General features: G+C 55.6%; 40 protein-coding genes, 4 tRNA genes and 11 pseudogenes (2 of these 55 cut by a window edge). 8 read left to right on the forward strand and 47 right to left on the reverse strand.

Translation table 11 applies throughout. The annotated features are described in order from the left end of the window. From trmD to ffh, 4 genes and pseudogenes are all read right to left on the reverse strand, one after another. Nucleotides 1-458: the 5' portion of a tRNA (guanosine(37)-N1)-methyltransferase TrmD gene (trmD, locus tag JNO11_RS14955; RefSeq protein ID WP_010248477.1), read on the reverse strand. It extends 307 nt beyond the left edge of the window; 458 of the gene's 765 nt are visible here — the first part of the coding sequence; it begins with the start codon at nt 456-458; the stop codon falls past the left edge of the window. Nucleotides 459-493: 35 nt separating this feature from the next. Further along, nucleotides 494-1,042, reverse strand: coding sequence for a ribosome maturation factor RimM (gene rimM, locus JNO11_RS14960; RefSeq protein WP_325177464.1), 549 nt, complete (start codon nt 1,040-1,042; stop codon nt 494-496). Between the two features lie 18 nt (nt 1,043-1,060). After that, nucleotides 1,061-1,310: pseudogene (gene rpsP / locus JNO11_RS14965) on the reverse strand (30S ribosomal protein S16). A gap of 143 nt (nt 1,311-1,453) precedes the next feature. Then, nucleotides 1,454-2,815 (reverse strand): signal recognition particle protein, encoded by a 1,362-nt coding sequence (gene ffh / locus JNO11_RS14970; RefSeq protein ID WP_010248486.1) that lies wholly within the window; start codon nt 2,813-2,815, stop codon nt 1,454-1,456. A 165-nt stretch (nt 2,816-2,980) separates the two neighbouring features. Between ffh and JNO11_RS14975 the strand changes: the two are divergent. After that, nucleotides 2,981-3,782: pseudogene (locus tag JNO11_RS14975) on the forward strand (inner membrane protein YpjD). A gap of 15 nt (nt 3,783-3,797) precedes the next feature. Beyond that, nucleotides 3,798-5,084: an HlyC/CorC family transporter gene (locus JNO11_RS14980; RefSeq protein ID WP_022623780.1), complete on the forward strand. Its 1,287-nt coding sequence runs from the start codon at nt 3,798-3,800 to the stop codon at nt 5,082-5,084. 63 nt (nt 5,085-5,147) lie between these two features. On the opposite strand, the gene luxS is transcribed toward JNO11_RS14980, so the two are convergent. From luxS to tam, 14 genes and pseudogenes are all read right to left on the reverse strand, one after another. After that, complete coding sequence (gene luxS / locus JNO11_RS14985; protein WP_010248493.1) at nt 5,148-5,663, reverse strand: S-ribosylhomocysteine lyase; 516 nt, start codon at nt 5,661-5,663, stop codon at nt 5,148-5,150. A gap of 150 nt (nt 5,664-5,813) precedes the next feature. Beyond that, a pseudogene (gshA, locus tag JNO11_RS14990) lies at nt 5,814-7,380 on the reverse strand (glutamate--cysteine ligase). A gap of 75 nt (nt 7,381-7,455) precedes the next feature. After that, nucleotides 7,456-7,885: pseudogene (locus JNO11_RS14995) on the reverse strand (YqaA family protein). After that, a complete protein-coding gene (yqaB, locus tag JNO11_RS15000) occupies nt 7,882-8,448 on the reverse strand; it encodes a fructose-1-phosphate/6-phosphogluconate phosphatase (protein ID WP_022623783.1) in 567 nt (188 codons plus the stop codon). The pseudogene JNO11_RS14995 and the gene yqaB overlap by 4 nt, the downstream one beginning before the upstream one ends. A gap of 462 nt (nt 8,449-8,910) precedes the next feature. Continuing rightward, nucleotides 8,911-8,987 (reverse strand) — tRNA-Arg (locus tag JNO11_RS15005). Nucleotides 8,988-9,209: 222 nt separating this feature from the next. After that, a tRNA-Arg gene (locus JNO11_RS15010) sits at nt 9,210-9,286 on the reverse strand. A 75-nt stretch (nt 9,287-9,361) separates the two neighbouring features. Further along, nucleotides 9,362-9,438 (reverse strand) — tRNA-Arg (locus JNO11_RS15015). An 8-nt stretch (nt 9,439-9,446) separates the two neighbouring features. Next, nucleotides 9,447-9,539: transfer RNA gene (locus JNO11_RS15020), tRNA-Ser, on the reverse strand. A gap of 283 nt (nt 9,540-9,822) precedes the next feature. Further along, nucleotides 9,823-10,008, reverse strand: coding sequence for a carbon storage regulator CsrA (gene csrA, locus JNO11_RS15025; protein WP_008927091.1), 186 nt, complete (start codon nt 10,006-10,008; stop codon nt 9,823-9,825). Nucleotides 10,009-10,259: 251 nt separating this feature from the next. Continuing rightward, on the reverse strand, nt 10,260-12,887 hold the full coding sequence (alaS, locus tag JNO11_RS15030) for an alanine--tRNA ligase (protein WP_010672120.1): 2,628 nt from the start codon (nt 12,885-12,887) through the stop codon (nt 10,260-10,262). A 133-nt stretch (nt 12,888-13,020) separates the two neighbouring features. Further along, nucleotides 13,021-13,539: a regulatory protein RecX gene (locus JNO11_RS15035; RefSeq protein ID WP_031594179.1), complete on the reverse strand. Its 519-nt coding sequence runs from the start codon at nt 13,537-13,539 to the stop codon at nt 13,021-13,023. A 122-nt stretch (nt 13,540-13,661) separates the two neighbouring features. Beyond that, entirely contained in the window at nt 13,662-14,729 is a 1,068-nt protein-coding gene (gene recA, locus JNO11_RS15040) for a recombinase RecA (protein ID WP_010248510.1), read from the reverse strand. Nucleotides 14,730-14,824: 95 nt separating this feature from the next. After that, nucleotides 14,825-15,320: pseudogene (gene pncC, locus JNO11_RS15045) on the reverse strand (nicotinamide-nucleotide amidase). Nucleotides 15,321-15,425: 105 nt separating this feature from the next. Beyond that, nucleotides 15,426-16,202 carry a trans-aconitate 2-methyltransferase gene (gene tam / locus JNO11_RS15050; RefSeq protein WP_010248514.1) on the reverse strand — a complete coding sequence of 259 codons (777 nt, stop codon included), beginning with the start codon at nt 16,200-16,202 and terminating at the stop codon, nt 15,426-15,428. A 167-nt stretch (nt 16,203-16,369) separates the two neighbouring features. On the opposite strand from tam, the pseudogene JNO11_RS15055 reads away from it, so the two are divergent. Continuing rightward, a pseudogene (locus JNO11_RS15055) lies at nt 16,370-17,258 on the forward strand (dihydrodipicolinate synthase family protein). A gap of 34 nt (nt 17,259-17,292) precedes the next feature. Here JNO11_RS15055 and JNO11_RS15060 read toward each other — a convergent pair. The 7 genes from JNO11_RS15060 to JNO11_RS15090 all read right to left on the reverse strand — a co-directional run bounded on the left by JNO11_RS15060 (nt 17,293) and on the right by JNO11_RS15090 (nt 27,135). Next, on the reverse strand, nt 17,293-17,628 hold the full coding sequence (locus JNO11_RS15060; protein WP_010248517.1) for a zinc ribbon domain-containing protein YjdM: 336 nt from the start codon (nt 17,626-17,628) through the stop codon (nt 17,293-17,295). Nucleotides 17,629-17,708: 80 nt separating this feature from the next. After that, on the reverse strand, nt 17,709-18,791 hold the full coding sequence (mltB, locus tag JNO11_RS15065) for a lytic murein transglycosylase B (RefSeq protein WP_010248519.1): 1,083 nt from the start codon (nt 18,789-18,791) through the stop codon (nt 17,709-17,711). A 149-nt stretch (nt 18,792-18,940) separates the two neighbouring features. Then, the gene (gene narI / locus JNO11_RS15070; RefSeq protein ID WP_022623789.1) at nt 18,941-19,618 is read right to left on the reverse strand and encodes a respiratory nitrate reductase subunit gamma; all 678 of its coding nucleotides are present in this window, start codon (nt 19,616-19,618) and stop codon (nt 18,941-18,943) included. Beyond that, nucleotides 19,615-20,343: a nitrate reductase molybdenum cofactor assembly chaperone gene (narJ, locus tag JNO11_RS15075; RefSeq protein ID WP_010672124.1), complete on the reverse strand. Its 729-nt coding sequence runs from the start codon at nt 20,341-20,343 to the stop codon at nt 19,615-19,617. Before narJ ends, narI begins: the two co-directional genes overlap by 4 nt. Further along, entirely contained in the window at nt 20,340-21,884 is a 1,545-nt protein-coding gene (gene narH, locus JNO11_RS15080; protein WP_010248525.1) for a nitrate reductase subunit beta, read from the reverse strand. Before narH ends, narJ begins: the two co-directional genes overlap by 4 nt. Then, complete coding sequence (locus tag JNO11_RS15085; protein ID WP_158131419.1) at nt 21,881-25,642, reverse strand: nitrate reductase subunit alpha; 3,762 nt, start codon at nt 25,640-25,642, stop codon at nt 21,881-21,883. The genes narH and JNO11_RS15085 overlap by 4 nt, the downstream gene beginning before the upstream one ends. A 101-nt stretch (nt 25,643-25,743) precedes the next feature. Beyond that, nucleotides 25,744-27,135, reverse strand: coding sequence for a NarK family nitrate/nitrite MFS transporter (locus JNO11_RS15090; RefSeq protein ID WP_033786725.1), 1,392 nt, complete (start codon nt 27,133-27,135; stop codon nt 25,744-25,746). Between the two features lie 317 nt (nt 27,136-27,452). On the opposite strand from JNO11_RS15090, the gene narL reads away from it, so the two are divergent. After that, nucleotides 27,453-28,100, forward strand: a complete 648-nt coding sequence (narL, locus tag JNO11_RS15095; RefSeq protein ID WP_010248531.1) for a two-component system response regulator NarL — start codon at nt 27,453-27,455, stop codon at nt 28,098-28,100. A 306-nt stretch (nt 28,101-28,406) separates the two neighbouring features. Beyond that, entirely contained in the window at nt 28,407-30,968 is a 2,562-nt protein-coding gene (mutS, locus tag JNO11_RS15100; RefSeq protein WP_010248533.1) for a DNA mismatch repair protein MutS, read from the forward strand. A 140-nt stretch (nt 30,969-31,108) separates the two neighbouring features. Here mutS and rpoS read toward each other — a convergent pair whose 3' ends face one another. The 13 genes and pseudogenes from rpoS to cysG all read right to left on the reverse strand — a co-directional run bounded on the left by rpoS (nt 31,109) and on the right by cysG (nt 42,485). Then, nucleotides 31,109-32,101, reverse strand: coding sequence for an RNA polymerase sigma factor RpoS (rpoS, locus tag JNO11_RS15105; protein ID WP_003849090.1), 993 nt, complete (start codon nt 32,099-32,101; stop codon nt 31,109-31,111). A 57-nt stretch (nt 32,102-32,158) separates the two neighbouring features. Next, complete coding sequence (nlpD, locus tag JNO11_RS15110) at nt 32,159-33,259, reverse strand: murein hydrolase activator NlpD (protein WP_223566048.1); 1,101 nt, start codon at nt 33,257-33,259, stop codon at nt 32,159-32,161. A gap of 163 nt (nt 33,260-33,422) precedes the next feature. After that, the gene (locus tag JNO11_RS15115; protein ID WP_010248537.1) at nt 33,423-34,049 is read right to left on the reverse strand and encodes a protein-L-isoaspartate(D-aspartate) O-methyltransferase; all 627 of its coding nucleotides are present in this window, start codon (nt 34,047-34,049) and stop codon (nt 33,423-33,425) included. Next, a pseudogene (surE, locus tag JNO11_RS15120) lies at nt 34,043-34,805 on the reverse strand (5'/3'-nucleotidase SurE). Before surE ends, JNO11_RS15115 begins: the two are co-directional and overlap by 7 nt. 191 nt (nt 34,806-34,996) lie before the next feature. Next, nucleotides 34,997-36,037, reverse strand: coding sequence for a tRNA pseudouridine(13) synthase TruD (truD, locus tag JNO11_RS15125; protein ID WP_325177465.1), 1,041 nt, complete (start codon nt 36,035-36,037; stop codon nt 34,997-34,999). Continuing rightward, entirely contained in the window at nt 36,034-36,516 is a 483-nt protein-coding gene (ispF, locus tag JNO11_RS15130) for a 2-C-methyl-D-erythritol 2,4-cyclodiphosphate synthase (RefSeq protein WP_010248541.1), read from the reverse strand. Before ispF ends, truD begins: the two co-directional genes overlap by 4 nt. After that, a complete protein-coding gene (gene ispD / locus JNO11_RS15135; protein WP_010248543.1) occupies nt 36,516-37,232 on the reverse strand; it encodes a 2-C-methyl-D-erythritol 4-phosphate cytidylyltransferase in 717 nt (238 codons plus the stop codon). The genes ispF and ispD overlap by 1 nt, the downstream gene beginning before the upstream one ends. Before the next feature lie 3 nt (nt 37,233-37,235). Continuing rightward, nucleotides 37,236-37,553 (reverse strand): cell division protein FtsB, encoded by a 318-nt coding sequence (gene ftsB / locus JNO11_RS15140; protein ID WP_010248545.1) that lies wholly within the window; start codon nt 37,551-37,553, stop codon nt 37,236-37,238. Nucleotides 37,554-37,731: 178 nt separating this feature from the next. Continuing rightward, nucleotides 37,732-38,052: a DUF3561 family protein gene (locus JNO11_RS15145; protein WP_010248547.1), complete on the reverse strand. Its 321-nt coding sequence runs from the start codon at nt 38,050-38,052 to the stop codon at nt 37,732-37,734. 54 nt (nt 38,053-38,106) lie between these two features. Beyond that, nucleotides 38,107-38,712, reverse strand: a complete 606-nt coding sequence (gene cysC / locus JNO11_RS15150) for an adenylyl-sulfate kinase (protein ID WP_061703047.1) — start codon at nt 38,710-38,712, stop codon at nt 38,107-38,109. Beyond that, nucleotides 38,712-40,139 (reverse strand): sulfate adenylyltransferase subunit CysN, encoded by a 1,428-nt coding sequence (cysN, locus tag JNO11_RS15155; RefSeq protein ID WP_061703048.1) that lies wholly within the window; start codon nt 40,137-40,139, stop codon nt 38,712-38,714. The genes cysC and cysN overlap by 1 nt, the downstream gene beginning before the upstream one ends. 11 nt (nt 40,140-40,150) lie before the next feature. Then, on the reverse strand, nt 40,151-41,059 hold the full coding sequence (gene cysD / locus JNO11_RS15160) for a sulfate adenylyltransferase subunit CysD (RefSeq protein ID WP_010248554.1): 909 nt from the start codon (nt 41,057-41,059) through the stop codon (nt 40,151-40,153). Nucleotides 41,060-41,068: 9 nt separating this feature from the next. Continuing rightward, nucleotides 41,069-42,485, reverse strand: a pseudogene (gene cysG, locus JNO11_RS15165) (siroheme synthase CysG). A 363-nt stretch (nt 42,486-42,848) separates the two neighbouring features. On the opposite strand from cysG, the gene JNO11_RS15170 reads away from it, so the two are divergent. Together JNO11_RS15170 and JNO11_RS15175 are read left to right on the forward strand one after the other, a co-directional pair. Further along, nucleotides 42,849-43,862 carry an aminopeptidase gene (locus JNO11_RS15170; RefSeq protein WP_325177466.1) on the forward strand — a complete coding sequence of 338 codons (1,014 nt, stop codon included), beginning with the start codon at nt 42,849-42,851 and terminating at the stop codon, nt 43,860-43,862. A gap of 9 nt (nt 43,863-43,871) precedes the next feature. Continuing rightward, on the forward strand, nt 43,872-44,156 hold the full coding sequence (locus JNO11_RS15175; RefSeq protein WP_158131416.1) for a YciI family protein: 285 nt from the start codon (nt 43,872-43,874) through the stop codon (nt 44,154-44,156). 60 nt (nt 44,157-44,216) lie between these two features. On the opposite strand, the gene JNO11_RS15180 is transcribed toward JNO11_RS15175, so the two are convergent. The 3 genes from JNO11_RS15180 to cysJ are packed head-to-tail and all read right to left on the reverse strand — an operon-like array spanning nt 44,217 to nt 48,480. Further along, a complete protein-coding gene (locus JNO11_RS15180; RefSeq protein ID WP_010248562.1) occupies nt 44,217-44,951 on the reverse strand; it encodes a phosphoadenylyl-sulfate reductase in 735 nt (244 codons plus the stop codon). Next, nucleotides 44,948-46,669 carry an assimilatory sulfite reductase (NADPH) hemoprotein subunit gene (gene cysI, locus JNO11_RS15185; protein WP_022623798.1) on the reverse strand — a complete coding sequence of 574 codons (1,722 nt, stop codon included), beginning with the start codon at nt 46,667-46,669 and terminating at the stop codon, nt 44,948-44,950. The genes JNO11_RS15180 and cysI overlap by 4 nt, the downstream gene beginning before the upstream one ends. After that, nucleotides 46,669-48,480 carry an NADPH-dependent assimilatory sulfite reductase flavoprotein subunit gene (gene cysJ / locus JNO11_RS15190; RefSeq protein ID WP_010672135.1) on the reverse strand — a complete coding sequence of 604 codons (1,812 nt, stop codon included), beginning with the start codon at nt 48,478-48,480 and terminating at the stop codon, nt 46,669-46,671. Before cysJ ends, cysI begins: the two co-directional genes overlap by 1 nt. Before the next feature lie 299 nt (nt 48,481-48,779). Here cysJ and queD point away from each other — a divergent pair, with 299 nt between their 5' ends. Continuing rightward, nucleotides 48,780-49,139 (forward strand): 6-carboxytetrahydropterin synthase QueD, encoded by a 360-nt coding sequence (queD, locus tag JNO11_RS15195; protein ID WP_010248568.1) that lies wholly within the window; start codon nt 48,780-48,782, stop codon nt 49,137-49,139. A 109-nt stretch (nt 49,140-49,248) separates the two neighbouring features. Here the strand turns inward: queD and queE are convergent. The 6 genes and pseudogenes from queE to rlmD all read right to left on the reverse strand — a co-directional run. Beyond that, nucleotides 49,249-49,922, reverse strand: a pseudogene (gene queE / locus JNO11_RS15200) (7-carboxy-7-deazaguanine synthase QueE). A gap of 401 nt (nt 49,923-50,323) precedes the next feature. Next, nucleotides 50,324-51,619 carry a phosphopyruvate hydratase gene (eno, locus tag JNO11_RS15205; protein ID WP_325177467.1) on the reverse strand — a complete coding sequence of 432 codons (1,296 nt, stop codon included), beginning with the start codon at nt 51,617-51,619 and terminating at the stop codon, nt 50,324-50,326. 76 nt (nt 51,620-51,695) lie between these two features. Next, nucleotides 51,696-53,334 (reverse strand): annotated as a pseudogene (gene pyrG, locus JNO11_RS15210) (CTP synthase (glutamine hydrolyzing)). 229 nt (nt 53,335-53,563) lie between these two features. Then, complete coding sequence (gene mazG / locus JNO11_RS15215; RefSeq protein ID WP_010248574.1) at nt 53,564-54,352, reverse strand: nucleoside triphosphate pyrophosphohydrolase; 789 nt, start codon at nt 54,350-54,352, stop codon at nt 53,564-53,566. A 158-nt stretch (nt 54,353-54,510) separates the two neighbouring features. After that, a pseudogene (gene relA / locus JNO11_RS15220) lies at nt 54,511-56,743 on the reverse strand (GTP diphosphokinase). A gap of 29 nt (nt 56,744-56,772) precedes the next feature. Next, a protein-coding gene (gene rlmD / locus JNO11_RS15225; RefSeq protein WP_325177468.1) for a 23S rRNA (uracil(1939)-C(5))-methyltransferase RlmD crosses the window boundary here: on the reverse strand, nt 56,773-57,671 show its 3' portion. 418 nt of this gene lie beyond the right edge of the window; 899 of the gene's 1,317 nt are visible here — the last part of the coding sequence; its start codon lies off the right edge, out of view — the gene reads right to left on this strand; it ends in the stop codon at nt 56,773-56,775.

The raw sequence follows: 57,671 nt of genomic DNA on the forward strand, positions 1-57,671 counted from the left end.
GCGACTGCGTCAATCATCGTCATCGCTGGCAGTTCCCCGCCGCTGAGAACGTAATCACCGATTGACCATTCTTCATCAATTTCGGTCTGGATTACGCGCTCATCAATCCCTTCATAACGGCCACAGACCAGAATTAACTTGTCCCGTGCCGCCAGTTCGCAAACGCCCTGTTGGTCCAGTTTGCGACCCTGAGGTGAAAGATATATCACCCTGGCCCCATCACCTGCCGCTGCTTTCGCTGCGGAGATGGCATCCCGTAAGGGTTGTACCATCATCAGCATTCCCGGTCCGCCGCCGTAAGGACGATCATCCACGGTACGGTGCCGGTCGTGCGTGAAGTCACGAGGACTCCAGCTCTGAATGCTGAGCAGACCGTTTTTTACAGCCCGGCCAGTTACCCCGTAATCGGTAATAGCGCGAAACATTTCTGGAAACAGGCTAATAACACCAATCCACATTGTATTCGCCGTTACGTTACCGTTCGATTCGGAGATCAAAAACCAGGATCCCAATCTACCTCAATGATGCCAGTAGAGAGATCGACTTTCCTGATAACCTGTTCATCAAGAAACGGAATTAACCGCTCCTGAGCACCGAATGCATCCTTCAGGTTTGCCTTAACGACGAGAACGTCGTTCGAGCCGGTTTCCATCATATCGATGACTTTACCCATCTCGTAGCCTTCAAGGTTAACTACCTGGCAGCCCATAAGGTCTTTCCAGTAGTAGTCGCCCTCTTCCAGCGATGGCAACTGCGTCGAGTCAACCTGAATTTCGCAATTGGTTAACTGAGCCGCCGCATCCCGATCTTCAATGCCTTTGACTTTGATGATCAGGTCCTGATTGTGGTGCTTCCAACCGTCCAGTTCGACCTGCTGCCATTTACCGGCGCGCTGGATGAACCAGGGTTGGTAGTTGAAGATGCTTTCAGCGTCTTCAGTGGAGGAAAACACTTTGAGCCAGCCGCGAATACCGTAGGCGGCTCCCATCTCACCCAATACAATCGGGTTAACAGGAGGCTGTGCGGCAATTTGTCTGCTCATGCTCACCACCGTGACAGATTAAGCTGCTTTCTTAGCTTCTTTGACCAGCGCGTTAACGCGATCAGAAAGCGTTGCGCCCTGGCCAACCCAGTGCTCGATACGATCCAGATCAAGACGCAGACCTTCAGCCTGACCAGATGCGATCGGGTTGAAGAAACCAACGCGCTCGATAAAACGACCGTTGCGTGCATTGCGGCTGTCAGTGACGACGACCTGATAGAACGGACGCTTTTTTAGCGCCGTGACGTGCCAAACGAATTGTTACCATAACATCCTCTTCAGTTAATAAAACACCCGGCCCCCATCGAGGAACGGGGTCCGGGTGCTGTATAAAAAGCCCGAAAATTTTACTCATTTTGGCGAAAAAAGCAACCTAAACCGTGCCATTTCGGGCTTTTTTTGTGGAACGCTTTAGCGGCCAGGAAAACCTGGCGGCATCATACCCTTCATGCCGCGCATCATTTTCGCCATACCGCCCTTCTTCATTTTCTTCATCATACGCTGCATGTCGTCAAACTGCTTCAATAAGCGGTTAACGTCCTGCACCTGCATACCGGAGCCGGTCGCAATGCGGCGCTTGCGTGAGCCTTTGATGATCTCTGGTTTTTCACGCTCTTTGCGTGTCATCGAGTTGATGATCGCTTCCATGCGCACCAGCACTTTGTCATCCATCTGTGACTTCACATTGTCAGGCAGCTGACCCATACCGGGCAGTTTGCCCATCAGGCTGGCCATGCCGCCCATGTTGCGCATCTGCTTCAGCTGCTCAAGGAAATCGTTGAGATCAAAACCGTCGCCGGTTTTCAGCTTCTTAGCCAGTTTCTCAGCCTGATCGCGGTCAACCTTGCTTTCGATATCTTCGATCAGTGACAGCACGTCACCCATGCCGAGGATACGCGAAGCAATACGCTCCGGATAGAACGGCTCAAGTGCATCGGTTTTTTCACCGACACCCATAAATTTAATCGGCTTACCGGTGATATGACGAATCGACAGCGCCGCACCGCCTCGTGCATCACCATCGACTTTGGTCAGGATAACACCGGTCAGCGGTAGTGCTTCATTAAAAGCTTTAGCCGTGTTTGCCGCATCCTGACCGGTCATGGCATCGACCACAAACAGCGTTTCTACCGGATTGATCGCGGCATGAACCTGTTTGATTTCGTCCATCATCGCTTCGTCAACGTGCAGACGACCGGCGGTATCCACCAGCAGTACATCGTAGAACTTCAGGCGAGCTTCACGCAGCGCATTGTTAACGATATCGACCGGCTTCTGGCTGAGATCGGATGGGCAGAAATCCACGCCCACCTGCTGTGCCAGCGTTTCCAGCTGTTTGATTGCCGCCGGACGATAGACGTCGGCAGAAACCACTAAGACTTTCTTTTTGTGCTTCTCACGCAGGAACTTACCCAGCTTAGCGACGCTGGTCGTTTTACCGGCACCCTGCAGACCCGCCATCAGCACCACGGCTGGCGGCTGAGCAGCCAGGTCGAGTGCATTGTTCTCTGCACCCATCGCCGTAACCAGCTCGTTACGAACGATTTTGATAAACTCCTGACCTGGAGTCAGACTTTTATTCACATCATGGCCGACCGCGCTCTCTTTCACACGGTTGATGAAGTCACGCACCACCGGCAGCGCAACGTCAGCCTCAAGCAGTGCCATGCGCACTTCACGCAGGGTCTCTTTGATGTTCTCTTCAGTCAGCCTTCCGCGGCCGCTGATGTTTCGCAGGGTTTGCGACAAACGATCGGTTAAATTATCAAACATGGTCTCTCACTAAAAAAAGATCGCGAGGCGCCTGATCGGCAGAATGCGGCGGATTATAACACGAAGCCTCAGCGATCTCTGCAATTGCCCCTCAGATCGTTTGGAGCCTGCTTCGGCTGGCGCTATACTGCCTTTTTCCTTATCTGACTGAACCTGAAAGGATCTATGTTCGTTTTCGCGATAGTGGCGCTATTCGCCTACTCCTTAAGTCTTGCCCTGATCATTCCCAGCCTGTTGAAACGTAACGGCGGCTGGCGGCGAATGGCGATGCTCTCTGCCTGTGTGGCGCTGGTGACACACGCGGTGGCCTTGCAGCAACGCATATTTGCTGTTGATAGCGGACAGAATTTAAGCCTGCTCAACATAGGCTCGCTGGTCAGCCTGTTGATTTGCGCCATCATGACCATTGTGGCGTCACGCAACCGTGGCTGGCTGCTGCTGCCGATTGTTTACAGCTTCGCGCTGATCAATCTGGCCTTCGCCACTTTTGTGCCCAATGCGTTCATCACCCATCTGGAAACCACGCCAGGCATGATGATTCATATCGGCCTGTCGCTGTTCGCCTACGCGACGCTGATTATTGCCGCGCTCTATGCACTGCAGCTGGCGTGGATCGATTACCAGTTAAAAAACAAGCGCCTGGCGTTCACACAGGATATGCCGCCGCTGCTGACCATTGAACGTAAAATGTTTCACATCACCCAGGTGGGCGTCGTGCTGTTGACGCTGGTGCTTTGCACCGGTCTGTTTTATATGCAGGATCTCTTCAGCGCAGAAAACGTCGATAAAGCCGTGCTCTCCATCATCGCGTGGTTTGTTTATATCGTTTTGCTCTGGGGGGCACTATCATGAAGGCTGGCGTGGTCGCCGCGTCGTCTGGTTTAACTGCAGCGGTGCGGTGCTGTTAACCATGGCTTACTTCGGCAGTCGCATCCTGCAGCATCTGCTTGTCCCCACCTCTCGTTAAAAAGGAAGTTCTGCGTTGGAGAATGTTTCAACCACCACGCTGATTATTATTCTCTGCGTCATGGTACTGGTTTCCGCCTGGTTTGCCGGCTCGGAAACCGGAATGATGACGCTTAACCGCTATAAGCTGCGCCATCAGGCCAAAAACGGCAGTCGCCCCGCACGCCGGGTGGAGAAGTTACTGCGTCGCCCCGACCGGTTGCTCAGCCTGGTATTAATCGGCAATAACCTGGTGAATATTCTGGCTTCCGCACTTGCCACCATTGTTGGCATGCGTATTCACGGTGACGAAGGGGTTGCGATCGCAACCGGTATCCTGACCTTTGTGGTGCTGGTATTTGCTGAAGTGCTGCCGAAAACAGTGGCTGCCCTCTATCCCGAACGCGTCGCCTTTCCCAGCAGCCTGCTGCTGGTCCCGCTGCAATACATCATGCTGCCGCTGGTCTGGCTACTCAACACCATTACCCGTCTGCTGATGAGGATGGCGGGTATCCGCGCTGACGGTGCCATTAACTCCGCGCTGAGCAAAGAGGAGTTGCGTACCATCGTCTATGAGTCGCGTAGCCTGATGTCACGCCGTAATCAGGACATGCTGCTCTCCGTGCTCGACCTGGAGAAAGTCAGCGTTGATGACATCATGGTTCCGCGTAACGAGATCGTCGGCATTAATATCAACGATGACTGGAAGTCGGTGGTGCGCCAGTTGAGCCACTCGCCACACGGCCGCATTGTGCTGTTCCGGGACTCGCTGGATGACTGCGTCGGCATGCTGCGGGTGCGCGAAGCCTGGCGCATGATGACGGAGAAAAAAGAGTTCACCAAAGAGACGCTGCTGCGCGCCGCCGATGAGATCTACTACATCCCGGAAGGGACACCGCTGAACACCCAACTGGTGAAGTTCCAGCGCAACAAAGAGAAAGCGGGCGTGGTGGTGGATGAGTATGGCGACATCAAAGGGCTGGTGACGATTGAGGACATTCTGGAGGAGATCGTGGGTGACTTCACCACCTCCATGTCACCATCACTGGCAGAAGAAGTGATGCCGCAGAATGATGGGTCCGTGCTGATTGAAGGCAGCGCCAGTGTGCGTGAAATTAACAAGGCGTTTAACTGGCAACTGCCAGAGCAGGAAGCGCGCACCATCAACGGCATGCTGCTGGAAGCGCTGGAAGAGATCCCTGCCATCGCCACCCGTGTTCAGATCGGCCACTACAACGTCGATATTCTGGACGTGCAGGACAACATGATTAAACAGGTGCGCATCACGCCGAAGACGCCACTGAAAAAATCGGTAGGGTCCTGAAGCGATAAAAAAAACGCCGCAATCGACATGATGCGGCGTTTTTTTTTAGCAGCAAAGCCCTGACTAGATGTGCAGTTCTTTCAGCTTGTCAGCAGGCAGTTTCAGATCTTCGTTGCGGTTAACGCCGATCTCATGCGCCAGCACATTGCGGGCGATCTGCTGCGCTTCATCCAGTGAGTGCAGCTTGTAGCTGCCGCACTGGTATTCATTCAGCTCAGGGATCTGGTTCTGATCTTTCACTTTCAGAACATCTTCCATCGCCCCTTTCCACGCTTTGGCAACGCGCTGCTCGTCTGGTGTACCAATCAGGCTCATGTAGAAGCCGGTGCGGCAACCCATTGGCGAGATATCGACGATTTCCACACCATCACCATTCAGGTGATCACGCATGAATCCGGCAAAGAGATGCTCCAGCGTATGAATGCCACGCTCAGTGAGAATATCAATGTTCGGGCGGCAAAAACGCAGGTCAAAAACGGTAATCGTATCGCCATGCGGAGTCTTCATGGTTTTCGCCACGCGAACTGCCGGTGCGCCCATGATGGTGTGATCAACGGTAAAACTGTCCAGTAGTGGCATACGTCACCTCCTGTTCTGAGAATTTTTTTTAAAACGATGAAACTTTTCTGTTCGCCCAACGTCTGAATATATGAAAGACGCGCATTTGTTATCATCATCCCTGACAACAGAGATGTTAATTTGGCCACATTGATGTGGCCTTTTTCTTTTCTACCCTTCCCGGCTCGCCAGATACGCTTCAAAATCCAGCTTATCATTCGCTTCCAGCTGCTGCTGTGCAGCAACAGACGCCTGCGCCTGACGCGTGAAATCTTCTTCTGTCAGCACTTCCAGCGGCTCTTCGCAGAGCAGATGGCGATACTGTTCAGCCAGCGCCACGCCGGTTCCGGTTACACCATTGTCCTTCATTGCCTGAAGGATGCGCGCCGAGTAGGTTAGCTCAGGATCGTCGAACGATGCTACCAGTTGATCGCAAACCTGCTGATATTCCGTGCTGTCCTGATTATGACTGTCTAACACTTCAGCAACCCGACGCAGATCGGCAAACAGGGTTTTGCCCACTTCAACCAGCGAATGTTCCTCTTCTCCGCAGCCTACGGCAATTTTCTGGTCCGGTTTACGCCCTTCCAGCACAACCCGGTTCCAGTTTATACGGGTGCATTGCAACTCATCTGCACTCATTTCCGGCGCATCGGCCAGGGTACACCAGATCAGGAACAGGTCGAGGAAGCGAACCTGATTCTCATCTACGCCGATTGCAGAGAACGGATTGATATCCAGCGAACGCACTTCAATATACTCAATACCACCACGCAGCAGCGCATCAGAAGGCGCTTCACCCGAGCGTGTCACACGCTTAGGCCGGATTGGCGCATAGAGCTCGTTTTCAATCTGCAGCACGTTGGTGTTGAGTTGCAGCCAGTTACCGTCGGCATCTTTAGTGCCCATCGCTGCATACTCTTCTGACGGTGTCTTGATCGCTTTCTTCAGCGCAGTGACATAGCCTTCCAGCGAGTTAAACGTGATGCCCAGAGAGCTCTGCGATTTATTGGTATAGCCTAAATCGCTCAGACGCAGTGAGGTAGCGTACGGCAGCCACATCGTGTCTTTGTCGTTGGTTTCGAACGGCAGCGCGCTCTCACGGCCCTGCAGGAAGCTGGAGCTGATAGCAGGCGATGCGCCAAACAGATAGGGGATCACCCAGCCGAAGCGATAATAGTTGCGGATCAGCCGCAGATAGCCCGCCGAGATCGTCTCTTTTCCGCTTTCCTTATCTTTCACGTCAGCCCACTCCTGCCAGAATGAGAGTGGCAGTGAGAAGTTATAGTGAATGCCGGAGATGGTCTGCATCAACGCGCCGTAGCGGTTTTTCAGCCCTTCGCGGTAGAGCGTCTTCATCCGACCGATATTGGACGTGCCATATTGCGCCAGCTCAATATTGTCCGCATCGTCAATCACGCACGGCATACTAAACGGCCACATGCGTTCATCACCCAGTTCACGGGCAACGTGACGATGAATATCGCGCAGGAATGCCAGCATATGATCAATGCTGTGATCCACTGGCGTAATAAATTCCAGCAACGTTTCGGCAAAGTCAGTGGTGATCCAGTCATGTTTCAGCGCCGACCCCAGAGATTCCGGGTGGCCGCTTTTTTGCCAGCTCGCCATTTGCCTGTACACGCAGCGTTTCACGCTCGATGCCACGGCCAATACCTTTAAGGGCATTGGGATGCGCTTCCAGCCAGGAGAGCGCTTTAGATACGTCCGGGATCACATTACCCCCCCCCGCTGTGATAATAATTTATTTTTGTTCAGCATAATGTTAACCGTAGCCTCGAATCTGTGCGAATCAATGCCACCATTGCATACCCTGTAATGTGGCAGTCGCGATAACGATATAACGCAGTGTTTTGCCGACAGCGAGAAACAGCATCGCAGGTAGCCAGGCGAAACGTAACCAGCCTGCCAGAACGCAGAGCAGATCACCTATCACTGGCAGCCAGCTGAATAACAGTGCTGCAGGTCCCAGTCGGTGCAACCACGTCATTGCTGTGTCATGCCATCGCCCCTGACGTTTTAACGGCAGCAAGCGACCAATAAGAATGTTGGTTAAGCCGCCCAAGGTGTTTCCCAGTGATGCGGCCAAAAGCAACCCGTAAACTGATGTCTTTTTTTGCTATCAATAGTGCTATCAGCAGTGCTTCAGAACTTCCCGGCAGGAGCGTTGCACTTAAAAAGCTGCTGCCGAACATCGAGGCATAGGTAAGAACGTCACTCACAGTAAGCGGACATCCACCACAGCCATACCTGCCGCCTTCGCTGCCTGAATACCAAAGTCCGCATCCTCAAACACCACACAACGTGCCGGCGTCACACCCATTAGCTCAGCGCAGCGTAAGAAGGTTTCAGGCTCAGGTTTATGACGCTGTACGTCGTCAGCACCGACGACGGCCGAAAAGAGCTCACGTACGCCCAGCTGCGTCAGTAACGCCTCTGCCATGCTGTGTTCGCTTCCGGTACCGACCGCCATCGGACGACGCCCGTGATACGCTTTCACCACCTCCATTAAAGGCAGTGGCTTCACGTTTTCCAGCAGCATCGCTTTCACGGCAGCGGTTTTTTCTGCGGCAAGAAGATGAGGGTCGAGTGACGACTGATTGGATTCAATGATGAACTGCGACAGCCGCCAGGTTGGTGCGCCATTGAAGTCGATAATACGTGCTTCATCCAGCGTTAATCCATAACGCTGGAGCACCTGACGCCACGCTTTTCGATGTGTCGGCTCAGTATCAAGAATCGTGCCGTCCATATCGAAAATCAGGGCGTCATATTGATCGTACATTGTCACTCCGGACATTCATCAAATGAGACATTACTTTAGCCTAATGTGGACAGGTTGTCGCCAGGGGGGATGAACAGCAAATGCTTTGAAAGCATTAACAATTTTTGTTTTCAGATAAAGGTGATCGTGCACGACCAGCGATAAGCGTACGAAATTCCAGCGTTTTTTTAACATTCTTCTGGCAGACAAGCGGTGGCGGACGGGCATGGGCAGCAAAACAGAAGGCGTTGATGCGGGAAACAGGCGTTTCGGATCGCTTAAGTCAGGATGATGAATCAATGGGGCAGATTAAACAGGAAAAGAGTGCGTGTGAAGCCAGAGGGAAACTGCAGAGGTTTTTCAGGATACTCACTCAGCGTTTGCTGTACGGACGGTTACGGAAGTAACGCTATCGTGTTTAGTGAGGTCTTAGCGATCATCGCGCCATGATACTTTGAGGGATTTTGAGGCTAAAGAAGAAGATGGTGCATCCAGGAGGATTCGAACCTCCGACCGCTCGGTTCGTAGCCGAGTACTCTATCCAGCTGAGCTATGGATGCATTGGGGTCTATCTTTTGGGGTCTATCTTTTGAGGTACAACTTTTTATGGACTTACAGAAACCAACCTGAGGATGTTACAAAGAATGGTGCATCCAGGAGGATTACTCAGCTTGCGCTTCGCCCTATGGGTCGTTGCTGATGCAACGTTATCCTCCTTAGTGCGGCCTGAACGATAATCACGTCATGACACACTGAGGCACTGTCCATATTCGGGAAGAATATGGTGCATCCAGGAGGATTCGAACCTCCGACCGCTCGGTTCGTAGCCGAGTACTCTATCCAGCTGAGCTATGGATGCATAAATCAAATTCTTGTACAACGCAGGGTGCTAACTACTCACCATGAAAGGAATTGCTAATTCGCTTTGTTTCGATGGTGCATCCAGGAGGATTCGAACCTCCGACCGCTCGGTTCGTAGCCGAGTACTCTATCCAGCTGAGCTATGGATGCATCGAAAATGGCGGTGAGGGAGGGATTCGAACCCTCGATACAGCTTTTGACCGTATACTCCCTTAGCAGGGGAGCGCCTTCAGCCTCTCGGCCACCTCACCTTACGCTTTCTTTCGAACTGTGCGTCTGAACGTTGTTTCTGCTCATCGGCACTGCGTGGCGCACATATTACTTTCCCGGACTTTTAAGTCAAACAATTTTTCCGAAACTTTGTTTGATTGAGCAAATCACACACAATTGGGACAAAATGGCGACAAAAAGAGTGAATTATCAACAATGAAAGATGATGGCGTTAATAAAACAGAGGAGGAACAGGTAGAAAGAAAAGGCAGGATTTTTACAGAAAGCGGTAGCGCCTCGCACAGGTGCGAGACGCTGAATCCGTTAAACGCTGGTTTGTTGCGTTTTTTCAGCCTGGATGCGTTGATAGATCTCTTCGCGATGCACAGACACTTCTTTCGGCGCGTTAACACCGATACGAACCTGGTTACCCTTAACACCCAGCACCGTTACAGTTACCTCATCACCGATCATGAGGGTTTCACCAACTCGACGAGTTAGAATAAGCATTCTTTGCTCCTTGAAAGATTAAAAGAGTCGGGCTTGTACAGGCTCCCGGCATTATCCATCATTTAACGCTGCACAATGTGTATGAGAAATACACCAATGCACATCGATGCGCCAATACATTCTGCTGATAGTTAGTTTAGCCGAAATACACTACATCAACCTGACTTTGTCATTTGCTGCTTTAGCATCGTATTAAAAAGCGCCGGAACAACCGTTCTGACGCTTTTTTACGATGCCTTGTTTTAATTCACTTACAGACGGCTGCTGACCCAGTCCTCAACCCCTGCTAATGCGCCTTTCAGAGCACCCGCATCGTTACCACCAGCTTGTGCCATATCAGGACGGCCACCGCCCTTCCCGCCAACCTGCTGAGCCAGACCGGCAATCAACTCACCCGCTTTAACACGGTCAGTCAGATCTTTGGTCACACCCGCAATCAGCGACACCTTACCTTCAGTAACCGTTGCCAGCACAATAATCGCCGACCCCAGCTGATTCTTAAGATCATCAACCATGGTACGCAACATTTTAGGTTCAACATTGTTGAGCTCACTGACCAGCAGTTTCACTCCCTTAATGTCGATAGCATTGCTGCTCAGTGAAGCGCTCTCCTGCGCGGCTTGCTGATCGCGCAGTTGCTGCAACTCTTTCTCCAGAGCTCGTACATGATCGACCAGACCACGCACTTTCTCATTCAGGTTGCTGCTGTTCGCTTTTACCAGCTGCGCAAGATCCTGCAGCTGGCTGCTCTGCGCATTGACCTGCGCCAGCGCGCCTTCACCCGTAATCGCTTCGATACGACGAATACCGGCTGCGGTACCTGACTCCGCCTGAATACGGAACAGCCCGATGTCACCCGTGCGCGCAGCATGGGTACCACCACACAGCTCAACAGAGAAATCACCCATGGTCAGAACGCGCACGCGCTGATCATATTTCTCGCCAAACAGTGCCATTGCCCCTTTAGACTTCGCCGCATCCAGATCCATCACTTCGGTTTCAACCGGCAGGTTGCGACGAATTTGCGCATTGACGATATCTTCGACCTGACGAATCTCCTGAGGTTTCATCGCTTCGAAATGCGAGAAATCGAAACGCAGGTACTTGTCGTTAACCAGCGAGCCTTTCTGCGCCACATGCTCACCTAAAACCTGACGCAAGGCGGCATGCAGTAAGTGAGTAGCAGAGTGGTTAAGACGGATGCGCGCACGGCGTGCTGCATCAACCTGCGCCTCAAGGCGATCACCAATACGCAACTGCCCTGCGGTCAGCTTACCGACATGACCGATTGCCTGACCATATTTTTGTGTATCCTGGACGCTAAATTCAGCATTCTTCCCTTTCAGCAGACCGGTATCGCCTACCTGGCCACCCGATTCGCCATAGAATGGCGTTTCATCCAGCACGACCACGGCATCCTGACCCGCGGTCACTTCATCAACCGCCTCGCCTGCAACATAGAGCGCTTTCACCGTGGCAGCTAAATCGAGCTGGTCGTAGCCTTTGAAGGATGAGGCGGCATCAATACGAATAACGTTGCTGTAGTCAGCACCGAAGCCACTCGCTTCACGTGCGCGCTGACGCTGCTGCTCCATCGCCCGCTCAAAGCCGGCTTCGTCGATCTTCAGATTGCGTTCGCGACAGACGTCAGCCGTTAAATCAGCCGGGAAACCAAAGGTATCGTAGAGACGGAAGACGATTTCGCCATCCAGCGTGTCGCCCTGCAGTTTTTCCAGCTCTTCGTCCAGCAGCGCCAGTCCGCGCTCCAGGGTTCTGGCAAACTGATCTTCTTCGCTTTTCAGCACCTGCTCAACCTGAGCCTGCTGGCGCTGTAACTCTTCGCCTGCGGCACCCATGACCTCAACCAGTGGCGCAACCAGCTTATAGAAGAAGGCCTCTTTAGCGCCCAGCATGTTGCCATGACGCACGGCGCGACGAATGATACGACGCAGCACGTAGCCACGGTTCTCATTAGACGGGATGACGCCATCGGCAATCAGGAATGCACAGGAGCGAATGTGGTCGGCAATGACACGCAGCGATTTGTTACTGAGGTCAGTGGCACCGGTAACCTGTGCCACGGCCTGAATCAGTTTCTGGAACAGGTCGATTTCATAGTTGGAGTTGACGTGTTGCAGAACGGCAGAAATACGCTCAAGGCCCATTCCGGTATCAACCGACGGTTTTGGCAGCGGCAGCATGGTGCCATCAGCCTGACGGTTGAACTGCATAAAGACGATGTTCCAGATCTCAATGTAACGGTCACCATCTTCTTCCGGGCTGCCCGGCGGGCCACCCCAGATGTGATCGCCATGATCGTAGAAAATCTCGCTGCACGGACCACAAGGACCGGTATCGCCCATCTGCCAGAAGTTATCTGACGCATACGCGCTGCCCTTATTGTCGCCAATGCGAATAATGCGTTCACGTGGCACACCGATTTCGTTCGCCCAGATATCAAAGGCTTCATCGTCGGTTTCATAGATCGTCACCCACAGACGCTCTTTTGGCAGGCTGAACCACTGCTCGCTCGTCAGCAGTTCCCAGGCAAAACCAATCGCCTCTCTCTTGAAATAGTCACCAAAGCTGAAGTTACCCAGCATTTCAAAGAAGGTGTGGTGACGTGCGGTGTAACCGACGTTTTCAAGATCGTTGTGTTTGCCGCCTGCGCGTACGCAGCGCTGTGACGTGGTCGCACGTGTGTAGTCACGTTTGTCCTGACCGAGGAACACATCTTTAAACTGGTTCATCCCGGCGTTAGTAAACAACAACGTTGGATCGTTATTCGGTACGAGGGAGCTGCTGGTTACAACCTCATGTCCCTTGCTATGAAAAAAGTCGAGAAACGCTTGACGGATCTCAGCAGTGCTCTTGCTCATATATATCCTGGAATCACGCTAACGAACGTTCCCTCTGATCGGCGCGACCACATTCTGGTGGTGCCTGATTAGCGGAACAAAAAGTGGGAATAAGATAAATTTTCTTCAGTGGGAAGTAAAATTACATCGGCTTTTAGTCATCAAAATTTCTGAAAATGGACTGGATATCTTCGCTCATAAAACCCTTTGACTGCAGATAGCGTAGTACTTTCGCTTTCTCTTTCCACTCTGTGGGCAGCGGGTGTCCGAATTTTCGTTCAGCCAGCTGAGCCGCACACGCCGCCCAGTCTACCTCTGTCTCTTCCATTGCAAGATCAATGGCTTCACGGTCGATGCCTTTCTGGGCCAGTTCAAGGCGTACGCGCTGCGATCCAAAGCCCTTACGGCTCCGGCTCTGAATAAATCGTTCGGTGAAACGCTCGTCGTTTAACCAGCCGCTTTCCTGACACCAGTTAAGAACCTGTTCCAGCAACGCTTCAGTAACAATTTCGGGCTCTTTTTTCTGCGCCCACGCAGCACGCTGCGCTGATTGTTGCAGTTTACGCGCTAACTCTGCACGGCTGTGGTCGCGCTGACCCAGAATACGCATCGCACGGTCAAGCAGACGAGAGTAAGAGACGACATTAGGTTGGGGCTGAGAGGGTTCAGTCATACTGCGCACCTTGTACAAACAGAGGGAGATTATGGCGACAGAACAGGACAGAGGGAAGGCAAGAAAGGTAATAGAGGGGGATAAAACTACGGGAGAGGCTTTCGCCCCTCCCGCATCAGAGATTAGAAGTCTTCGTTCGCTTCAGCCGCGTCTTCTTTCTCAGCAGCCTTGTCGGCTGCTGCGAGTTTTTCATCCGCGCCGTTGAGCAACATCTCACGTAACTTCAGATCAATCTCGTTTGCCACAGCAGCATTCTCTTTCAGGAAGTTGCCGGCATTCGATTTACCCTGACCAATCTTGTCGCCATTGTAGCTGTACCATGCACCCGCTTTTTCAATCAGCTTGTGCTTCACGCCCAGGTCGACCAGCTCACCAAAGGTATTGATACCTTCGCCGTACATGATCTGGAACTCAGCCTGTTTGAATGGCGCGGCGATTTTGTTTTTCACCACTTTAACGCGGGTCTCACTGCCGACCACGTTATCGCCCTCTTTGATTGCACCGATACGGCGGATATCAAGACGGACAGAGGCGTAGAACTTCAGCGCGTTACCACCAGTGGTGGTTTCCGGGTTACCAAACATCACACCAATTTTCATACGGATCTGGTTGATGAAAATCAGCAGGGTATTGGACTGCTTCAGGTTACCGGCCAGTTTACGCATCGCCTGGCTCATCATACGTGCCGCGAGGCCCATGTGTGAGTCACCGATTTCACCTTCGATTTCCGCTTTAGGCGTCAGCGCCGCGACGGAGTCGACGATGATCACGTCAACGGCACCAGAGCGCGCCAGCGCATCACAAATTTCCAGCGCCTGCTCACCAGTGTCTGGCTGAGAGCAGAGCAGGTTATCAATGTCTACGCCGAGTTTCTTGGCGTAAACCGGATCAAGCGCATGCTCGGCATCGATAAAGGCACAGGTTTTACCTTTACGCTGTGCAGATGCGATAACCTGCAAAGTCAGCGTGGTTTTACCTGAAGACTCAGGTCCATAGATCTCAACGATACGGCCCATTGGCAGACCGCCTGCGCCTAATGCGATATCTAGCGACAGCGAGCCAGTAGAGATAGTTTCCACATCCATTGAGCGGTCTTCACCCAAGCGCATGATGGAGCCTTTACCAAATTGCTTCTCAATCTGGCCAAGCGCGGCAGCTAAAGCCTTCTGTTTGTTTTCATCAATCGCCATTTCAACTCCTAATCAAGCCGGGTAAACACGCACTCAGGGTGCCTGTACTCTTTCTGTTGCCGACAATTATACTGTATAGTCATACAGTATCAAGTTTAATTTGTCAGAAATTCGCCATACAGTTTCTGCAGGGCCCATGCCACCGACTGGCGGCGTACGGCATCACGATCGCCGCTAAAATGCTGCTGAAAAGTCAATACGTTATCCTGCGGCCCGGCAAAGCCAAACCATACCGTACCCACCGGTTTTTCTTCACTGCCGCCATCCGGACCGGCAATACCGCTGACGGAGATCACGTAGTCAGCATGGGCCGCCCTGCGGGCACCCAGCGCCATCTCCCGCACCACCACATCACTTACCGCACCATACTGCAACAGGGAAGCAGCCTGAACACTGACCATCTGCTGTTTGGCCTGGTTACTGTAGGTCACAAAACCCCGCTCGAACCAGGCGGAGCTGCCGCTGATATCGGTAAAGACTTTGGCAATCCATCCCCCCCGTGCAGGATTCCGCACAGGTTACGGTGGCATTGCGCTGCTTCAGCTTCTCACCTATCTGCGCACTAAGCGCCTGCAATTGCTGATCATCCATTGCGATTCTCCCTTTGGCTGTGGGTTGAAGGTGGTGCAGAAAAACTGCTTTTTCAAGGTCACTCACCATTATTACGCTGTTTTTGCGGCCAGCTTTCCACTGCGCTTACCGATTTTTCACCGCAACCATAAAAAGACGCGGGAAGGCGAGCAACACCTGACCATCGGCCTGAGCCGGATAAGCCGCGAGCAGACGCTGATGATAATCGGTCAGAAACGCCGTCTGTTCGGTCTCATCCAGCGTTGCCAGAAAAGGCCGTAAACCGGTCGCCTGCAGCCAGCTGATAATCGCCTGCGCATCGGCCATCACGTGATAATAGGTGGTACGCCAGATATCCACCTCACAGCCGGCCTGCGTCAGCAGATCGTAATACTCGCCCGTGGAAAGCAGCTGTGTACGTACAGCGGCATCGGCATTGATGCGTGAACGCCAGCGATCCGTTGCCGCCACCTCGCGCATCAGCCGGTGCGACGGCTCATTGAGGTTATCAGGCATCTGGATCGCTAACACGCCACCGGGCGCCAGCTGGCTGACCAGATGGGGAAACAGCGTTGCGTGATTATCCAGCCATTGCAGAGAGGCGTTGGCGTAGACCACCTGCTGGGGCACATCGGCCTGCCAGTTGCGGATGTCCGCCTGAATAAAACGACAGTGCGGCAGGCGTTCAGCGGCCTGAGTTAACATCGTGGCGGAACTGTCCAGCCCGGTAATCTGCGCCAGTGGCCAGGCATCGGCGAGCAGCTCGGTGCTGTTACCGGGCCCGCATCCCAGATCGGTCACCTGCTCAACCTGTTCCAGGCTGAGGCGCGCCAGAAGTTCGCGGGCTGGACGGGTTCGTTCTGCTTCAAACTTACGGTACAGCACAGGATCCCACTCTTTCATCATGACCTCTCGCTCAGTTATCAGATGCATCCGCTTACTGAGACGGATGAAAGAGGAAAAAGTGCGACCCGTTGCTCATTTTTGAATCATGCGCTGGCAGAGACCGGCCGGAGTCATTAAGTTAAAACACTGTTTCATTTTTTTAACATCCGATTCAGGAGTCATTTATGAGTGAAAAATCGCCCTTTGCCGGTGTCTGGTGCCCTTCAGTCACCCCGTTTAATGCGCAGGGTGCGGTCGATATTGATGCGCTCGGGCGACATTTCTCCCGCCTCAATGACTCCGGTATCGATACCTTACTGGTGATGGGCAGCATTGGCGAGTTCGCCTCACTGACGCAGCAGGAACGCTTACAACTGATTCAGGAAGCCAGACCCTTGTCATCGCTGAAGATGGTCGCGAACGTCTCGGCAACCTGCATCCCTGACATGCTGGAGCTGGCTGAAGCCGCCTGGAAAAATGACTTTGACGCGGTGATGGTGCTGCCGCCCTACTATTATGGCCAGACGCAAAACCAGCTGATGCACTACTTCGAAGCACTGGACGCGCAAGCTGGGTGGTAAATGGTTTGCCTACAACTTTCCGGCCCGCACCGGCTGCGATCTGACGCCCGCGCTGATTGCCGCCCTGGCGGCAAAGTTGCCCAACTTCGCCGGCATTAAAGATACGGTGGATTGCCTGTCGCATAACCGGATGATGATTGAAGAGACCCGTAAGGTGCGTAGCGATTTCGCCGTACTGTCGGGGTATGACGAGTACCTGCTCCCGAACCTGCTGGCGGGCGGTGCCGGTGTAATTTCAGGACTGAATAATATTGTGCCGGAGTACTTTGCGCAGATGATGACGGCATGGCGAAGTGGCAATCTGCCGGAGCTGACGCGCCTGCAGCAGCAGATCGGCTGTCTGATGGCGATTTACAGTATCGGAGATGATTTCGTGACGACGATTAAAACGGCCGTGGCACGGCGCTATGACTCGATGAGCAGCGGCTCACGAAACTACGGTGGCACGCTGAATGCGGAGCAGTGTGCCGCAATTGATAAGCTGTTCAGCTAAGCAGGAAAGCGGGCGCATCCCTGCGCCCCCGATCTCAGTTCTTTTTCACAAACTCAGATTTTAATTTCATCGGGCCAAAACCGTCGATTTTACAATCGATGTTGTGGTCCCCTTCAACCAGACGAATGCTTTTCACTTTAGTGCCGATCTTCAGCGATGAAGAACTGCCCTTCACCTTGAGATCTTTGATCACCGTGACGCTGTCGCCATCTGCCAGCAGATTGCCGTTGGCATCACGCACTTCCAGTGTTGCGTTGCTGCTGTCACCTTCTCCCTCGGTCCAGATGTGACCGCAGGAGGGGCAGTTAAGGTTATCGCCATCTTGCCAGGTGTAATCGGCGTGACAAGCCGGGCAGGCAGGTAAAGACATAGTGACTCCAGAAATATCAGTGGCTGTGTGGCCTGAAAAAGGGCGTCATCATATAACCTTACAGTTAACAAGGACAGCCTTTATAACAGGCCGCCCTGGCGTGCCTTGCTCACCGCCTCACCCAGCTGCCACACCGCCATCGCATAATGGGTACTGTGGTTGTAGCGGGTAATGACATAGAAATTGGGTAAGCCGTACCAGTACTGGTAGCTGGTGCCCAAATCCAGGCGTAGCAGACTGACCTGATCGTTACCGTTCAGCGAGCCCTGTGGTGACAATCCTGACGCCGCCAGCATGCTCACGCTGTAACGGGTTTTGAAGCCATCTTCCAGCATCGGTGCCTGACCGCTGGCCGGTACCGCCACATTTTCGCCGCTGCGCCAGCCATGCTTCTGAAAATAGTGCGCCACGCTGCCGATAGCATCCACCGGATCCCACAGGTTTGCATGACCGTCTCCGTTGAAATCAACCGCATAATCATTGTAAGAGGAGGGCATAAACTGACCATAGCCCATCGCCCCGGCAAAGGAGCCTTTCAGCGCCAGCGGGTCATCCTGCTCTTTGCGCGACATCAACAGAAAGGTTTCCAGCTCGCTGCTGAAGTACTCTGCGCGGCGCGGATAGTTAAAGGATAAGGTCGCAAGCGCATCCAGAATCCGCGTTTTCCCCATCACGCGACCCCAGCGGGTTTCCACGCCAATGATGCCCACAATAATTTCTGGCGGCACGCCATAAACCTGCTGCGCGCGTTGCAGGGCATCCTGATACTGATTCCAGAACGCCACCCCATTTTGCACGTTATCGGGCGTAATGAACTTGTTGCGATAGCGGATCCAGGCGCCATTAGGTCCTGGCGCTGGCGTATAGCTTGGTGCCTGACGATCCATCAGTCGCAGCACATAATCCAGTCGTTTGGCCTGACCGATGATGTTGTGCAGTTGCTGACGGTCAAAGTCATGCTTCTCCACCATCTTATCGATAAATTGCTCTGCTGCCGGGTTACCGGCAAAGTCGCCAAACATCGCCTGTCCGCTGTGCGACGGCTGCAGTAAAAAACCGCCCTGTGGCGCAGCCAGCATCTTCTGCTGGGACGGGACTTCAGGTTTGCTGCTGCAGGAGGCCAGAAGCGGGATGAACGCAAGGAAGGCTAACTTGAGGCGCATCGGTTATCCATAAACGAGGGGTAATTTCAGATGCGGTAATAGTAGACGTTCAGCGCAATGACATACAGGGCAAAATCTTAAAAAAACGTCAAGGCAGCCGTGGGCTAAAATGGCTGCGGGGCTCTCTCTGCCCCGCAGCCATCATGCGCTTAGCGGCGGTTTCTCACCAGCTGATAGCGACGGGTCAGATACTCAACCGGCGCGCTCCAGATATGCACCAGCCGGCAGAACGGGAACAGCAGGAACAGCGTCATTCCCAGCACCATGTGCACGCGGTAGATAAACGCCACGCCGTCGAGATGCTGCGAAGCGCCACCGTGGAAGGTCACCACCGCCTGCGCCCAGCCCACCAGCTTCATCATTTCACTGCCGTCCATATGCTGGGCGGAGAAGGGAATGGTCAGCAGGCCCAGCGTCGCCTGAGCCACCAGCAGGGTCATGATCAGAATATCACCGACGCTACTGGTCGCCCGCACCCGTGGATTGGTCAGACGGCGCTTCAGCAGCAGTCCACCGCCCACCAGTGTCATCGCCCCGAACAGGCCACCGGCAATCATCGCCAGTTTCTGCTTTACGTCGATCGGCAGGAAGGATTCATACATCCAGTGCGGCGTCAGCATCCCGACGATATGACCGAAGAAAATACCGATGATGCCGATGTGAAACAGGTTGGAGGCGAGACGCATCCCTTTTTTGTCCAGCATCTGACTGGAACCGGCACGCCAGCTGTATTGCCCGTAGTCATAGCGCAGCCAGCTTCCCACCAGGAAGACCGTTCCGGCGAGGTAGGGGTAAATATCGAAGAAGAAAGTGTTAATAAAATTCATGCTGATTCTCCTGTGGTACGCGCAGTCGCCGCGGCGATGTCCAGATACTGCGGCGCGACCGCATCAGCGAAGCGACGCTGATGCATCGCCTGCTGCGCCGAGGCGCAGCCCTGTTCGCCGAGAAATTTAATCTGCTCCTCTTCCCAGACAGCATCCAGTGCTGCCGGCGTATCGTCGCGCGCTTCCTGCGCCACCTGTGGCTTGAGGGCCGCAGGATCAACCGCGCTACCGGACAGCGTCAGTAACACTGTGAAGAGATCGGCGTAGGGGCTCTGACGCTCTTCAAGCCGCGCCGCCAGCAAGGCCAGGATAGGCACGATGTCGTCCAGTCCCTGACGCGCGGCCTCATCGCTTTTACAGGCGAGATACTCCAGGTAGAGCGGCAGGAAATCGGGCAGCTCTTTGCTGTCCAGCTCCAGACCATCGGCACGATACTGTTCCAGCAGATCAACCATCGCCTGACCGCGATCGCGTGACTCACCGTGCACGTGTTCAAACAGCAGCAGCGAGGTGGCGCGGCCACGATCAAACAGTTCGCAGTAGTCAGCCTGTACGTCGAGCAGTGGCCGGGCACAGAGCTGATTGATAAACCGCACCAGCCGTGCGCTCTGCTGCAGGTTGAGTTCAGAGGCGTCATCCAGCGCCGCGATCAGGTCGGAAGAGTGGGTAAACAGTGCCTCGTCCGGGTAGTCCAGCAGCCGCGAAAGAATCCGTAACGTCATCATGAGGCATCCTCCGGACGAATGGTTTTCTTACTGACGTCGATGGCATCAATACGGCGGCTGTTGAACAGATTGAATTTGCTGTCGCTGCCGTGACAGCCATCGCCAAAGCTAAAGCCGCAGCCTTTGCTTTCCGGGAAGGCTTCACGCGCCAGTTCGCGATGGCTGGAGGGCACCACAAAGCGATCTTCATAGTTCGCGATCGCCAGATAGCGGTACATCTCCTGCGCCTGCGCTTCGGTCAGGCCGACCTGCTCCAGCGCCCGGATATCATGCTCACCGTCCACGCTTTCTGCGCGTTTGTAATGACGCATAGCCAGCATCCGCTTCAGTGCCAGCAGCACCGGTGCGGTGTCGCCTGCGGTCAGCAGGTTCGCCAGATACTCAACCGGAATGCGCAGGCTTTCCACATCCGGCAGCACGCCGGTGTGCGCCAGCGCCCCGCCATCCACCGCCGACTGAATCGGTGACAGTGGTGGCACATACCAGACCATCGGCAGCGTGCGGTATTCAGGGTGAAGTGGCAGCGCCAGCTTCCACTCCATCGCCATTTTATAGACCGGTGAACGCTGTGCTGCGTCGATTACACTCTGCGCAACGCCATCTTTCAGCGCCTGCGCAATCACCGCCGGATCGTTGGGATCAAGGAAGATATCCAGCTGGCTCTGATAGAGATCTTTCTCGTTTTCCGCTGCGGCCGCCTGTTCAATGCGGTCAGCGTCATAGAGCAACACGCCGAGATAGCGGATACGGCCGACACAGGTTTCTGAACAGACGGTGGGCTGGCCCGCTTCAATGCGCGGATAACAGAAAATGCATTTTTCTGATTTGCCGCTTTTCCAGTTGAAGTAGATCTTCTTGTACGGACAGCCGGTGAGGCACATCCGCCAGCCGCGACATTTATCCTGGTCGATCAGTACGATGCCATCTTCGCCGCGTTTGTAGATCGCGCCGCTTGGGCAGGTCGCCACACACGCCGGGTTGAGGCAGTGCTCACACAGGCGCGGCAGGTACATCATGAAGGTGTGCTCAAACTGACCGTAAATCTCCTTCTGGATGTTATCGAAGTTCTTATCCTGCGAACGTTTGGCAAACTCGCCGCCGAGGATCTCTTCCCAGTTCGGGCCGTTTTCGATCTTTTTCATCCGCTGACCGGTGATCAGCGAGCGCGGACGCGCAATCGGCTGATGCTTACCGGCGGGCGCATTGTGCAGATGCTGATAATCAAAATCGAACGGTTCGTAGTAATCATCCAGCGCGGGCACATCCGGGTTGGCGAAGATCTTCGACAGCAGACCGATGCGACTCCCCATGCGCGGCTCCAGCTTACCGTTGATCTTACGGATCCAGCCGCCCTTCCACTTCTGCTGATCTTCCCAGGCGTGCGGATAGCCGACACCAGGCTTGCTTTCGACGTTGTTAAACCAGGCGTACTCCATGCCCTCGCGGCTGGTCCAGACGTTTTTACAGGTCACCGAGCAGGTGTGGCAGCCGATACATTTGTCGAGGTTCAGCACCATGCCGACCTGTGAACGAATTTTCATGGTTTTACCTCCTGCTGGCTGCCCTGGCAGGCATCGTTGCCTTCCCCATCTAACCAGTTAACGTTGTTCATTTTTCTCACTACCACGAACTCATCGCGGTTCGAGCCGACGGTGCCGTAGTAGTTAAAGCCCCAGGAGAGCTGCGCATAACCGCCGATCATATGGGTCGGTTTCGGGCAGGTCCGCGTCACCGAGTTATGGATCCCGCCGCGCTGGCTGGTGATCTCCGAGCCAGGGATATTCACGATACGTTCCTGCGCGTGGTACATCATGGTCATACCCGCCGGGATGCGCTGACTCACTACTGCACGTGCGGTCAGCGCACCGTTGGCATTGAACGCCTCGATCCAGTCGTTATCCACGATACCCAGCTCACGAGCGTCATCTTCACTCATCCAGACAATCGGTCCGCCGCGCGACAGTGTCAGCATCAGCAGGTTATCGCTGTAGGTGGAGTGAATGCCCCACTTCTGGTGTGGCGTCAGGAAGTTCAACGCCTTCTCCGGGTTACCGTTGGGTTTGCTGTTCAGCAACGGCTTCGCCGCGCGGGTATCGATTGGCGGACGATAGACCATCAGGCTCTCGCCAAAGGCGCGCATCCACTCATGATCCTGATAGAGCTGCTGACGGCCGCTCAGGGTTCGCCACGGGATCAGCTCATGAACGTTGGTGTAGCAGGCGTTGTAAGAGACATGTTCATCTTCCAGCCCTGACCAGGTCGGGCTGGAGATAATTTTGCGCGGCTGCGCCTGGATATCGCGGAAGCGAATCTTCTCATCTTCTTTATTGAGCGCCAGGTGGGTGTGGTCACGACCGGTAATCACGCCAAGTGCCTGCCAGGCTTTCACCGCCACCTGACCATTGGTTTCCGGTGCCAGCGCCAGGATCACTTCTGCCGCATCGATCGCCGTGTCGATATTCGGCCGCCCCGCTGCCGGGCCATCCGCTTTGACGTAGTTCAGCTGCTTGAGGAAATCGACCTCTTTGCTGGTGTTCCAGCTGATACCTTTGCCGCCGTTACCCAGGGTCTCCAGCAACGGTCCCAGCGAGGTAAAGCGCTCCCAGGTCGCCGGATAGTCGCGCTCCACCACCATAATGTGTGGCGCGGTTTTACCCGGAATCAGATCGCATTCGCCTTTTTTCCAGTCTTTCGCCTCAAAAGGCTGCGCCAGTTCCGCGGGTGAGTCATGCAACACCGGCAGAGTAACGACGTCCGTTTCAACGCCTAAATGACCCGGGCAGAGATCGGAGAAGGCTTTGGCGATGCCTTTGTAGATCTCCCAGTCACTTTTTGAGTCCCAGGCAGGATCGACGGCCGCCGAAAGCGGATGAATAAACGGATGCATATCCGAGGTATTCATATCGTCTTTTTCATACCAGGTCGCCGTTGGCAGCACGACATCGGAGTAGAGACAGGTGCTCGACATGCGGAAGTCGAGTGTGACCACCAGATCCAGTTTGCCTTCGGCACCCTGATCCAGCCACTCCACCTCTTCCGGCTTCACGCGGCCCTGCTGGCCTAAATCTTTGCCCTGAATGCCGTTTTCCGTGCCCAGCAGATACTTCAGCATGTACTCATGCCCTTTACCGGATGAGCCGAGCAGATTGGAGCGCCAGACAAACAGGTTACGCGGGAAGTTCTGCGGATCGTCCGGCTGTTCAGCGGCAAACCGCATGGTGCCCTGCTTCAGGCTTTCCACGGTGTAATCCAGCGGCGACTGACCGGCGGCTTTCGCCTGCGCCGCGATGTGCAGCGGGTTGACGTTAAGCTGCGGCGCTGAAGGCAGCCAGCCCATACGTTCGGAACGGACGTTAAGGTCGATCAGGCTGCCGCTGTAGCGACTTTTATCCGCCAGCGGGGAGAGCAATTCGCTGGTGGCCAGGGTTTCATAGCGCCACTGACTGGAGTGGTTGTAGAAGAAGGAGGTGCTGTTCATCTGGCGTGGCGGACGCTGCCAGTCCAGGCCAAAGGCCAGCGGGGTCCAGCCGGTCTGCGGACGGAGTTTCTCCTGGCCGACATAGTGCGCCCAGCCACCGCCGCTCTGACCGACGCAGCCGCAGAAAATCAGCATGTTCATCAGGCCACGATAGTTCATGTCCATGTGATACCAGTGGTTCATACCGGCACCGACGATGATCATCGAACGACCGCGGGTCTTCTCGGCGTTTTCGGCAAATTCACGGGCAATGCGAATGATGTTCTGACGGGAGACACCCGTAATCTGCTCCGCCCAGGCCGGGCTGTACGCTTTGATGTCGTCGTAGGTTTGCGCGCAGTTGGCATCATCCAGACCGCGATCCAGACCATAATTCGCCAGCGTCAGATCGTAGACGCTGGTGACCAGTGCTTCACTGCCATCCGCCAGTTGCAGGCGTTTCACCGGCAGCTTATGCAGCAGGATTTCGTCCAGCGCAACGCTGTTGAAATGCTCGCTGGTAATGCCACCGAAGTAAGGGAAACCAACCTCCACCACCTCATCGTGGCTGCCGAGCAGGCTGAGCTGCAGTTCAACTTCCTGATGTGATGCCCCATCACGCTGCTCAAGGTTCCATTTGCCTTTTTCGCCCCAGCGGAAGCCGATAGATCCCTGCGGCGCGGTCAGCTCCCCGGTCGCCTCGTTGATCGCGACGGTTTTCCACTCCGGGTTATTCTCCTGACCGAGCCCATCCACCAGATCGCTGGCGCGCAGCTGACGGCCGGCGGCGTAAAAACCGCCCTCACGGGATTCCAGCAGCACCAGCATCGGCATATCGGTGTAACGGCGCACGTAGTCGCGGAAATAGCCAACTTCGCGATCAAGATGAAACTCTTTCAGCATCACGTGGCCCATCGCCAGCGCCATCGCGCTGTCGGTGCCCTGCTTCGGACTCAGCCACTGGTCACACAGCTTCGCGACCTCAGCATAGTCCGGCGTGATCGCCACGGTTTTCGTCCCTTTATAGCGGACTTCCGTAAAGAAGTGCGCATCCGGGGTACGGGTCTGCGGCACGTTAGAGCCCCAGGCAATAATGTAGGAGGAGTTGTACCAGTCAGCCGATTCCGGCACGTCGGTCTGCTCGCCCCAGGTCATCGGTGAGGCCGGCGGCAGATCGCAGTACCAGTCGTAGAAGCTCAGACAGGTTCCGCCAATCAGTGACAGGTAACGTGCGCCCGCAGCGTAAGAGACCATCGACATCGCCGGAATCGGTGAGAATCCCATAATGCGGTCAGGGCCGTAAGTCTTCGCGGTACAGATGTTCGCGGCGGCGATCATCTCGTTGACTTCCTGCCAGCTGGAGCGGACAAAGCCGCCGCGTCCACGCGCCTGTTTGTAGCTTCTGGCCTTTTCAGGATTACTGATGATGGATGCCCAGGCGTCCACCGGGTCGCTGTGCTGCGCTTTCGCGTCGCGCCAGAGCTGAATCAGCTTCTTGCGCATTAACGGATATTTCAGGCGGTTAGCGCTGTAGAGATACCACGAGTAGCTGGCACCGCGTGGGCAGCCACGCGGCTCATGGTTTGGCAGATCGGGACGGGTACGCGGATAGTCGGTCTGCTGGGTCTCCCAGGTGACCAGTCCATTTTTAACGTAGATTTTCCAGCTGCATGAGCCGGTACAGTTAACACCGTGCGTGGAGCGCACGATTTTATCGTGCTGCCAGCGACTGCGATAGCCATCTTCCCAGTCGCGGTTGCTGTTTAACGTCTGGCCATGCTGGCCGGAAAAGGGTTCGGCCAGCTGTTTGAAATAGCGAAACCGATCTAGAAACTTGCTCATCCGGAATACTCCTGAAGGCTTAATGTGACATTGCTGACTCTGCATCTGTCCCGACACAGAAAGTGAAATTGTGCCGGTGCGCCACACCGGCTTTGTCGTTATCAGGCGCGTGCTTTTCGGCCGTAAACCAGCCAGGTCACCGCGATGCAGCAGAGATAAAAGACCAGGAAGATTTTCATCGCGCCGGCGGGTGAACCGGTCATGGCGAGCGACAGGCCAAAAGTCTGCGGAATAAAGAAACCGCCCAGCGCGCCAATGGCGGAGATAAAGCCGAGCGCAGCAGAGGTTTCTGTTGCCGCTTCGCGCTGTGCCAGCGCATCGTCGCCGCCCTCAGCTTTGATACGTTCCAGCGTCAGCTTACGGAAGATCACCGCAATCATCTGGTAGGTGGAGCCGCTGCCCAGCCCGGACGTCAGGAACAGGCCCATAAACACGGCGAAGAAGGCCACGAACGAGCCATCATGTCCGGCACCCGGCAGGGTAAGGAACAGCAGCGCAGCAAACAGCGCCATCAGCACGTAGTTGATCAGCGTGACGCGGGTACCGCCGAAGCGGTCAGAAATGATGCCGCCTGCTGAACGGGCCAGCGCGCCAATAAAGGGACCGAAAAAGGCGTAATGCATGATCACGACATCAGGAAATTGCGTCTTCGTCAGCATGGCAAAACCGGCAGAGAAACCAATAAACGAGCCAAAGGTGGCCAGATAGAGCAGCGCCATAACCCACAGGTGGGGACGTTTCAGCACCGGTAACTGCTCACGCAGCGAGGATTTCGCCGCCGCCAGGTCGTTCATGCCGAACCAGGCCGCCAGCGTGCCGATCGCCAGGAACGGCACCCAGATCCAGGCGGCATTTTCCAGCCAGATGCTGTCGCCGGTGACGGTGGTCTGACCCACATCGGCAAAACCAAAAATGGCACAGGAGATCGCCAGCGGGGCGACAAACTGCATTACGCTGACGCCAAGGTTACCGAGGCCGCCGTTGATACCCAGCGCGCCGCCCTGACGGGCTTTGGGAAAGAAGAAGCTGATATTGCCCATGCTCGACGCGAAGTTAGCGCCACCAAAACCGCACAGCAGGGAAATCACCATAAAAGTGGTGAATGAGGTCTGGCTGTCCTGTACGGCAAAGCCGAGCCACAGGCAGGGAATGATCAGGATGCCGGTGCTGAAGGCGGTCCAGCGACGTCCTCCAAAGATGGGAATAACAAAAGAGTAAGGCACACGCAACAACGCGCCAGAAACAGACGGCAGTGCGGTCAGTAAAAAGAGTTGCTCAGTGCTGAAGGTAAAGCCAACTTTATTCAGGTTAACCGCAACGGTGCTGAACAGCATCCAGACGCAGAAGCCCAGCAGCAGACAGAAGACAGAAATCCACAGGTTACGGCTGGCGATACGTTTACCACGCGCCTGCCAGAACGCATCGTTTTCCGGTTGCCAGTCCTGAATTAACGCGCCGCGCGTCGGGGTTTGCAAAGAGGTGGATTGGGTCATAAATCTCTCATCAGCAGAATAATAATTGTGCGTATCCTGCGCATCCGCCGTGGTGTCGGGCTTGATACAAATCAACGGCAATGCAGGTTACAGAGGCGCAGCGCCCTCTCTTCACCCCGGTTAAGTAGTTGACTGAATTCAGATAAACCTTATAAATCATAGGGTTTAAACACGGCCGCCCATGCCTTCTGTAAAAGGGTGTCCGACTGGAAATAAAGGAGTAGTCCATTGGGGGGTATATAGCGACCCCGCTTCACCGGTAAGATAGGCTCTCCGCCCGCTCAGGGCTGGCGTATGTGACAGGAACAGGAGCCATTGTGACGGCAGAGAAATTTACGCTTTTATTGATCGACGACCATCCCATGCTGCGCAATGGCCTGAAGCAGCTGATTGCGCTGGATGAAAGACTGCAGGTGGTTGCCGAAGCGGGTAATGGCATTGATGGCCTGGCGCTGGCACAGCAGCATGATCCCGACCTGATCCTGCTTGATCTTAATATGCCAGGTCTGAACGGACTGGATACCCTGACCCAGCTGCGTGAGATAGCCCTTTCTGGCCGGGTAGTGGTGTTCAGCGTTTCAGATAATGAAGAGGATGTGGTCAGCGCGCTGAAGCGCGGCGCTGATGGTTATCTGCTGAAAGATATGGAACCGGAAGCCTTACTGAAAGCGCTGCATCAGGCTGCTGCCGGTCAGATCGTGCTGAGCGAGGCGTTAACCCCGATTCTGGTCGCCCGGTTGCGTGAAGCGCAGCCTGCTCAGACGCGCGACATCAATCAGCTGACCCGGCGCGAGCGCGATATTCTGCAACTGATCAGCGACGGGATGACCAACAAAGCGATTGCCCGCAAGCTGGCCATCAGTGAAAGCACGGTCAAGGTTCACGTTAAATATCTGCTGAAAAAGATGAACCTTAAATCCCGACTTGAAGCCGCCGTCTGGGCGCTGCAGAACGGGCTGCACTGACCTTTCCCCCTTCCCGATGCGGCGCAGTGCCGTCCTGCCGGCCATAAACTGCCGCAGAAATCGCGAGCCGCCTCGCAGCCCCGCATCAGCGTCATGAGAACAGGCACTTTTTTGTCGCCAGCCGCCGCCACATTTGCCAGGATGCCTGTCAGGTTACACCCGGTCAGGATCGCGGCTGTGCATCACGCTGGCATATGCCCTGCCCTATTCGTTATCATCTGATTATCCTGCGCGCCTGGAATCCCTTTCGGTTTCATGGGCGTTGACCGCCAGAAATTTACCGCATTAAAAATGAGCTAAAACCTTATGCAAGAGCCAACCGAAAAGGACTTTCCTTCCCACACGCCGATGATGCAGCAATACCTGCGTCTCAAGGCGGAGCATCCTGACATTCTGCTGTTTTACCGTATGGGTGACTTCTACGAGCTGTTTTATGACGACGCAAAACGTGCCTCGCAGCTGCTGGAGATTTCACTCACCAAACGCGGTGCGTCAGCGGGCGAACCGATCCCGATGGCGGGTGTGCCCTATCATGCGGTTGAAGGTTACCTGGCTAAACTGGTGCAGCTGGGCGAATCCGTTGCCATCTGCGAGCAGATAGGCGATCCGGCGCTGAGCAAAGGCCCGGTCGAACGCAAAGTGGTGCGCATCGTTACCCCAGGTACCATCAGTGATGAGGCGCTGTTGCAGGAGCGGCACGACAATCTGCTGGCGGCGATTGTGCAAAGCCCGCGCGGTTTTGGCTACGCCACGCTGGATATCAGCTCAGGCCGTTTTCGCCTCAGCGAACCTGCCGATGCTGAAACCATGGCGGCAGAACTGCAGCGCACCAATCCGGCGGAGCTGCTCTACCCCGAAGATTTCCAGGCGATGTCGCTGATCGATCAGCGACGCGGCCTGCGACGCCGTCCGCTGTGGGAGTTTGAGATCGATACCGCGCGCCAGCAGCTGAACCTGCAGTTCGGCACCCGCGATCTTAATGGCTTCGGCGTGGAGAATGCGCACCTTGGACTGAGCGCGGCGGGCTGCCTGCTGCAGTATGTCAAAGATACCCAGCGCACCACGCTGCCCCACATCCGCTCGCTGAGCATGGAGCGGCAGCAGGACAGCATCATCATGGATGCGGCCACCCGCCGTAATCTGGAGATCACCCAGAACCTGGCAGGCGGCACAGACAACACCTTAGCGGCGGTGCTGGATAAAACGGTCACCCCGATGGGTAGCCGGATGCTGAAACGCTGGCTGCATATGCCGCTGCGCGATGCGCGCATCATTAACCAGCGTCAGGAGTCGATTGCTGAGCTGCAAAATCTCAGCGACGTGCTGCAACCGGTGCTGCGTCAGGTCGGCGATCTGGAGCGAATCCTGGCTCGCCTGGCCCTGCGCACCGCACGTCCGCGCGATCTGGCTCGCATGCGTCATGCGTTTCAGCAACTGCCGGAACTTAACCAGCTGCTGGCCGATGTTGAGGCGCCCCAGTTGCAGAAGCTGCGCACGCAGATGGGCGAGTTCACTGCGTTACGTGAGCTGCTGGAACAGGCGGTGATTGAGTCACCGCCTGTGCTGATCCGCGATGGCGGAGTGATTGCGCCCGGCTACAACGCGGAGCTGGATGAGTGGCGCGCACTGGCAGATGGCGCAACCGACTATCTTGACCGGCTGGAGATCCGCGAACGCGAGAAGCTGGGACTGGATACCCTGAAGGTCGGCTTTAACGGCGTGCATGGTTATTACATTCAGGTGAGCCGCGGACAGAGCCATCAGGTACCGATGCACTATGTGCGTCGTCAGACCCTGAAAAATGCTGAACGCTATATCATTCCGGAGCTGAAAGAGTACGAAGACAAAGTACTCACCTCCAAGGGTAAAGCGCTGTCGCTGGAAAAAAGCCTGTATGAAGCGCTGTTCGATCAGTTGCTGCCGCATCTTGAAGCGCTGCAGCTGAGTGCCGCCGCGCTGGCAGAGCTGGATGTGTTAAGCAACCTGGCAGAACGTGCCTGGTCCCTGAACTATTGCCGCCCGGTATTGCAGGATAAAGCCGGGATTAAAATCAGCGGCGGACGCCATCCGGTGGTGGAACAGGTTCTGAAAGAGCCGTTTATTGCCAACCCACTGTCACTGGCACCCCAGCGCAGAATGCTGATTATTACCGGCCCCAACATGGGCGGTAAAAGTACCTATATGCGTCAGGCGGCGCTGATTGCGCTGATGGCATGGATTGGCAGTTTTGTTCCTGCCGATGAGACGCTGATTGGCCCGCTGGATCGCATCTTTACCCGTGTCGGTGCCGCTGACGATCTCGCCTCCGGGCGCTCGACCTTTATGGTTGAGATGACCGAAACCGCTAACATCCTGCACAATGCCACCGAAAATAGCCTGGTGCTGATGGATGAGATTGGACGCGGAACATCCACCTACGATGGTTTATCGCTCGCCTGGGCCTGCGCCGAAAACCTGGCGAACCGTATCAAGGCGATGACGCTGTTTGCCACCCATTACTTCGAGCTGACAACCCTGCCGGAAAAAATGGAAGGCGTGGTTAACGTCCATCTGGATGCCGTTGAGCATGGCGACACAATCGCCTTTATGCACAGCGTCCAGGAGGGTGCGGCAAGTAAGAGCTATGGTCTGGCGGTGGCGGCGCTGGCCGGCGTACCCAAAGAGGTAATTAAGCGGGCACGCAATAAGCTGAAGGAACTTGAGACCGTTTCAAACCACTCCGCGTCATCGACGGTCGATGGCTCTCAGCTGCCGCTGCTGGTTGAAGAGACCTCGCCTGCCATGGAGGCGCTTGAGGCGCTGGATCCGGATACGCTGACACCGCGTCAGGCACTCGACTGGATTTATCGTCTTAAATCGCTGGTCTGATATTACATCCCGTACATCGCACCGCGTTAATGCGCGGTGCGATGCTTGCTTGCCCGCAAATCACTTTTCTGCAGACATAAAAAAAAGCGATGGTTTTCACCATCGCTTTTCGCATTCAAACTCAGATTTACTGTTAACGATTATTCACGAAACAGTGCTTCAATGCTGAGGCCCTGCGCCTGCAGGATTTCACGCAGACGGCGTAAACCTTCAACCTGAATCTGGCGTACACGCTCGCGGGTTAAGCCGATTTCACGACCCACATCCTCAAGTGTTGCCGCTTCATAACCCAACAGGCCGAAACGACGTGCCAGCACTTCACGCTGCTTGGCGTTCAGTTCGAACAGCCATTTAACGATGCTTTGTTTCATATCATCGTCTTGCGTGGTGTCTTCAGGGCCGTTGTCTTTCTCATCGGCCAGAATATCCAGCAGCGCTTTTTCAGAATCACCGCCTAATGGCGTATCAACCGAGGTAATGCGTTCGTTGAGACGTAACATGCGGCTTACGTCATCAACCGGTTTATCAAGCTGCTCTGCGATCTCTTCCGCACTCGGCTCATGGTCGAGCTTGTGGGAAAGTTCACGCGCAGTACGCAGATAAACATTCAGTTCTTTCACAATGTGAATCGGCAGACGGATGGTACGGGTTTGATTCATGATCGCCCGTTCAATAGTCTGACGAATCCACCAGGTGGCGTACGTTGAGAAACGGAACCCGCGCTCCGGGTCAAATTTCTCTACGGCGCGAATCAGGCCGAGGTTACCTTCTTCAATCAGGTCCAGCAGAGCTAAACCACGATTGCTGTAACGACGAGCGATTTTCACCACCAGGCGTAAGTTACTTTCGATCATACGGCGACGGGAAGGGATATCACCCCGCAATGCACGGCGAGCGAAGAAGACTTCTTCCTCTGCCGTTAACAACGGAGAATAGCCAATCTCCCCGAGATAGAGCTGCGTCGCATCTAACACACGTTGCGTCGCACCCTGTGATAGCAACTCTTCTTCCGCTACGTCGCTATCACTGGCTTCATTTTCAACGAGTGCCTTCTCGTCAAAAATTTCAGCTCCGTTCTCATCGAATTCCGCGTTCTCATGTAACTCGTTTACTTTCAGCGTATTCTGGCTCATAAGCGGCTCCTACCCGTGATTCCAGGGCAGAACATAAACCTGTTTTGTTCTGCCGGATTATCGCTGCGGTAAATAACGCAACGGGTTTACGGATTTCCCCTTGTAACGAATTTCAAAGTGTAATCTGACTGAACTGGTTCCGGTGCTACCCATGGTAGCGATCTTTTGCCCCGCCTTAACTTCCTGTTGTTCCCGGACCAGCATTGTATCGTTGTGGGCGTAGGCACTCAGGTAATCATCGTTGTGTTTAATGATGATTAAATTACCGTAACCCCGGAGTGCGTTACCTGCGTAAACCACTCGTCCTGAAGCAGTGGCGACCACAGATTGTCCGCGCGTCCCGGCGATATCGATACCTTTATTGCCACCTTCGGCGGCAGAGAAGTTATCGATGATCTTCCCGTCAGTCGGCCAGCGCCAGCTTCCGACCGGCGTTGAACTGTTGGTTGTACTGCTAACCGTTGGGGGTGCGGTAACGACTGGAGCTGTTGTCGTTGCAACATTTGCTCCATTCGAAGGCAACATTTTGCTGCCACCCGAATTACCTGAATCATCAGAATACGTAATAACAGGTTGCTGTGCAACAGAAGGCGATTTAATTTGTGGCGCCGCCGGAACGCCGCCCTGCGTTGCATCAGCAACGGTAATGGGATTGCCGCCAGTAATCGGCTGACCCGACCCATTGCCAATCTGCAAAGTTTGTCCGACATTCAGGCCATATGGCGCCGGAACATTGTTGCGCTGGGCTAAATCACGGAAATCGTTGCCGGTAATCCAGGCGATGTAAAACAATGTGTCGCCACGCTTAACGGTATAAGTTTCACCGGAGTAGCTACCCTTAGGAATGTTCTGATAACTGCGATTGTAAACAATCCGGCCATTCTGCGTCTCAACATTGCTGTTGGTACTAATCATTCCACCACTAGCGGGGGCAGATGCTGAATTTTTGCTTAACATTTGTCCCTGGGCTGGCGTGGCAGGAACGCCGCCTGAACTCATGTCTGCTCCAGACTGGTTAGTGTTCATGCCACCATTGTCGCCAACGCGACTGATGGGTGCCTGTGAGTTGTCGCTGGAGCTACAGCCTGCCAGCCAAAAACCTACCAGTGAAAGCGCCGCCAGACGGCGTAACTGAAAAAGTGTGCTTCCCGTGCTCATTAATCCCCCCGTGATGGCAACTCTGATCTATCTGTTTCACTGTATCTGCCAGCAGGATACTCTGCGCGGCGCGATAAAATCTGCGTTTTCGATGAATAAACTGGATAGTAACAACATCAGGTACGTGGTGCTATGAAACAGTTGTGAAGAAATACGAAGAGGGTCAGGCCAGATCGCCCTGCACCAGCGGGACAAAACGCACTGGTTCGATGGTCTCTTCCATCACCTCTTCGCCCTGACGACGCAGGCGCTTCAGTACCTGCTGATCTTCACCAACTGGCAGCACCATGATGCCGCCTTCTGCCAGTTGTGCTATCAGCGCAATCGGAATTTCAGGCGGTGCAGCCGTGACGATGATGGCATCGAAGGGGCCACGTGAAGGCCAGCCCTGCCAGCCATCACCATGACGGGTTGAGACATTATGCAGATCCAGCTGTTTCAGACGGCGCTTGGCCTGCCACTGCAGCCCTTTGATGCGTTCCACTGAATAAACATGGTCCACCAGATGGGCAAGAATCGCCGTCTGATAACCTGAACCCGTACCAATCTCCAGCACACGCGAATGCGGATTAAGTCCGAGCAGCGCGGTCATCCGCGCAACCATGTAGGGCTGTGATATCGTCTGACCGGAGCCGATGGGCAAGGCAACATTGTCCCAGGCTTTATGCTCGAACGCTTCGTCGATAAAACGTTCGCGCGGCACCTCGCTGATGGCTTTCAGCAGGTTTTCATCATCGATGCCCTGCTGACGCAGTTGTGACAGCAACGTCTCAATACGCCGATTCACCATGCCAGGTTCACCTCAGCTTTAGCCAGCCAGTCACTGAGCACGTTCTGCGCGCTGTGCGCCGTTAAATCGACATGCAGTGCCGTGACAGAGACGTAGCCCTGATCCACGGCGGCGAAGTCCGTATCCGGGCCCGCATCCAGTTTTTCGCCTGGCGGACCAATCCAGTAGAGTGTATTGCCACGCGGATCCTGCTGCGCAATCACCTGATCCGCCGGATGGCGACTGCCACAGCGCGTCACGCGGATGCCTTTGAGTTCAGACAACGGCAGATCGGGAACGTTGATGTTGAGAATGCGGCCGGTGCGCAGCGGTTCATGCGTCAGCGCCCTGAGGAGCGCGCAGGTCACGGCCGCCGCGGTGGCGTAGTGCTGATGGCCATTGAGCGAAACCGCGATAGCCGGTAAGCCAAGATGTCGCCCTTCCATCGCTGCCGCCACCGTGCCGGAGTAGATCACATCATCGCCCAGATTGGGGCCGGCATTGATGCCCGACACCACAATGTCGGGACGCGGCTGCATCAGCGCATTCACCCCCCAGATAGACGCAGTCGGTCGGCGTCCCCATCTGGACGGCGATATCGCCGTTTTCATGGGTGAAGGTGCGCAGAGGCGTTTCCAGCGTTAATGAGTTCGAGGCACCGCTTCGGTTACGATCGGGGGCAACAACCTGCACGTCAGCAATCTGCCGCAGGGCTTTCGCCAGAGTCTGAATGCCTGGCGCATGAATGCCGTCATCGTTACTGAGCAATATCCGCATTTCGTTCTGACCTTTTTTTATTCGACTGGTCGCCGTGACGGAACCTGTTTTAACGGCATGGCAACAGGTGAGGAATGGACGGCGATTTTTGCATTCTAGCGAGGCGCGCAAGGAAGTGGTAGGCGTAAATCACACGACGGTGGGGGTTTGCCGCAACATTACCCACACTGCGGGTCAGGTTGCGGCGAAGATTACTCATCAATCTGATCGGGCGAGTCCGCGTGGGTCAGCAGCTCCCGGACCACGCTGGTGGCAAAGCTGCCCGCTGGCAGCCAGAATGCCAGTTCCAGCGTGACATCATCCCACCAGCTCCACTGCATATCGCGCGGCACCACCAGCATGGCACGGCGTGCAGCATCAACCTTCTCACGTTCAATCAGTCCCAGCAGCAGCGTCTCATCAGCCAGCGCCTGCTGTTCAAAGGCCAGCGCGTCAGCCTGCGGGCCAGGCTCGCCCCGTCCCGGCAGCGGCGCGGTGATGCGCAGCTCATGCTGCTCAACCCGACGCTGTGACTCTGCCAGTTCATCAGGCTGCGCGACAAACCAGCTGCCTCGTCCGGTCAGCTGCAACGCGTCGCCGTTGAGCACCTGAGTCAGCCTACCCTGCTGTTGCAGACGCGCACTGGTCACCTGATTAAACAGCGCACTGCGCGCGGCAGAGAGCATCAGGCTGCGCTTGTTGCGGTCGCGAATAATGATCTCATTGCGCGCCCACTTTTCTGCCATCACCAGGTTATTGCCGCCGCGACCAAAACGCTGTTCACCAAAATAGTTCGGCACGCCCGCATCGCGAATCTGCGCCAGACGCGTTTCAACTGCATCACGGTCACTGATCTGGCGGATGATCACCCGGAACGCGTTCCCCGCCAGTGCGCCGATGCGCAGCTTACGTTTGTGGCGCACCGCCTGCAGAATCTCGACCCCTTCCAGCTCAAAACCGCGCAGATCGGGCATCGCATTACCCGGCAGACGAAAACAGAGGGTCTGTTCCGTCACCGCATGGCGATCTTTCATTCCGGCATAACTCATGTCGCGCTGATGAATACCGAGATACTTCGCCAGTGCCTCAGCCACAAAGCGGGTATTGGCCCCCACTTTACGGATGCGCACCAGCAGGTGCTCACCTTCACCATCCGCGCCATAACCGAGATCTTCAACCACCACGAAATCTTCCGGATTGGCTTTGATCACGCCGGAGGCCACGGGTGTACCGTGCAGGTAATTCAGCATCATTGGCTGTCAGCTTTCAGGACTAACGCCACCGCTTCACAGGCGATGCCTTCGCCGCGCCCGGTAAAGCCCAGCTTCTCGGTGGTGGTCGCTTTGACGTTGACCGCATCCATATGGCAGCCCAGATCTTCTGCAATATTGATCCGCATCTGTGGCACGTGCGGCAGCATTTTCGGTGCCTGAGCAATAATCGTGACGTCGACATTACCGATGCGATAGCCTTTGGCTTCGATACGACGCCAGGCCTCACGCAGCAGGCCGCGGCTGTCCGCCCCTTTAAAGGCCGGATCGGTGTCAGGAAACAGCTTGCCGATATCGCCCATCGCCACTGCGCCCAGCAGCGCGTCAGTCAGCGCATGCAGCGCCACATCGCCATCCGAATGGGCGATAAAACCCTGCTCAAACGGGATCCGCACACCGCCAATCACTAACGGACCCTCTCCGCCAAAGGCGTGAACGTCAAAACCGTGACCGATACGCATCATGCGCTCTCCTTTAATTGAATCTGACTCAGATAAAAAGCCGCCAGCGCCAGATCTTCTGGCCGGGTGACTTTGATGTTATCACTGCGTCCGCTGACTAACAGCGGGTGGTAGCCGCAATACTCCAGCGCCGAGGCTTCATCGGTGATGGTTGCGCCTTCTGCCAGCGCCCGCGTCAGGCAGGCGGTGAGCAGCGCATGAGGGAAAAATTGCGGCGTTAAGGCGTGCCAGAGATCGTCGCGCTCTACGGTATGGGCCACCGCGGCTTTGCCCGGCTCGCCCCGTTTCATGGTGTCACGCACTGGCGCGGCCAGAATCCCGCCAACGTGGCTCTGTTCACGCACGTTGAGCAGTTGCTGGAGATCGTCGGGATGCAGACAGGGACGCGCGGCGTCATGGACCAGCACCCAGGCGGAACCCTGTGCGGCCTGCAATCCGGCCAGCACCGATTCGGCGCGGGTCTCTCCGCCTGTCACCCTGAGCACGCGCGGATCGCGTGCCAGCGGCAGTGAAGCGAAGTGCTGGTCATCAGGACTGAGGGCGACAATCACCTGTTTGATAGCGGGATGGGAAAACAGACGCGCAATGCTGTGTTCCAGAAGGGTGTGCTGACCAATCGTCAGATACTGCTTCGGACAGGTTGCCTGCATGCGGCTGCCGATCCCGGCAGCGGGCACCACGGCAATCACATCCGCAAGGGAGGCCAGAGTGTTCATGTTTTATCGTTGTTGGTTAAGCGCAGCTTGTTGCGCGTTGCGTTTGTTCTGGTCAGGCACCAGACGATAGAAAGTCTCACCGGGCTTAATCATGCCCAGTTCATTGCGTGCACGCTCCTCGATCGCTTCCGAGCCGCCATTGAGATCGTCAATTTCGGCAAACAGCTGATCGTTTCGCGATTTCAGTTTGGCATTGTTTGCCTGTTGCACCGCGACATCATCATTGACGCGCGTATAGTCATGGATGCCATTTTTCCCCAGCCACAACGAATATTGCAGCCAGCCAAGCAGCACCAATAACAGTAACGTCAGTTTTCCCATCCCGCCCCCCTAAAAACGGCCCAATCATCCCATAACTTTGCACAGGACTCCACACCAGCGGAGAAAATGGCGCGCTTTGCTGCGCGTCTGCGCAAAATATGAATCAGTACCGATTCAGACGGGAAAAGATTTGTAACCTGCCGATGCGTTTGCACATCAGCGCGGGCGCACTGAGGGCTTACCAGCCGGAGAGAAAAGAGAACATTAACCAGAAGAGCGTGACCACCATGATCACCGTGGCGAGCGCGGCCCACAGCCACTGTCCACTCAGCAGCGTATTCAGCGCGATACCCGTGACCACCGCAACCGGCAGCAGCGCCAGAAAGAATGGCCAGGTATAAAGAAAGAAGAACAGCGTGTTAGAGCCGAACAGCAGGAAAGGGATCGCCAGCGCGCACCAGTAAGCGAGAAAGCCGATAACGCCGCCCGGCAGCAATGAGCGCGGCTCATCCGGGGAGGAGTCATCTTTTCGAGCGAGCATTGGGGTAATGTTCTGCATAGGCATCCTGTTGGCGCGAGGGCGGCAAATCAGAAACGATTTGCCGCTGTCTCTTCAGGATTTGATGATATCGCGGTCACGCAGCAGGTCTAACAATTGGGCGGCCAGTTTTGTAACCAATTGTTCGCCATCCAGCTGGATTTCCGGGCTATCGGGCGCCTCATAGACGCTGTCGATGCCGGTGAAATTACGCAGTTCACCGGCGCGCGCTTTGCGATACAACCCTTTCGGATCACGCACTTCACACACGGCTAACGGCGTATCGACAAATACCTCGATAAACTGTCCCGGCTCCAGCAGATCGCGCACCATCTGACGCTCGGCGCGATGCGGCGAAATAAAGGCAGTGAGCACCACGAGTCCGGCATCCACCATCAGTTTCGCCACTTCACCGACGCGACGGATATTCTCTTTACGGTCATCATCGCTGAAACCGAGGTCACGACAGAGGCCGTGACGCACATTGTCACCATCCAGCAGATAGGTGCTGACGCCGATGCGGTGCAGCGCCTGCTCCAGCGCACCGGCAACGGTGGATTTCCCCGAGCCCGAAAGCCCGGTAAACCACAGCACCACGCCCTGATGGCCATGCTGCTGTTCGCGTGAGGCGCGTGTCACCGGATGATCATGCCACACCACGTTATCGTCGTGCTGAGCCATTACTGACCGCCCAGCAGGTCGCGCGCATTCCAGTGTGGGAAGTGGCGGCGCACCAGAGCATTCAGTTCCAGCTCAAACGCGCTGAACTCGCCGGTATTAACCGGGGCATCATGGTTTGGCTGATGGATCATGCCGGCACCCACGGTGACGTTGCTCAGGCGATCGATAAAGATCATGCCGCCGGTTACCGGGTTTTGCTGATAGCTGTCGAGTACCATCGGTTCATCAAAAGTGATCTCAATGCGACCGATACCGTTCAGCGGCAGCGTATCGACCTGACGCGTCTCCAGCGAGTTGATCTCGACCTGATGCAGCACCTTCTCTACCCGGCCACGGGTTTTCTTACCGGCGATTTTCAGGTCATAACTCTGACCGGCCTGCAGCGGCTGTTCTGCCATCCAGACCACGTCAACGCTGGCAGACTGAACCGCTGCCAGCTCTTCACTGGCATCCACCAGCAAATCGCCACGGCTGATATCAATCTCATCCTGCAGCACCAGGGTAATCGCTTCGCCTGCACCCGCTTCCTGCAGATCGCCATCGAAGGTCACAATGCGGGCAATGGTCGACTCCACGCCAGAAGGCAGCACTTTAACGCGCTGGCCTACCTGCACGCTGCCCGACGCCAGGGTGCCGGCATAGCCACGAAAATCGAGGTTCGGACGGTTGACATACTGCACCGGGAAGCGCATCGGCTGATGATCGACGACGCGCTTCAGCTCCACAGTCTCCAGCACATCCAGCAGCGTCGGGCCGCTATACCACGGCATGGTCTGACTGGCAGAGGCGACGTTATCCCCTTCCAGCGCCGACATCGGCACAAAGCGGATATCGAGGTCTTCCGGCAGCTGCGCAGCAAAGTCGAGGTAATCCTGTTTGATCTGCTCGAAGCGCTCCTGGTTGTACTCCACCAGATCCATTTTATTGATTGCCACCACCAGGTGTTTGATCCCCAGCAGCGTCGAGATAAAGCTGTGGCGGCGGGTCTGATCCAGTACGCCTTTACGCGCATCGATCAGCAGGATCGCCAGATCGCAGGTTGACGCGCCGGTCGCCATGTTACGGGTGTACTGCTCATGTCCCGGCGTGTCGGCGATAATAAATTTACGCTTTTCGGTCGAGAAGTAGCGGTAGGCCACATCAATGGTAATGCCCTGCTCACGCTCAGCCTGCAGACCATCCACCAGCAGCGCCAGATCGAGCTTCTCGCCCTGGGTGCCGTGACGTTTACTGTCGTTGTGCAGCGATGAGAGCTGATCTTCATAGATCTGACGGGTGTCGTGTAGCAGACGTCCAATCAGGGTACTTTTTCCGTCGTCAACGCTGCCGCAGGTCAGAAAACGCAGCAGGCTCTTGTGTTGTTGCTTGGTCAGCCAGGCTTCAACGCCGCCCTGGTCGGCAATCTGTTGTGCAATTACGGTATTCATCTGGCGTCTCCTTAGAAATAACCCTGACGTTTTTTCAGTTCCATCGAACCGGACTGATCGCGATCGATCATGCGGCCCTGACGCTCGCTGGTGGTGGAAACCAGCATCTCTTCGATGATCTCCGGCAGCGTCTGCGCCTCGGACTCTACCGCGCCGGTCAGCGGCCAGCAGCCGAGTGTACGGAAACGGACCATCCGTTCGGTGATCTCTTCACCCGGCTGCAGGTTGATGCGATCGTCATCGATCATCATCAGCATGCCATCACGCTCCAGCACCGGACGCGGTGCGGCGAGATAGAGCGGCACGATCTCGATGTTTTCCAGGAAGATGTACTGCCAGATATCCAGTTCGGTCCAGTTCGACAGCGGGAAGACGCGGATGCTTTCACCCTTGTTGATCTGACCGTTGTAGTTGTGCCACAGCTCAGGGCGCTGGTTTTTCGGATCCCAGCGATGGAAGCGGTCACGGAATGAGTAGATACGCTCTTTGGCGCGTGACTTCTCTTCATCACGACGTGCGCCGCCAAAGGCTGCATCAAAACCATATTTGTTCAGCGCCTGCTTCAGCCCTTCGGTTTTCATGATGTCAGTGTGTTTGGCACTGCCGTGAACAAAGGGGTTGATGCCCATCGCCACGCCTTCCGGGTTGCGGTGAACCAGCAACTCTGCACCCATCGCTTTCACGGTGCGGTCGCGAAATTCGTACATTTCACGGAATTTCCAGCCGGTATCCACATGCAGCAACGGGAACGGCAGCGTGCCTGGGTAGAAGGCTTTACGCGCCAGATGGAGCATGACCGAGGAGTCTTTGCCGATGGAATACATCATCACCGGATTGCTGAACTCCGCCGCCACTTCGCGAATGATGTGGATACTCTCCGCCTCCAGCTGACGCAGATGAGTGAGTCGTTTTTGGTCCATGATTTTCCCTCAAGCCAGATTGACAACGGCGGACTCGCGAGCCCCCTGCTGTGCTGAATGTTTAAACCAGGCGAGTTGCCCGTGCAGATTAACCACCTCTCCGATCACCAGCAGCGCCGGAGTGGGTGCCGAGGCGGCCAGCGCCTCAAGTTGTTCTAAGGTGCCGGTCAGCACCTGTTGATCCTGACGGGTGCCGCGACTGATCACCGCCACCGGCGTTGATGGCGCGCGACCGTGCTGAATCAGCGCCTCGCTGATGGCAGCGGCTTTAACGGTTCCCATGTAGATCGCCAGCGTCTGACGCGCACGCGCCAGCGATGGCCAGTCAATGTCATCCCCATCGGGACGGCAGTGACCGGTAATAAACATCACGCTCTGCGCGTAGTCGCGGTGGGTCAGCGGAATACCGGCATAGGCCGTCGCACCGGCAGCCGCGGTGACGCCCGGCACCACCTGGAACGGCACACCCGCCTGCTGAGCCGCCTGCAGCTCTTCGCCGCCGCGGCCAAAGATAAAGGGATCGCCGCCCTTGAGGCGCACGACGCGCTTGCCTTTCAGCGCCAGTGAAACCAGCATCTGATTGATCTCTTCCTGCGGCAACGTGTGCGCGCTGGCCCGTTTGCCGACGCAGATGCGATCGGCATCGCGGCGCACCAGATCCAGCACCTCTTCGCTGACCAGATGGTCGTAGAGCACCACATCGGCTAACTGCATCACCTGCAGGCCACGCAGCGTCAGCAGACCGCTGTCGCCCGGCCCGGCGCCCACCAGAAAGATCTCGCCCTGACGGGTCGGCTCTTCCAGCAGCTCACGGTCCAGCGTGCGTTTCGCCTCTTCGACGTTACCGGCAGACATCTCACTGGCGAACCGGCCATCGAAAGCGCGTTCCCAGAAGCGCCGACGGTCAGACATGCGGCTGAAGCGCTGTTTGACTTTATCGCGCCAGAGTCCGGCCACTTCAGCCATCTGACCCAGACTGGCAGGCAGCAGCGTTTCGATTTTTTCGCGCAGCATGCGTGCCAGCACCGGTGCGGTGCCGCTGGAGGAGATCGCCACCACCAGCGGTGAGCGGTCAACAATCGAGGGGAAGATAAAGGTGCATTTTGGCTGGTCATCCACCACGTTAACCAGCTTATGCCGCGCATTGGCGGCTTCAAACACCTGGGTGTTGAGATGGTTGTCGTCGGTGGCGGCAATCACCAGGAAAACGCCATCCAGCTGGGCCGGGTCAAATTCGGTCGCCAGCCACTCCAGCTCCTGCTTATCCAGCAGTGCCTGCAGTTCAGGGCAGAGTTCACGAGATGCGATCAGAACGCGCGCGCGTGCACGGCGCAGCAGTTCAATTTTTCGCGCCGCAATATCTCCCCCCGCCGACAACCAGAACCGGGCGGCCAGAAAGATCGGCAAAAAGAGGCAAATAGTCCACGTTAACCCTGATGTTTTAACTTTGTATTAACGCGACTATACGTCGCTGGGTTTATCCAGATGAAATTACGAATTGGAATGAGTAGTTACCGAATGGAATAACGACGCCGCAAAGCACAGAACAATTTGGTCTTAACAGATGAAATTTAATGGCTTTTTCGTGAACAGGCTCACATATTGAAAGCCACACCTGCGGCAGCAAAAGCAGATAAGTGCCAGCGATAATGGTCCGTTACGCCTTTCGGTAGTGACAGCGCCCGATTCCACTAACAAAGTCACGGGACAAAAAGGATATAATGCGCGCGGCATGGCTGGCCCTGGCCCCCATGCGGAACGGCTCCCGAATAATGAAAAAGGATGCACTATGTTTTATTCCCTCCGCTTGAGGGTAGCGACAATTTTATTTGGCGCACTCATTTCCCCGCTGGCTCTGGCCACTCCGCCTGGCCAGTTTGCCGAACAGCAGGTCCGGCACATCGCCACCTTGTTTCCTGGCCGGATGAGCGGCAGCCCGGCTGAGCTGATGGCAGCCGACTACCTGCAACAGCAATTTACCGCGCTGGGGTATAAGACCAATACCCGCCAGTTCAGGACCGGCTATAAGTGGCAGGAAGAGGACGGCACGCAGCGCTGGCATAAGCTCACGGCAACCTCGGTGATTGCCGCGCGTGCAGGCAGCGTGCCGCAGGAGATTCTGATCGTGGCACATCTGGATACCTGGACGCCGCAAAATAGCAGCCAGGCCCAGCACAACCTGGGCGGCTTACGCCTGCAGGGCGTCGATGATAATGCATCGGGTCTTGGCGTGATGCTGGAGCTGGCGCAGCAGCGGAGCCGCAAACCGCTGCACTACGGCATACGCTTTGTGGCGCTGAGCGCCGGAGAGGCAGATCTGCACGGCATGGATGATTATGTTGAGCGGATGAGCACGCGTGAGAAGAAGAATACCCTGCTGGTCATCGATCTGAATAGCCTGATCACCGGCGATCATCTCTATTTTAACAGCGGCATGAATACGCCCCGGGCGGTGCGCAAGCAGACCAGCGAACGAGCCCTGTTACTGGCACGCCAGCAGGGCATTCCCGCCGCCAGTCATCAGCTGAACCGTAAAGACTTTGACGCTCTTAATGCCTTCGACAAGGCGGGCTTTCCGCTGCTGGATGTGACCGCCAGCAACTGGACGCTGGGTAATAAAGATGGTGCGCTGCAGCGTCATCGTAGTCCCCACTTTCCTGATGGCGTTACCCGCCATCAGACTGACCTGGATAATCTGAGCTATCTCGACCGCTGGCTGCCGGGGCAGATAACCTTGCGAACCCGCGACAGCGTTCGCGTGCTGCTGCCGCTGCTCAGTGAACTGACCAATCCCAAAGTGTAAGGATCTGACATGTACGTGGTCTTTCTGAATTACGTTCGTCCGGTAGAAGAAGTTGAAGCGCTGCTGGCAGCCCATATCGAATGGCTGGATCGCTATTTTGACGCGGGCTTTTTTATTGCAGCGGGACGTAAAGATCCGCGCACGGGCGGCATGTTACTGGTCAGGGAGATGGAACGAGAAGAGCTGGATGCAATTTTAGCGGAAGATCCGTTTGTCACGGTGGCAGAGTATGAGGTGACGAAAGTGAATGTAACCCGTGCAGCAGAGGCGTTTGCCGGATTAAAAGGCGTTTAGCTTCCCGCCTGACTGCAGCCAAAAACTTCTCTCCCTGTGTTTGGGGAGAGAAGTCCTGCGTCAGCCTTCGTGCAGACCACACTCGCGCTTGAGACCGAAGAAGCGCGTCTCTTCTTCTGCCATACCCGGCTCCCACTTGCGGGTGGTATGGGTATCGCCCACCGAGAGATAGCCTTCATCCCACAGCGGATGGTACTTCAGCTTATGCTGCTCCAGATACTGATGAATCTGGCGGTTATCCCAGTCGATAATCGGCAGCAGCTTAAAGACGCCACGCTGGACGCCCAGCACCGGCAGATTCGCCCGACTGCCCGACTGGTCGCGCCGCAATCCGGCAAACCAGGTCTGCGCGCCCAGGGTTTCAATGGCGCGATTCATCGGCTCAACTTTGTTGATCTCGTTATATTTCTCAATCCCCTCGACGCCCTGCTCCCACAGTTTGCCGTAGCGCGCTTCCTGCCAGGCCGGTGAGGTTTCGGCGCGGAACACTTTAAGGTTGAGATTGAGCTGGTCCGCCAGCTCATCAATAAAACGATAGGTCTCCGGGAACAGATAGCCGGTGTCGGTCAGGATCACCGGAATATCGGGCTGCTGACGCGTCACCAGATGCAGCGACACCGCGGCCTGAATACCGAAACTGGAGGAGAGCACGTAGGCACCCGGCAGATTCTCCAGTGCCCAGCTGACCCGCTCTTCCGCAGATGACTTCTCCAGCTGCGCATTGGTCGCGGCCAGCGCCATAGCACGCTGGACTTTGGACATCTCATTCAGTGCTGCGAGGTCGGGGTGACTCATTTTGCTTCCTCCCAAAAGTCGCGTGCCGGGTCCAGCACCGGCGCAACAATGCCCGCGCGGATGGTGAAGTCACCAAAGCCTTCCGCGGCCTGGCGCTCAGTGGCCCAGCGTCCCACCAGCTCATCAATGGTGGCGAGAATTTCGCTTTCGTTAATGTTTTCACGGTACATGCGGGGAATACGCGTTCCGCTGCGGTTTCCACCCAGATGCAGGTTGTAGCGACCTGGCGCTTTACCCACCAGACCCAGCTCAGCCAGCATGGCACGGCCACAGCCGTTGGGACAACCGGTAACGCGTAACACTATGTGCTCATCGCCAACGCCATGCGCATGCATGATCCCTTCCACTTTGGTCACGAAGGCAGGCAGGAAGCGCTCGGCTTCTGCCATCGCCAGCGGACAGGTCGGGAACGCCACGCAGGCCATCGAGTTTTCGCGCTGTGCCGTAACGTGATCCATCAGACCATGTTCGCGCGCGATTGCTTCGATCTGCGCTTTTTCGCTTTCCGGCACGCCCGCCACAATCAGGTTCTGGTTAGCGGTCAGGCGGAAATCGCCCTGATGGATTTTCGCAATTTCAGCGATGCCGCTTTTCAGCGGTCGGCCCGGATAGTCGAGCAGGCGACCATTTTCGATAAACAGCGTCAGGTGCCATTTGTTGTCGATGCCTTTAATCCAGCCAATGCGATCGCCACGGGTGGTGAACTCATAAGGACGGATCGGCTCAAACGTCACGCCTGCCCGTTTTTCAACTTCGGCTTTAAAGGTCTCGACGCCAACGCGTTCCAGGGTGTACTTGGTTTTGGCGTTTTTACGGTCGGTACGGTTGCCCCAGTCGCGCTGAGTCGTGACCACCGCCTCGGCAACGTCGAGGATCTTCTCCACCGGGAAGTAACCAAACTCGCTGGCGGTGCGCGCGTAGGTCGCTTTGTTACCGTGCTCAATCGACAGCCCGCCACCCACCAGCAGGTTAAAGCCCACCAGCTTGCCGTGCTCGGCGACAGCGACAAAGTTCAGATCGTTGGCGTGCAGATCCACGTCGTTATGCGGCGGGATCACCACGGTGGTTTTGAATTTACGCGGCAGATACGTTTCACCGAGGATCGGCTCTTCGTCGGTGGTGGCGACTTTTTCTTTATCCCACCAGATCTCCGCATAGGCACGGGTGCGTGGCAGCAGATGCTCAGAGAGTTTCTTCGCCCACTCATACGCTTCCTGATGCAGCTCCGACTCAACCGGGTTCGACGTACAGAGCACGTTACGGTTAACGTCGTTGGCGGTCGCCAGCGCATCCAGCCCCACCTCATGCAGCATCTGATGCGTCGGCTTAACGTTCTTCTTCAGAATGCCGTGAAACTGGAAGGTCTGACGGTTAGTCAGACGGATGCTGCCATAGATAGTTTTATCGGTGGCAAATTTGTCGATGGCCAGCCACTGAGTCGGCGTAATGATGCCGCCCGGCAACCGGCAACGCAGCATCATGGCGTGGCGCGGCTCCAGCTTCTGCTCCGCACGTTCGGCACGAATATCGCGATCGTCCTGCTGGTACATGCCGTGAAAACGGATCAGCAGGAAGTTGTCGCCGGTAAAACCGCCGGTCAGACCCTCTTCCAGATCTTCTTTAATGGTGCCGCGCAGATAGTTGCTCTGCTTCTTCAGACGCTCAGCGTCTGCTAATTTGCCTTCTACAACCAGCGGTCCAGGGTGTTTATCGCTCATTAGTAAACGTCTCGCTGATAACGGCGCTCAATGCGCAGCTCACTTAAAAATTCGTCGGCCGTTTCACGATCCATTCCGCCGTGTTCGACCACCACATCCAGCAATGCCTGCTCGACGTCTTTTGCCATACGATTCGCGTCGCCACAGACATAAAGATGCGCGCCCTCTTCAATCCAGCGCCACACTTCGGCCCCTTTCGCGCGGATCTTATCCTGTACGTAAATCTTCTCTGCCTGATCGCGTGACCAGGCGAGGTCGATATGGGTCAGCAGACCATCCTTCACATATTTCTGCCACTCCACCTGATAGAGGAAATCGTCGGTGAAGTGCGGATTACCAAAGAATAGCCAGTTTTTGCCGCCGGCACCGTCGTTGTCGCGCTGCTGCATAAAGGCGCGGAATGGCGCGATGCCGGTGCCCGGGCCAATCATGATCACTGGCGCATCCGGATTAGCCGGCAGGCGGAAGTTGTCGTTGTGTTCGATGAAGACCCGGACTTCGCCCTCTTCTTCGATGCGATCGGCCAGCCAGGTCGATGCACCGCCGCCACGCTGGCGACCTTCAATATCAAAGCGAACGGCACCGACGGTGATATGCACTTCGGTATCGGTTTCAGCCTGCGAAGAGGCGATAGAGTAGAGTCGCGGCGTCAGCGGTCGCAGCAGGCCGGTCAGCTGTTCAGCGCTGAGTTCAGACGGTGCCAGGCGCACCATATCCACAATCGGATAGTGCTGCGCATAGTGCTGCAGCCTGGCTTTATCATCCACCAGTGAGAGCAACTCCGCGTTGCGTGACAGCTGGGCATACTGCGCCACGATCTGCGCGGTGTTAACCGTCAGCTCGAAATGCTTCTGCAGCGCCTCCGCCAGCGGCAGGGTTTTCCCCTGAACCTCTACCGGCTCATCGCCTTTCAGCCAGACCAGCTCCAGCAGTTCGCTGACCAGCGCCGCATCGTTCTCATACCAGACGCCCAGCGCATCGCCAGGCTGGTAGCGCAGACCGGAATCGCCCAGATCGATTTCGATATGGCGCACATCTTTATCTGAGTCCCGTCCGGTAATTTTCTGATTCACCGCCAGACTCGCGCTGAGCGGCGACTCTTTAGTATAGGGGCTGGTGGTGACTTCGTTGACGCTGCCGGCTGCTGTCGCCGCAGCCTGCGCCGGGGATTCGGTCGGCACGCGTTTCTTGAGAATTTCCGTCAGTGCATTGCGCCAGGCGGCGGCCTGCTCCGCATACTCAACATCCGCATCAACGCGATCCAGCAGACGCTCGCCGCCCAGCTCCGCCAGTCGGCTGTCAAAATCTTTACCCGCCTGACTGAAGAATTCATAAGAGGTGTCGCCCAGGCCAAACACTGCGAAGGCGGCACCCTCCATTTTCGGTGCCTTTTTCGACATCAGGAATTTATGCAGCGCCACCGCCTCTTCCGGCGGTTCGCCTTCGCCCTGGGTGGAGGTTACAACCACCAGCATTTTTTCCTGGCCAATCTGTTTGAACTTGTAATCACCGGCATTCACCAGGTTTACGTTCAGCTTTGCGGCCAGCAGGTCATCACGCAACTGCTCAGCCAGACGACGTGCGTTGCCGGTCTGGGAGGCAGAAAGCAGCGTAATGGCGGGCGCTTCGGCCGGAGCCGGAACAGATGCAGTGCTGGCGACGGCGCTACCCGGGGTCTGTTCCACCCTGCCCCAGAAATAGCCTGACAGCCACGCCAGTTGAGTCGGGGAATAATCTGTCGTCGCCGCCTGTAAGCGAGCGAGTTGTTCCGGGGAGAGCGGAAGCATTGAACCAGGTGCCTGAGTCGTCATCGCGTTAAAAATTCCAGTATCAGAAGTCCGGACCGTAAAATGGCGGAAGAGTGCGTAGGTTACCGGTCCGTATATTAACGATTAAATACACCTTCGACATATCAAATAACCAAAATGACTAAATGGTTTTCCAGGTAGGAATAATCGTTAAAAGTGGTAAGCAAAGCGGTGATATATCAGTTAATTAGCTGGACGCCACTGTATAAACGCGCAGGAAAAGTATCGGTTTGTGCGGTTCGGGTGCGAAAAAAGCGGTAATCAGGTAGAATTCAGCGGTTTTTTAATGTCTGAGAACCATTATGTCTACCACCTTGTTTAAAGAGTTCCAGTTCGAAGCCGCGCATCATCTACCGAATGTGCCGGCCGGACACAAATGTGGCCGTCTGCACGGTCATTCGTTCCTGGTTCGTCTGGAGATTACCGGCGAAGTGGATGCGCATACCGGCTGGGTTATGGATTTTGCTGAGCTGAAGGCGGCGTTTAAGCCGGTCTACAATCGGCTGGACCACTACTATCTGAATGATATTCCCGGCCTGGAAAATCCCACCAGCGAAGTGCTGGCGAAATGGATCTGGGATCAGATGAAGCCGCAACTGCCGCTGCTTAGCGCGGTGATGATCAAAGAAACCTGCACCGCAGGCTGCGTTTACCGCGGCTAACCCTGTCGGATCGAACCCTTCGATCCGACGCGGCTTTTCTCTCCGTCCTGCCTCTGACGCTTAACGCTTTCCTGTAGTTAATGGCTCATTGCGTGCCGCTTTATCAGGATCAGGCGATATTGAGATATTTATGGGTCTGCATCGACAGACGCCAGTTACGGGCAATGCAGGTCTCAATACAGAGCCGGGTTGCATCATCTTTGCGGCTGATTGGCTGCAGGGCGATGATACGCGCTTTGGTGTCATCAATGCCTGCCAGCAGCCGATCCAGCGCTTCCACATCACGCTCGCGCGCTACCGGATGCTTGATTTCATCGGCCCGGCTCAGCGCCTGGGGCAGAACATCGTAGCCGCCGCGCATGTTGACCTTCGGCGAGACAGTCACCCAGGTCCGTTCAGAACAGTGAATCTCGTGGGTTCCGCTGGTCTCAATCTGGCACTGGAAACCGTGCTGCTCCAGCGCAGTGGTTAACGGACGCAGATCGTAAATCGCCGGTTCACCGCCGGTGATGACCACATGACGCGCCGTCCAGCCCTGCTGCGCAATGGCACTCACCAGGGTCGCCGCGTCGGCATCCCCCCCCAGGCGTCGCTTTCCACCGTCTTGATCAAAATATCGCCCAGCGACGTTTCCCGATCTGTCCGCTTTTCCCAGGTGTGTTTGGTATCGCACCAGCTACAGCCCACCGGGCATCCCTGCAAACGAATGAAAATGGCAGGCACGCCGGTGTAATAACCTTCGCCCTGCAGTGTCTGGAACATTTCGTTAATCGGGTATTGCATTACGGACTCGCTTGAAAAAAACAGGGCGCTGATTATGGCAGATTTGCCGCGCAGCTCAACCACGCGTTGTGCCTTTTCTCCGCGCCGGACAAAACACAAAAGAGGGGCTTCAGATGGCTGACAGGCGCAAAACGTGGATGGCCATGACCGAAGAGCAAAGCGTCCCGCGCTCAGGACAAAAACGCCGGAAGCGTTTTTGAACAACGCAAAGCGTTGTCCCGGTAACGGGCGCACCTCAGGGATGAGGTGCGTTATCGCGCGGGCCGGGCCGGCAGAGATGACGTTTTTGCGATCGGGCCTTGCCATCTGCGTCTGCGCACCGCCACCAACAAAAAAGCCCCGCACAAGGCGGGGCTTCAGAGGCCGATGATGTCACTTAGCGCGACATCAACGCACAGTCATTACTGACCTTTAACTTCTTTCAGACCGTTGAATGGCGCTTTAGAACCCAGCGCTTCTTCAATACGGATCAGCTGGTTGTACTTAGCAACGCGGTCAGAACGGCTCATTGAACCGGTTTTGATCTGGCCCGCTGCAGTACCTACCGCCAGGTCAGCGATGGTCGCATCTTCGGTTTCGCCTGAACGGTGAGAGATCACGGCAGTGTAGCCCGCGTCTTTCGCCATTTTGATCGCAGCCAGAGTTTCGGTCAGAGAACCGATCTGGTTGAATTTGATCAGAATGGAGTTAGCGATACCTTTATCGATACCTTCTTTCAGGATCTTGGTGTTGGTAACGAACAGGTCATCACCCACCAGCTGGATTTTGTCGCCCAGTACTTTGGTCTGGTAAGCGAAGCCGTCCCAGTCAGATTCGTCCAGGCCATCTTCGATAGAAACGATCGGATACTGTTTAGTCAGATCTTCCAGGAAGTGGGTGAACTCTTCAGAGGTAAACGATTTACCGCCTTCACCGGCCAGAACGTATTTGCCATCTTTGTAGAACTCAGATGCCGCACAGTCCATCGCCAGGGTGATGTCTTTGCCCAGCTCGTAGCCTGCTGCTTTTACCGCTTCAGCGATAACAGCCAGCGCTTCGGCGTTGGAACCCAGGTTAGGCGCGTAGCCGCCTTCGTCACCCACTGCAGTGCTCATGCCTTTGCTTTTCAGCACTTTTGCCAGGCTGTGGAACACTTCAGAACCCATACGGATGGCTTCTTTCAGGTTCGGAGCGCCAACCGGCTGGATCATGAATTCCTGGATGTCGACGTTGTTGTCGGCATGTTCGCCGCCGTTGATGATGTTCATCATTGGCAGTGGCATAGAGTATTTGCCTGGGGTGCCGTTCAGTTCAGCGATGTGCTCATACAGCGGCTGACCTTTAGAGGCTGCAGCGGCTTTAGCAACTGCCAGTGAAACAGCCAGAATGGCGTTAGCACCGAAGTTAGATTTGTTCTCAGTACCGTCCAGGTCGATCATGATCTTATCGATGTTCGCCTGATCTTTCGCGTCTTTGCCTTTTACCGCTTCAGCAATCGGACCGTTTACTGCAGCAACGGCTTTGGTTACGCCTTTGCCCAGATAACGTGATTTGTCACCGTCACGCAGTTCCAGCGCTTCGCGTGAACCGGTAGAGGCACCTGATGGTGCAGCTGCCAGGCCTACGAAACCGCCTTCCAGATGCACTTCAGCTTCAACAGTCGGGTTACCACGTGAGTCGATAATTTCGCGACCGATGACTTTTACGATTTTGGACATTACGATTTTCCTCAGTACAAGTTAGTCAATCCTAAGACAAGCAACGCGCGAAAAGTTCGCGCGCTGCCTGTGAAACTTACTTCGCTAAACGCTTCTGATGCTCATGTGCGGCTTTAACAAAGCCGGCAAACAACGGATGGCCGTCGCGTGGGGTCGAGGTAAACTCAGGATGGAACTGGCAGGCCACAAACCACGGATGGTTCGGGATCTCGATAATCTCAACCAGTTGATCATCACCAGAGCGACCTGCTACGCGCAGACCGGCTGCTTCAATCTGCTTTAACAGCATATTGTTCACTTCATAGCGGTGGCGATGGCGCTCAACGATAGTGTCAGAGCCGTAGAGCTGGCGAACCTGGCTGCCCGGCGTTAACTGACACTGCTGGCTGCCCAGACGCATGGTGCCGCCCAGATCGCTCTGCTCGCTGCGGACTTCGACGTTGCCATCTTCGTCACGCCATTCGGTGATTAATGCCACCACCGGATATTTACAGTCTGGCACAAATTCCGTGGAGTTGGCGCCCGGCATCCCGGCGACATTGCGGGCGAACTCCATCAGCGCAACCTGCATGCCCAGGCAGATGCCCAGGTACGGCACGTTGTTTTCACGTGCATACTGCGCGGTCATCAGCTTGCCTTCCACGCCACGGTAACCGAAGCCACCCGGGATCAGAATCGCATCCAGATCTTTCAGTAATTCGACACCGCGTGATTCAACATCCTGCGAATCGATCAGTTTGATGTTCACGGTGACGCGATTTTTCAGGCCGCCATGTTTCAGCGCTTCGATGACCGACTTGTAGGCATCCGGCAATTCCACATACTTGCCCACCATACCGATGGTGACTTCACCACCCGGATTGGCTTCTTCGTAGATCACCTGCTCCCATTCGGCCAGGTTGGCTTCCGGTGCATTCAGGTTGAAGCGCTTGCAGATATAGTCATCCAGGCCCTGCGATTTCAGCATGCCAGGAATCTTGTAGATGGAATCAACGTCTTTCAGCGAGATAACCGCTTTTTCAGGGACGTTACAGAACAGGGCGATTTTAGCGCGTTCGTTGGCCGGTACGGCACGGTCAGAACGGCAAATCAGCACGTCTGGCTGAATACCAATCGACAGCAGCTCTTTCACCGAGTGCTGGGTCGGTTTGGTTTTCACTTCACCGGCAGCCGCCATATACGGCACCAGCGTCAGGTGCATATACATGGTGTGTTCGCGGCCCACATCAACGGCCATCTGGCGAATCGCTTCCAGGAACGGCAGTGATTCGATATCCCCGACCGTGCCGCCGATTTCGACCAGTACCACATCATGACCTTCACCGCCTTCAATAATGCGTTCTTTGATGGCGTTGGTGATGTGCGGAATAACCTGAATGGTTGCGCCCAGATAGTCGCCACGGCGCTCTTTGCGCAGGACTTCTGAGTAGATACGGCCAGTGGTGAAGTTGTTACGACGCGACATTTTGGTACGGATGAAGCGCTCGTAGTGACCCAAATCCAGATCGGTTTCAGCGCCGTCATCAGTGACGAAAACTTCACCGTGCTGCGTCGGGCTCATGGTGCCTGGATCCACGTTGATATACGGGTCCAGCTTCATGATGGTCACGTTCAGACCACGGGCTTCGAGAATGGCTGCGAGGGGAGGCTGCGGCAATGCCTTTACCCAGAGAGGAAACGACCCCGCCGGTCACAAAAATATAATTCGTTGTCATGCTGAACCTGAGAGTTTAGGTTTAAAGACGGTGGAATAACCAGGACGGGAAAACAGTATACTGGAAACCGCTATCAGCCACAATTGATGAATCACCGCCATCCTCCAACGCATTGCTGCGGCTAACATAGCCGATAGCCGCCAATGAAATGTTGACGTGCGTCACAAAGTTGCCGTCAGGCTGAATCGAGTAAGCGAAAGCGGTGGCTTTATGCACAGCGCTGGAATAATCAGCGCTTCTCGCCCCGTTTCACTTGCTGCCAGGCGGCCTCCATCTGCTCCAGCGTGGCACCCGGCATACTTAACCCCTGTGCAGCGATGATCGCTTCGACTTCGCGGAAGCGGCGCTCAAACTTGTCATTGGCCTTTTGCAGCGCGGTCTCTGCTTTGCTGCCAAGATGGCGCGACAGGTTAACCGTGGCGAACAGCAGGTCGCCAATCTCCTCTTCCAGCTTCTCACCATCCACCACGCTCTGCTGTGCCTCGTGCATCACTTCATCAATCTCTTCATGCACCTTAGCCACCACCGGCCCCAGCGTGGTCCAGTCGAATCCGACATTGTGACAACGCTTCTGAATCTTGTGGGCGCGCATCAGTGCGGGCAGTGCCTTAGGGATATCATCCAGCGCCGAATGCTGGGCTTTGTCAGCCCGCTCAGCGGTTTTTATCGCTTCCCAGTTTTTCAGCACTTCGCTGCTGGTTTCTGCTGTGGCATCGCCAAAAATGTGTGGATGACGGCGCTCCAGCTTGTCGCTGATTGCGTGGCAGACATCCTCAAAATTAAAGCGATCCTGTTCGCTGGCCATCTGCGCATAGAACACCACCTGAAACAGCAGATCGCCCAGCTCACCGCGCAGATCGTCAAAATCTTCGCGCTGGATAGCGTCCAGCACTTCGTAGGTCTCTTCCAGCGTATAGGGCGCGATGGTGGCGAAGGTCTGTTCACGATCCCACGGACAGCCATGTTGTGGATCGCGCAGGGTTTTCATTATGCCAAGCAGGCGCTCAATAGCGTTCATTCAGGAGGATCCTTGATTAGTGAGATGACAGGCAACGGGCGAAGAGGCAAAGCGTACAACACGGCAGGACGCTATTCACCGCGTCCGGCCGTGTCTGGTGGTGCAGAAAACGCCTGCGCAACCTCCAGCTGCCGGTTGCCTCAGTGCCTGCCTGAATATCAGTGCAGGCGACGGGCGTCAATGATATCAGAGACCTGGTTCAGACGCGCCAGGACACGTCCCAGTACCTGATGGTTGTAGATCTCAATATCCATGTCGATGGTCGCCAGCTGTTTTTTGGTGTCGCTGCGGCTTGAGACGCCCAGGACATTCACTTTCTCGTTGGCGAGAATGGTGGTGATGTCACGCAGTAAGCCGCTGCGATCGTTGGCGGTCACGCGCACCACCAGCGAATAGCCGCTGGAGTAGCTTTCGCCCCACACCGCATCGACGATACGTTCCGGCGCATGCGAAATGAGTTCAGCCAGCTGGTCGCAGTCAGCGCGATGAATAGAGATGCCGCGCCCCTGGGTGATGAAGCCGACAATATCATCCCCCGGAATCGGCTGGCAGCAGCGGGCAATGTGGTGCATCAGGTTGCCCACGCCTTCCACGACGACGCGTCCGCTCTCTTTGCGTGAAGAGGGAGTGTACGATTTCTGGGTCAGCTGGCGCAGCGCTTCGCGATCTTCCTCTTCGGCGCTCGGCTTGTTCAGCTTCGCCTGCAGGAAGTTAACCATCTGGTTAAGACGAATATCGCCGCCGCCAATCGCCGCGAGCAGCTCTTCAAGCGAGGTGACGTTATAGCGCGGCAGCAGCAGTTTTTCGGCTTCGCGCAGGCTGATATCCAGCTGATTCAGTTCGTTATCCAGAATCTGCCGTCCGGCGATAATATTCTTGTCGCGATCCTGCTTGCGGAACCAGTTGTGGATCTTCGAGCGCCCACGGTTGGTGGTGATGTAGCCCAGATTCGGATTGAGCCAGTCGCGGCTCGGGTTCGGCTGCTTCTGGGTGATCACCTCAACCTGATCGCCCATCTGCAGCTGGTAGGTGAACGGCACGATGCGGCCACCGATTTTCGCGCCGATGCAGCGGTGACCGATGTCGCTGTGAATATGATAGGCAAAGTCGAGCGGCGTCGATCCAGCGGGCAGATCCACCACGTCGCCTTTCGGGGTAAAGACGTAGACCCGGTCATCGAACACCTGGCTGCGGACCTCTTCCAGCAGTTCGCCGGAGTCCGCCATCTCTTCCTGCCAGCTGATGAGCTTACGCAGCCAGGCGATCCGCTCTTCATGACCGGCCGCGCCACGCGCGCTGCTGGAAGTTGGCCCCTCTTTATATTTCCAGTGCGCCGCCACGCCCAGCTCGGCATCTTCATGCATCTGGCGGGTACGGATCTGGATCTCCACCGTTTTGCCCTGCGGCCCTAACACCACCGTATGAATCGACTGGTAGCCGTTGGGTTTGGGGTTAGCGACGTAGTCATCGAATTCGCTGGGCAGATGGCGATAGAGCGTATGCACCGTACCCAGCGCACCGTAGCAATCCTGCAGGCGATCGGCGACGATGCGCACCGCCCGCACGTCAAACAGCTCATCAAAGGCCAGCGATTTTTTCTGCATCTTGCGCCAGATGCTGTAGATATGTTTGGGACGGCCATAGACTTCGGCGCGCACGCCCTCTTTGACCATCTCTTTGCGCAGATTACTGACGAAGTTTTCGATGTACTGCTCACGGTCAATACGCCGCTCATGCAGTAATTTGGCGATGCGCTTATATTCGTCGGGATGCAGGTAGCGGAAGCAGTAATCTTCCAGCTCCCATTTGAGCTGACCAATACCGAGACGGTTGGCCAGTGGCGCATAGATATTGGTGCTCTCTTTGGCGGCCAGTACGCGCTCATCTTCCGGCGCATCTTTCATTTCGCGCAGGTTCATGATGCGTTCAGCCAGCTTCAGCACTACGCAGCGGAAATCTTCCACCATCGCCAGCAGCATGCGGCGGACGTTATCCACCTGTTCAGAGGCCATGGAGTCGTTGTGGATCGCTTTCAGCTGGCGGATGGCGTCCATATCGCGCACGCCGTGTACCAGCGAAACAATGCCTTTGCCAACGGCGGTTTCCAGCTCCTCTTCACTCACCACTTCATCGTTAGCCAGCGGGAAAATCAGCGCCGCACACAGGCTTTCGATATCCATGCTGAGCATTGAGAGGATTTCAACCATCTCAATACCGCGCCACAGCAGCAGCGACTGATCAGGATGGCTCTGCGTCTGCGCTTCGCAGTAGCGCCAGGTCTCGGCCACACGTTGACATGATTGCGGGTTGGCAATACCGAGACTGGCGATCCACTGGTCGAGGGCGAAATCCCCCCTCAGTATTTAAATGCGCACTTCTGACCGCAACCATAACCTCTCCTGCACAACGACATACATCGCTTATGTTTTTCTGAACAGCACCATGGATTCGAGATGACGGGTATGTGGGAACATATCCAGCATCGCGACCCTTTCCAATTGGTAGCCTGCCGACAGCAATGTCTGGCTGTCGCGGGCGAGTGTGGTGGGATTACACGAAACATAGACCACGCGATCTGGTGCAAGTTTAACCACATGCGCCATTACGCCCGCAGCCCCGGCGCGTGCCGGATCGAGTAATACCTTGTTAAATCCCTGTGCCGCCCAAGGCTGGCGCGACACTTCTTCTTCCAGATTATGCTGAAAGAAACTGACATTTTTAAGATTATTCAAATCAGCATTATACGCTGCCTGCCGCACTAATGCTGCAATCCCCTCCACACCAACCACATTATGTACGAAGATTCCTATAGGAAGTGTGAAGTTTCCCATGCCGCAAAACAGATCCAGCACCCGGTCTTCCGGCTGCAGATCGAGCCAGGCAATTGCCTTCGCGACCATCTGCTGATTAACACCATCGTTAACCTGAATAAAATCCTGTGGGCTGAAGGTTAGCTTAAGCTGGTGAGATTGATAAAACGGCGTCGACTCATTTAACGCACTCAACTCTTCCTCGCCCGCATCCAGGAACAGCATCAGCTGATGCTTATGCGAAAACTGTTCCAGTTTTTCACGGTCATCCGCATGCAGCGCATCAAGATGGCGCAGAATCATCAGCGGCCCGTTGTCTGCCAGCACCAGTTCCACATGCCCGAGACGCCTGACGGCGCGTAAGTCACTGAGACACTGATGCAATGGAACCAGTAAAGCCTCAAGTTCGGGCACTAAAATGGGGCAGTGCTGAATATCGACCAGATCGTTGCTGGCTTCCTGACGGAATCCCATCTGCAACCGCTGCGCCTTATTTTGCCATTGCAGCC

Source organism: Pantoea sp. 1B4 (assembly GCF_016925765.1).
In the GTDB taxonomy this organism is placed as follows: Bacteria; Pseudomonadota; Gammaproteobacteria; order Enterobacterales; family Enterobacteriaceae; genus Pantoea; species Pantoea agglomerans.

Excerpts from the sequence above, each read along its gene's own strand:
- rimM (WP_325177464.1), bottom strand. The coding sequence starts at position 1,042 with ATGAGCAGACAAATTGCCGCACAGCCTCCTGTTAACCCGATTGTATTG.
- ffh (WP_010248486.1), bottom strand. The coding sequence starts at position 2,815 with ATGTTTGATAATTTAACCGATCGTTTGTCGCAAACCCTGCGAAACATC.
- luxS (WP_010248493.1), bottom strand. The coding sequence starts at position 5,663 with ATGCCACTACTGGACAGTTTTACCGTTGATCACACCATCATGGGCGCA.
- yqaB (WP_022623783.1), bottom strand. The coding sequence starts at position 8,448 with ATGTACGATCAATATGACGCCCTGATTTTCGATATGGACGGCACGATT.
- csrA (WP_008927091.1), bottom strand. The coding sequence starts at position 10,008 with ATGCTTATTCTAACTCGTCGAGTTGGTGAAACCCTCATGATCGGTGAT.
- alaS (WP_010672120.1), bottom strand. The coding sequence starts at position 12,887 with ATGAGCAAGAGCACTGCTGAGATCCGTCAAGCGTTTCTCGACTTTTTT.
- JNO11_RS15035 (WP_031594179.1), bottom strand. The coding sequence starts at position 13,539 with ATGACTGAACCCTCTCAGCCCCAACCTAATGTCGTCTCTTACTCTCGT.
- recA (WP_010248510.1), bottom strand. The coding sequence starts at position 14,729 with ATGGCGATTGATGAAAACAAACAGAAGGCTTTAGCTGCCGCGCTTGGC.
- tam (WP_010248514.1), bottom strand. The coding sequence starts at position 16,202 with ATGAAAGAGTGGGATCCTGTGCTGTACCGTAAGTTTGAAGCAGAACGA.
- JNO11_RS15060 (WP_010248517.1), bottom strand. The coding sequence starts at position 17,628 with ATGTCTTTACCTGCCTGCCCGGCTTGTCACGCCGATTACACCTGGCAA.
- mltB (WP_010248519.1), bottom strand. The coding sequence starts at position 18,791 with ATGCGCCTCAAGTTAGCCTTCCTTGCGTTCATCCCGCTTCTGGCCTCC.
- narI (WP_022623789.1), bottom strand. The coding sequence starts at position 19,618 with ATGAATTTTATTAACACTTTCTTCTTCGATATTTACCCCTACCTCGCC.
- narJ (WP_010672124.1), bottom strand. The coding sequence starts at position 20,343 with ATGATGACGTTACGGATTCTTTCGCGGCTGCTGGACTACCCGGACGAG.
- narH (WP_010248525.1), bottom strand. The coding sequence starts at position 21,884 with ATGAAAATTCGTTCACAGGTCGGCATGGTGCTGAACCTCGACAAATGT.
- JNO11_RS15085 (WP_158131419.1), bottom strand. The coding sequence starts at position 25,642 with ATGAGCAAGTTTCTAGATCGGTTTCGCTATTTCAAACAGCTGGCCGAA.
- JNO11_RS15090 (WP_033786725.1), bottom strand. The coding sequence starts at position 27,135 with ATGACCCAATCCACCTCTTTGCAAACCCCGACGCGCGGCGCGTTAATT.
- mutS (WP_010248533.1), top strand. The coding sequence starts at position 28,407 with ATGCAAGAGCCAACCGAAAAGGACTTTCCTTCCCACACGCCGATGATG.
- rpoS (WP_003849090.1), bottom strand. The coding sequence starts at position 32,101 with ATGAGCCAGAATACGCTGAAAGTAAACGAGTTACATGAGAACGCGGAA.
- nlpD (WP_223566048.1), bottom strand. The coding sequence starts at position 33,259 with ATGAGCACGGGAAGCACACTTTTTCAGTTACGCCGTCTGGCGGCGCTT.
- JNO11_RS15115 (WP_010248537.1), bottom strand. The coding sequence starts at position 34,049 with ATGGTGAATCGGCGTATTGAGACGTTGCTGTCACAACTGCGTCAGCAG.
- truD (WP_325177465.1), bottom strand. The coding sequence starts at position 36,037 with ATGATGCTGAATTACCTGCACGGTACACCCGTGGCCTCCGGCGTGATC.
- ispF (WP_010248541.1), bottom strand. The coding sequence starts at position 36,516 with ATGCGTATCGGTCACGGTTTTGACGTTCACGCCTTTGGCGGAGAGGGT.
- ispD (WP_010248543.1), bottom strand. The coding sequence starts at position 37,232 with ATGAACACTCTGGCCTCCCTTGCGGATGTGATTGCCGTGGTGCCCGCT.
- ftsB (WP_010248545.1), bottom strand. The coding sequence starts at position 37,553 with ATGGGAAAACTGACGTTACTGTTATTGGTGCTGCTTGGCTGGCTGCAA.
- JNO11_RS15145 (WP_010248547.1), bottom strand. The coding sequence starts at position 38,052 with ATGCAGAACATTACCCCAATGCTCGCTCGAAAAGATGACTCCTCCCCG.
- cysC (WP_061703047.1), bottom strand. The coding sequence starts at position 38,712 with ATGGCTCAGCACGACGATAACGTGGTGTGGCATGATCATCCGGTGACA.
- cysN (WP_061703048.1), bottom strand. The coding sequence starts at position 40,139 with ATGAATACCGTAATTGCACAACAGATTGCCGACCAGGGCGGCGTTGAA.
- cysD (WP_010248554.1), bottom strand. The coding sequence starts at position 41,059 with ATGGACCAAAAACGACTCACTCATCTGCGTCAGCTGGAGGCGGAGAGT.
- JNO11_RS15170 (WP_325177466.1), top strand. The coding sequence starts at position 42,849 with ATGTTTTATTCCCTCCGCTTGAGGGTAGCGACAATTTTATTTGGCGCA.
- JNO11_RS15175 (WP_158131416.1), top strand. The coding sequence starts at position 43,872 with ATGTACGTGGTCTTTCTGAATTACGTTCGTCCGGTAGAAGAAGTTGAA.
- JNO11_RS15180 (WP_010248562.1), bottom strand. The coding sequence starts at position 44,951 with ATGAGTCACCCCGACCTCGCAGCACTGAATGAGATGTCCAAAGTCCAG.
- cysI (WP_022623798.1), bottom strand. The coding sequence starts at position 46,669 with ATGAGCGATAAACACCCTGGACCGCTGGTTGTAGAAGGCAAATTAGCA.
- cysJ (WP_010672135.1), bottom strand. The coding sequence starts at position 48,480 with ATGACGACTCAGGCACCTGGTTCAATGCTTCCGCTCTCCCCGGAACAA.
- queD (WP_010248568.1), top strand. The coding sequence starts at position 48,780 with ATGTCTACCACCTTGTTTAAAGAGTTCCAGTTCGAAGCCGCGCATCAT.
- eno (WP_325177467.1), bottom strand. The coding sequence starts at position 51,619 with ATGTCCAAAATCGTAAAAGTCATCGGTCGCGAAATTATCGACTCACGT.
- mazG (WP_010248574.1), bottom strand. The coding sequence starts at position 54,352 with ATGAACGCTATTGAGCGCCTGCTTGGCATAATGAAAACCCTGCGCGAT.